Here is a 57,671-nt window from a genome sequence, read left to right as displayed (position 1 = left end):
CTGCGGGGTCTTCTCACCGCCGCCCCCGACTCCGAGATCACCGTCATCGGCAACACCGGTGACGACATCAGTCTCTACGGCCTGCGGGTCTGCCCCGACCTCGATACCGTGATGTACACCCTGGGCGGCGGCATCGACGAGGAACAGGGCTGGGGACGACGGCAGGAGTCGCACGTCGTCAAGGAGGAACTGGCCGCCTACGGCGTCGAGCCGCAGTGGTTCGGCCTCGGCGACCGCGACTTCGCCACCCACATCGTGCGCACCCAGATGCTCGACGCCGGATACCCGCTGTCGGCGGTCACCGAGGCACTGTGCCAGCGCTGGCAGCCGGGCGTGCGCCTGATCCCGATGAGCGACGACCGGACCGAGACCCACGTGGTCATCACCGACGAGCAGGGCCGCCGCGCCATCCACTTCCAGGAGTGGTGGGTGCGGCTGCGCGCCTCGGTTCCCGCCGAGCAGATCATCCTGGTCGGCGCCGACCAGGCCTCCCCCGCCCCCGGCGTGCTGGAGGCCATCGCCGCCGCCGACGTCGTCATCCTCCCGCCGTCCAACCCGGTCGTCAGCATCGGCACGATCCTGCAGATCAAGGGCATCCGAGAGGCCTTGGAGAGCAAGACGGTCATCGGCGTCTCCCCCATCGTCGGCGGCGCCCCGGTCCGCGGCATGGCCGACGCCTGCCTGACCGCGATCGGCGTGCAGACCACCGCGCAGGCGGTCCTGGAGCTGTACGGGTCGCCGCTGGTGAACGGCTGGCTGGTCGCGGAGGAGGACGCCGGAGTGGCCCTCGCCGGCGTCGACGTCGAGGCCCGCCCGCTGATCATGCACGACGTCGAGGCCGCCGCCGCCATCGCCCGCGCGGCCCTGGACATGGCCACCCGGCTCGCGTCCTCCGCCACTCGCGAGGAGGGCTCGCGATGAGCCGGATCAGGCGTGGGCAGCGGAATCCCGCCGACGTCAGGGTGGAGATCTTCGCCGTTCCCGGCATACCCGAGGTCCACGAGGGCGACGACGTCGGGGAGCTGATCGCCACGGCTCTGCCCGACCTGCGTGACGGCGACATCCTCGTGGTCACCTCCAAGATCTCAAGCAAGGCCGAAGGCCGGGTCCTGCACGGTGTGCCCCGTGCCGAGGCGGTCGGCGCGGAGACGAGGCGGGTGGTCGCCCGCAGGGGTGAGACCGTGATCGCCGAGACGAGGCACGGGTTCGTCATGGCCGCCGCCGGGGTCGACGCCTCCAACACCCGGCCGGACACGGTGGTCCTGCTGCCCGTCGACCCGGACGCCTCCGCCTCGGCCATCAGGGCGCGCGTCGCGGAACTGCTCGGCGTATCGGTCGGTGTGATCATCTCCGACACCTTCGGCCGCCCGTGGCGCAACGGCCAGACCGACATGGCCGTCGGCGTCGCCGGGGTGACTCCCTCTCTCGACTACCGGGGCATGTCCGACGACTACGGCAACGCGCTAGAGGTCACCCTGACCGCCGTCGCCGACGAGTTCGCCGCGGCCGGAGACCTGGTCAAGGGGAAGGTCGCGCAGACCCCGGTGGCGGTGATCAGGGGCCTGCCCGAGTACACCACCGAGGACGACGGGCCGGGCATCCGCGAGCTGGTCCGCCCGTCCGCCGACGACATGTTCCGGTACGGCTCGCGCGACGTGGTCTTCGCCCGCAGAACCATCCGGGAGTTCTCCGCGGAACCCGTGGACGGCGCCAAGGTCCGCAGGGCCGTCGACGCCGCGATCGCCGCGCCCGCCCCGCACCACACGACCCCGTGGCGGTTCGTCCTGCTGGAGTCGGCGGGGGCCCGGGAGAAGCTGCTCGACGCCATGCGCGAGGCCTGGATCGCCGACCTGCGCGGCGACGGCTTCTCTGCGGAGTCGATCGCCAGGCGGGTCAGGCGGGGCGACGTGCTGCGCGCGGCCCCGTACCTGGTGGTGCCCTGCCTGGTCATGGACGGCTCGCACACCTACCGCGACGACCGGCGCAACACCGCCGAGCGGGAGATGTTCGTGGTCGCGGCCGGCGCGGGGGTGCAGAACCTCCTCGTCCAGCTCGCGGTGGAGGGGTTGGGCTCCGCGTGGGTCTCCTCCACCATGTTCTGCCGCGACGTCGTCCGCGAGGTCCTCGACCTGCCCGCCGACTGGGACCCGATGGGGGCCGTCGCCATCGGCCACCCCGCGGCTCCCCCGAGGGACCGCGCCCCCAGGCAGGCGGCCGACTTCATCGTCGTCCGATAGGCCCGGCCCCCGCACGCGCGGCTCCGGCTCGTGTCGCGGCACCTGAGCCGCGGCACCGCCACGCGTGCGGGCGGGGGCCTCGGCCGATCCGCTCAGCCGTCCGCGCCTCCGTCGAGCTCCATCGCCCGATTTATATCGACGAGCGACTCCTCGTAACGGCCCAGGGATCGCAGCACCTCGCCCCTGCGGACGTAGGCCCAGGTGTATTCGGGATCGATCTCGATCGCCCTGGTGAGATCGACCACCGCCTCCTCGTCCCGGTGTAGATCGTGCAGGATCGCCCCACGGCTCCCCAGAGCGCGCTCGTTGTCGGGCTCCAACTGAAGGGCGTGGTTCAGGTCGCCGAGTCCTTCATTGACCTTGTCCATCATGCGATACGTCTCGCCGCGCGAGACGAGTGCCCAGACGTTGTTTGGCTCCATGCTCAGCACGTGGGAGAAATCCGTGATCGCGTCGTCATAGCGGTCCGCCTGGTAGTAGAGGTCGCCGCGGGCGTTGTACAGGTCGGTGTCCTCCGGGGCGAGCATCATGGCCCGGATCAGATCGGTCTCCGCGTCGTCGTACCGCTCGACCTCGCGCAGCAGGCCCGCCCGCTCGCTGAGGAGCCAGACCTCGTCCGGAGTCAGCTCAATCGCACGGTTGAAGTCGGCCAGCGCCTCCCCGAACCGGCCGAGCGCCTCATACGCCTGCCCCCGGCTGCCGATCGCGTACACGTACTCCGGGTCGATCTCGATCGCGCGGTCGAAGTCGGCGATGGCCTCCTGGAACTGGCCCGTCCTTCGATACAGCTCGCCCCGCCTGCTCCACACGATGTCGTTGCCGGGATCAAGCCGGAGCACCTCGGTCAGATCTGCGATCGCCTCGTCGAAGCGCTTCATCATCGAATACGTCTTGGCACGTTCGATGAGCAGTCCACACCGCTGCGGGCCGCCTTCCCGCGCACCGGCTTCCAAACTTTCCTCGCCTGCCACACGCACCTCTTCTTCAGCCATCTGAACGATCGTAAGCATGGCCATTCGGCCTCACCGTGCGGCCCCGGCCTCACTTCCCCTTTGGGGGAGTCTCGATCGTCACCGGCGGCTCCCAGAACAGGCCTTCCTCCTCGGGAAGGTCCTCGGCGTCGATGACCAGGTCCTCGGGCGGCGGCTCGATCGTCACCCTGGTGCCCCAGCCGGTGAAGCGCAGGTCGGAACGGATACCCAGCTCGTAGTTGTCGTTCGTCTGCTGAGAGGTCGTGGTGGTCAGGCGGGTGACCCTGCCCTTGGCGTCGAACCAGAGCGCCCAGGCGACCTTCTCACCGCGTCCCAACCCCCCGCCGAGGGGCTGACCGGGGATCTTGGAGGCATAGATGGTGCCCTTGGCCGTACGCGGGCCGACGGAGGAGGCGGTGGCGAGCAGCGCCCGCAGCGTACCGGGTTCGAGGAGATCGACCGTGACATCCATGGGACTGGACTCGAACCATCGGCTGCGCACCCACTGCTTGCCCAGCGGCAACTTGCCGATCAGCTCACCACCCGAGGTGTAGTACGCGCCGTCGACTTTGATGAGCAGCACCGGGAAGAGGAAGGAAGAGTCCAATTCCGGGATCTCAGAACGGATCGGCGAGGAGAGCGTGCTGATGTCGTCCGTTTCCACCAGCCCCCCCTTACGGAATCCGGCGACCCGCGTGGTCCGGCTGGTGAACAGGTGCTTGCCGTCGGCCAACATGCGGGTGACCGCGGAGACGGTGACGCCCCTGCCCGGTACGACCTGGGCGCGGAGCGCCTTGATCGGATCGGGCGCGTCGGCACGGGCGGGCAGCGGCGTGAGCAGGAGGAGGCTCACGACAAGACCGGTGGTGATCCGTCTCATTCGATTTCCTTCGGCGCCTGGAGGGAAAGAAGATCCTTCCAGGCAAAGATCACGCCGCCGTCTCAGAACTTCCCGATACGTTCGAGCGATACGGGAATGCGGAACCTTCTCAACCGGCCGCTACGCGGGCAGGTCCCGGCTCGGGCCGTCCGGGTCGCCCAGTCAGACGTACTGGCGATCATGGGTGACGGTGAGCCCGAATCCGGACTGATGCGGGCGCCCGGCCTCCTCCCAAACCCAGGAGTGCCCTCTCCGCCTCGTCCCACTGCCGCGCAGAGTGAAGAGGGGGAGCGATCAGGGGCCTTGTCGGCGCGACCAGGCGCCCGGCCGTCACAGGAGCCGACACCGTTTCCGGTCACCGCAAGGCTCCGGGGCCCGATCCGGGATTCGGAGGCTCAGCCGTAGCGGATCACGTTCGCGACCACCGCGAACAGGATGAGCGCGCCCAGACCGACCACGATCATGCGGCGGACCGCCTTCCAGGCCGCCGACTTGGCGTCAGGGATCTTCGATGCGGCCTCGGCGGCCGCTTCGACCGCCTTGCCCCATCCCGCCCAGGTGTCCATCGTCCGCTGGAAACGCCGTCCGACGGCGAACACGATCGTGGCCACTACGACAAGGGCCAGGATCCGGCCGTTCGAGCTGTCCACGTCGCACTCCTACCGGGGGGAAGCAGGATCCTCGTCGCTGCCGGCATGCGGGGGCTGTCAGAGTTGCGAGATGGCGAACACGATCGTGGCGATCACGATGAGCGCCATGATCCGGCTGTCGGCACTTTCCATCGATGTACCCCTACCTGGAGAGAAGCAGGTTTTCGTCACTAAGAGTAGGCCAATGACTACCGAAATTCCAGACGCCTTCCCCGATCTCCTCACTGGAACGATCCAGAGCTCCGGCCGGAGCGGTCGCCCGCCCCGGCGGCAGGTGGTCACGGGGCCTTGGCGCAGGTGGGGTGACAGAGCCGGCGGGCCAGGGCGGACAGGAAGACGTCGATGATCTCTTCTGGGCGCTGGGCGACGTGCAGGGAGCCGTTGGTGACCGAGGTGATCTGGGTGAGGGCGGCACGGTCGAGGTCGGTGCCGAAGGCAAGAACGACGATCTGGACGGGTCGCTCGGGGTTCCACTCACCGCGGAGCCTCTCCACCAGCTTGGCGCCGGAGATGCCCTTGCCGTCGTCCTTGCCCGCCGTGATGACGAGCAGGGTGTTGTTCATGGTCTCGTCGTAGGACTCGGTCAGCGCGCGGAACCCGGCGATGATCGAGTCGTACAGGGCGCTGGGCTCCTTCGGGTCGGCGCGCAGGGTCCGGGTCAGCTCCTCCAGGCGGCTGCGCCGGATGACCTGGCCGCCGTCGGGCTCGGTGATCGGGCCGAGGCGCACCCGCTCGCGCTGGTCCTCACCCTTGGCCGAGGAGAACTCCCACATGCCCATGTGCGTGGAGCCGGGAAAGAGCTGCAGGCCGAGCCTGGCGGCGTCAAGGGCGACGGTCAGCCGGGTCTTCCCCCGCTGCCCGTTGATCGGCCCGGCCATGTGCTTGCCGCTGTCCGCCAGGACCAGGATGTTGGTCGGCGGGGCGAGCCTGCTCCACGCCGCCAGCGCCTCGTCGATCATGCCGGGCAGGATGGTCGGGCGGGTGCGGGGCGCCTCGGTGGGAATCTCGGGACCGGGTGAGTACGGCCCCAGGGAGCCGTCGGGCGAGCGGAAGCCCGCCCTGCGGGCCGCCTCCTGGGTCTCGGGGGAGCGCAGCCAGGCGGCGAAGGCCCTCGACCCGCTCGCCTTCGCCTCGTCGGAGGAGGTGACCACGTACGGGTAGTCGAGGTTGATGGTCCCCTCACGGGGGTGCAGGGCGGTCACCGGGTCGTCCGACGGCCGGCGGTTGTGCTCCCAGACCGACTGCTCGGGAACGATCACCACGGGGCGCTGCCAGAAGGAGCGGTCGTCGACGGCGGCGAGCATGGTCCGGTAGTCGGGCGCCGCCCCCGCCTGCGCCCAGCGGACGAACGCGGTGAGCGCGCGGTCGGCCTCGGCGCCGCTGCCGACCACGTCCCTGGCCGCGGCCACGGTGGCGATTCCGGCACCCGCGAGCGACGGGTCGGGGACGCGGACCACGTCGGGCTCGTTCTCGGTCGGCTGGATCCGGCCACGGGTGGTCGCGGGGAAGACCATCCGCCAGTTCATGTCGGTCTTACCGACCGCGAAACGCCGGGCCAGGGACTTGCGGGTGGCGAAGACCAGGGGCGAGGTCGCCATGACGGTCTCGGTGCCGGCCAGGTTCGCGGCCCCCTGCTTGCGGGCGAGCCGGATCCAGGCCGAGGAGTCGGAGATCCAGCCGTCCGGGCGCTCGCTGAGCACCCCCGCGGTGCCGCCGAGCAGGGTGCGCAGCACCGTGGCGGGCGGCTGCTCGGTCACCTGCACCAGCACGCACCGGCCGTCGACGCCCGCCCTGCTCCGGTTGAACCGCCCCGCCGCCTCCATGACGGTCGGGGCGATGTCGACGGCGGCGGCGACCCCGACCAGCACCGGGTCGCGGGCCGAGCACGAACCCCCCGCCCGGTCGAGCACCAGGACGGCGCTCCCCGCCAGGGCGACCGCTATCGCGACCGCCGCCAGCGACAGGCGCAGCAGGACCTGACGCCGACGCCGCTCAGCGCCGACGGCCACACGGTGTCGACCGGAGGAGGGCACACGGAGACCTCTCGCTAGAGGAGAAAGACGATTGTGTCAATGAACCCCTCACGGAGGGCAAGCAAATATAGAACTTGTTATAACTTTGTCGACGCCTCCAGCGGGAGCAGTGGAAGGGCGTTGGGGCGGACGCTCCGGCAGACCCCGTCGCTCACCCTGGCCGCGGCCAGCCGCTCGGCGTCGGGCACGCCGTAGGAGGTGGTCCGCTGCCGGATCGGCCGCCCGGTCGGGGCGACCATGGCCTCGATCTCGCTGATCGTCTTGAAGGAGCCGTTCTCCGACCCGGCCATCCTGCTGATCGTCTCCTCCATCAGCGTGCCGCCGAGGTCGTTGACCCCGCCCATGAGCACCTCGCGGCAGAGCCCGTCCTGGAGCTTCACCCAGGAGCACTGGATGTTGGCGATCGCACCGTGCAGCAGGACGCGGGCCAGCGCGTGCACCGCCCGGTTCTCCCGCGCCGTCGGCCCCGGGCGGGCGATCCCCGCCAGGTAGATGGGCGCGCTGTGGTGGACGAACGGCAGCAGCACGAACTCGGAGAACCCACCGGTCTCCTCCTGCATGCGGCGGATCAGCCGAATGTGCTGCACCCAGTGCGCGTGGTTGTCGACGTGGCCGTACATCATCGTGGAGGTCGTCGGAATGCCGACCCGGTGCGCGGTGGAGATGACCTCGACCCACTCGGCGGTGGGCAGCTTGCCCTTGGTCAGCACCCAGCGGACGTCGTCGTCGAGGATCTCCGCCGCGGTACCCGGCAGCGAGTCGACGCCCGCCTCCCTGGCGGCGACCAGCCAGTCCTCGATGGACAGGTTGGTGCGGCTGGCCCCGTTGATGACCTCCATCGGCGAGAACGCGTGGACGTGCATCTGGGGCACTCTGGCCTTGACCGCCTTGGCGATGTCGAAGTACGCGGTGCCGGGCAGGTCGGGGTGGATGCCCCCCTGCATGCACACCTCGGTCGCCCCTGCCTGCCATCCTTCCCAGGCGCGGTCGGCGACCTGCTCCAGCGAGAGGGTGTAGGCGTCGGCATCGGTGCGGCGCTGCGCGAAGGCGCAGAAGCGGCAGCCCGTGTAGCAGACGTTCGTGAAGTTGATGTTCCTGTTCACCACGTAGGTGACGTCGTCACCGACCGCCTCCCTGCGCAGGCCGTCGGCGATCCGGCAGAGCTCGTCCAGCGCGGCGTCGTCGGCGCCGGCGCCCGACGGGTCTCCGGCGAGGTCGAGGAGGACGAGCGCCTGGGCGTCGCTCAGCCCCGCCGGGTCTCGTTCGGCCTGCCGCAGCGCCTCCCGCACATCGCCCCTGACGGCGCCGCCGCTCCCGGCAGTGCCCTCCGCGACGGGCAGGCGCTCCCGCAGAGCCTCCCAGTCTCCGTAGACGTGGTCGAAGTCGTCACGACGGTCGGCGGTACGGCCCTCGGTGTCGACCGCCGTGTGCAGGTCGACGCGGCCCAGGGAGACGAAGCCCCCGTCGGGCTCCTGCCAGGGGCGGCCGGTCACGACCGCGTCCTCGCGGGCGAGGCCGGTGCCGGGGTCCGCCAGGGCGGCCACGTGCGCGTTGAGCCTCGGGTCCAGCCAGGGCTCCCCCGCCAGCACGAACTCGGGATAGATGGTCAGCCGCTCGCGCAGCGTGAACCCGGCGGCGGCGGTGCGGGCGGCGAGGTCGTCGATCTGCGGCCAGGGGCGCTCGGGGTTGACATGGTCGGGCGTCAACGGCGAGACGCCGCCCCAGTCGTCGATGCCCGCCCTGATCATCAGCTCGTACTCGGAGTCGACCAGGTTCGGCGGGGCCTGCACCCTCATCTTCGGCCCCAGCACCAGCCGGGTCACCGCGATGGTGGCGGCCAGTTCCTGCAGGTCCGCGTCGGGCATGCCGCGCATCGCGGTGTCCGGCTTGGCGCGGAAGTTCTGGACGATGATCTCCTGAATGCCGCCGTACTCGCGCGCCACCTTGCGCAGCGCGAACAGCGACTCGGCGCGCTCGGCGACCGTCTCCCCGATGCCGATGAGGATGCCGCTGGTGAACGGCACGTTCGTCCGCCCGGCGTCCTCCAGCACGCGCAGCCGCACGGCGGGGTCCTTGTCGGGTGAGCCGTAGTGCGGCTGCCCCTTCTCCTCGAAGAGCCGCCGCGAGGTCGTCTCCAGCATCATGCCCATGGAGGGCGCGACCGGCTTGAGGCGCTGCAGGTCCCGCCAGGTCATGACGCCCGGGTTCAGGTGCGGCAGCAGCCCGGTCTCCTCAAGCACCCGCACGGCCATCGCGCGGACGTAGGAGAGCGTGTCGTCGTAGCCGTGCGCGTCCAGCCACTCGCGGGCCTGGTGCCAGCGGTCCTCCGGCCGGTCCCCCAGGGTGAACAACGCTTCCTTGCATCCCATGGCCGCGCCCTGCGCGGCGATCTCCAGCACCTCGTCCGGGCTCAGGAACAGGCTCTCCAGCTTGTGCGGGGCGGTGGCGAACGTGCAGTATCCGCAGCGGTCCCGGCAGAGCCTCGTCAGGGGGATGAAGACCTTGCGGCTGTAGGTGATGATCCCCTGTCGTCCGACCGCCTCCAGACCCGCGTCCCTGACCCTCCCGGCGTGGTCAAGGAGGGTCTCCAGATGTGCGTCCCGGGCGTGCAACAGGGCTGTGGCCTCGGCGATATCAAGAGTTTTGCCATCGCGTGCCCTGGCCAGAGCCCGGCGCATCGCGTTGTCGGTGGGGTTGGGACTCATGACGTCACAGTACGGCGCGACGCTCACCTGCCCGGCGGCGGGTACCGGACCTCGATCCGACACTTCAGATTCACTAAAGACTCACTACAAGCAGGTCTCGATAGACATAAATGCTTGCATATACATAAATTAGACATGTCAGCCGGAACCTTCGCAGCCGCGAAGATCCCCGGCCCTCCGCCGAGGCACCCACCTCGGACCCCACCCCCAGGAGCCGAAAATGTTCTGGTTTCTCCTCGCCCTTGTCGCCGTCGCCGTCCTCGCCCCGCTGGTGGGCGCCGACACCCGTGACAGCCTCGACTGGCATCACCGGGAACCCTCCCCCGACGAGGGGGCGCTCAGCACGACCACCGGTCACGCGCGGGCGGCCGCGGCCCGCGAGCGGATGGCCGCGCACCGCCCGACCCCGGCGGCCGGCTGACCCTGCGCTTGGAAAGCCCCACCGGACGCGGCCCGTTCCGGACCGCGACCGATCCACCACGATCTCCCGCACACCGTACGGCGGGGCCGGTCAGATGTCGCTGGAGAAGCGGATCGCGGACTCGGGGAGCACCACACCGGGCCAGACCCGGCTGCCCGCGAGCAGTTCGTTCCCGGGACCGACCACGGCGCCGTCGCCGACGACCACATCCCGCAGGACCGCTCCACAGTCGACACGCGCGCCGATGCCGATCACCGAGTCGACCACGACCGCGCCCGAGTGCACGATGCAGTCGTCTCCGAGCACGCTGCCACCGACCTGCGCCCCCGACTCCACGATCGCGCGGGCGCCGATCACGGAACCGCCGGAAACCTTGGCCTCGGGCGAGATCATGGCGCCGGGCAGGGCGAGGAAGTCACCGGTGGGACCTGGCAACGCGGGCGAGACGAGCCGGCCGAGGACCAGGTCGCGGGAGCCCTGCACGAAGGCGGCGGGCGTGCCCACGTCGAGCCAGTAGGACGCGTCGGCGTAGCCGAGCACCAGGGCGCCGTCCTCGATCAGGCCGGGGAAGGTCTCGCGCTCGACCGAGACGACCTGCCCCTCCGGGATCGCGTCGATCACCGAGCGGGTGAAGACGTAACATCCGGCGTTGATCCGGTTGGTGACCGGGTTCGGGGTCTTCTCCAGGAAGGCGGTCACCCTCCCGTCGTCGTCGGTCGGCACGCAGCCGAAGCGCGAGGGGTCGTCCACCTCGGTCAGGTGCAGGGTGAGGGCGGCCCCCCGTGCGACATGCGTCGCGATCTGGTCGCCGATGTCGTGACCGGACAGGATGTCGCCGTTCAGCACCAGCACCGGATCGCCGGGGCCGCAGGTCAGCGCCTTGGCGGCATTGCGGATGGCCCCGCCGGTGCCGAGCGGCTCCTCCTCCGTCATGTACTCGAGTTCGAGGCCGAACGCCTCGCCGTTCCCGAACGCCTCGGAGAACATCTCCGCCCGGTAGGAGGTGGCGAACACGATGCGTCGCACGCCGAAGGCCCTGGCGCGGGCGAGCTGGTGGGACAGGAAGGGAACTCCCGCCGTGGGCAACAGGGGTTTCGGGGTGTCCAGTGTCAACGGACGCAGGCGCGTCCCTCGTCCACCGACAAGGAGAATCGCCTCTAGGTCCGGCAAAGGGGTCTCCATCATTCCGCGAGGTTAACTCACTACTCGGCCGCGCGCTGGTAAGAGAGCAGGTGTGCCTCGGCCGAGGCGTCCCAGGTGAACTCCTTGGCACGGGCGATACCCGCCGCGGACAGCACGTCCCTGCGCTCGGGTGAGGAGAGCAGCGTGCGCAGCGCCGCGGCGATGCTCTCGGCGTCCGGCTCGGTGTAGGCGACCGCGTCGCCCCCCACCTCCGGCAGCGAGGTACGGTGCGTGGTGAGCACCGGTGCGCCGCAGGCCATGGCCTCCAGCACCGGCAGCCCGAAGCCCTCACCCCGCGAGGGAAAGGCCGCGATCACCGCCCCACCGAGGAAACCGCACAGGTCGGCGAAGGACAGGAAGCCGGGACGGAGCACCCGCACCGTCGAGGGGACCTGCTCCACCGCGGCGTCCACCTCGACGTCGCGGACGCCCCCGGCGAGCACCAGGGCGGGCGGGTGGGAGATGTCCTCGACGGCGCGCACGAAGCCGCGGATCAGGTTCGGCACGTTCTTGCGGGGCTCCAGCGGGCCGAGGAAGGCCACGTAGGGGGTGCCGTGCAGGCCGAGCCGGTCGGAGGCGTGCTTGACCTCGCGCTCGGACGGCGGATGGAACAGCGCCGGATCGACACCGTGGTAGGCGACGTCGATGCGGGTCGGGTCGGCCGAGAGCAGCCTGATCAGCTCGTCCCTGGTCGCCTTGGAGGGCACGATCACCCGGGTGGCGTGCCGGACCGCCGTGCGGGTCGCCGCGCGGAAGAACGCCGCCTTGACCGCGTCGTGCTGCAGGGGCTCGGTGAAGCAGGTGAGATCGTGCACCGTCGCCACGGTCGGCAGGCCCGAGCTCAGCGGAATCGAGTAGTAGGGGGCGTGGATGACCTGGGCGGCGACCTGCCGGGCGAGGAAGGGCAGCCCCGTCTGCTCCCAGGTCAGGCGGGCGGCCCTGTTGGTGATCCCGTGAGGCCCCGGCACGATCCGCGCGGAGGGCGCCAGTCCGGCATATCGGGCGGCGTCGGCGCGCTGGCAGACGACCACGAGATCAGCGCCCGCCCTGTCCAGCGCGGCGACGAGTCCATCGACGTACCTGATCAGCGCACCGCGATCGGCCGGAACCGCGGCCGCGTCGACGAGCACTCTAGGCGTCAAGAAGGATCGCTCCCCTCATGATTCACGTGGGACGGCCGTCCCCCTCCTCCGTTCACTCTATTGCCAGAGTCTCCGAAATCATGGGGGAAATCACACGGCTTTTCCCGAAGCGTGGTCCTTACTGGAAGCCGTGGCGCGGCGCGCGGCCAGACCCGCGAAACCCGCGCAGACGAGATCGCCAAGAATGATCACGATCCGGGAGCAGAGCGCCGCCGCTATGGCCGACCCCCCGTCCAGGACAGGCGCCAGGACGGCCACCATGGCCACCTCCCGCACGCCCGCCCCCGCTGGGACGACGAACGTCATGATCCCCAGGCACCACGACAGGGCGAACGCGCCGATGGAGAACAGGACCGCGGAGAACCCGGAGGGTCCGAGGTCGTGCACGATCGCCGCCAGGTGCAGCCCGTACGCGATCCAGCCGCCCAATGCCCAGCCCAGCGCGGTGAGCATGCCCCTGCGGGTGAGGGGACGCTCCAGCGGCTCGCGCCTCAGCTTGCGCAGCCCGAACCCGAGGACCGCGTTGACCACCCTCGGCTCGAAGGCCACCGCGAGCACGGGGATCAGCAGGAACGCCCAGGCGTACGGCGCGGCCGCCCCCGGCTGGGCCGCCAGCAGCGTCACCCCCGAGACCACCAGACCGCTGCCGAGCTGCACCGGCAGCGTCAGGAAGAACGCCGCGGCACTGCGCGACCGGGGAACGCCCAGTTCCCGCCCCATCTCCATCTGAGCGATCACCGGCCAGAGCGAGCCGGGGATGTACTTGCCGAGCTGGCCCACGAAGAAGACCCTCGCCCCCGCGCGCAGCGGCAGCGGCGAGCCCAGGTCGGCCAGCAGCGCCCGCCATGTCATCATCCCGCCGCACAGCGCGGCGAGCACCGCCACCAGCGACAACACGAGCGACAGCACGGACAGCCGGGCGAACCCCGCACGGATGTCGTCCCACTGGCTCAGCACCACCCAGGTGCCGAACCCGAGCGCGAGGAGCAGGAAGGCGACGCGGGCCAGCCGTCTCAGGGTGGACGCGCCGGACCGGACGGCTCCTTCGTCCTCGCTCACCGCAGGCTCACAGGGGCCGTACCGGCTCGGGCGGCTGCGGCAGCGACCGCCCGGCCGGGCGGCGCTCACCCCTGGTCGCCACCCACAGGTAGGTGGGCACCACGGGCAGCAGGGCACGCAGCACCGGGCGGGGCAGCCGCGACAGCACGCCACCGGCCACCCGCCCCGCCACACCGCCGAAGAGCTCGTCGCCCGCGAACGCCGCCGGGGTGGCGAGCACGGGGAAGGTGTAGTCCCACACCCGCAGGCCGCGCACCATCTTGCGCAGGCCGCGCCGGGTGCGATAGCGCTCGTAGTAGCTGTCGGCCCGGCCGAAGAGCCGCACGTAGCGGTCGGCCGGCGCGGGCGGCAGGTACGACAGGAACGGCAGCTTGTAGTGCGGCTCCATCACGCCTAGCCGGTTGCCCAGGCCGAGATAGAGGACACCGTCCGCGGAGAGCACCCGGCGCATCTCGGCCATGATCGCGTCCGGGTCGACCACGTGCTCGTAGATGTGGTTGAAGACCAGTACGTCGATCGAACCGTCGGGGAAGGGCAGCGCGGTGCCGTCGGCGCAGACGAACTCGACCCGCTCGCCGAACCGCTGGGCCGCCTTGCGCAGGCCCGGCACGTCGATGTCGACGCCGAACGTCCGGCTCGCGCCCGCCGCGGCCAGCTCATCGGCGATGAACCCCGCCGAGCAGCCGATGTCGGCGACGGTCAGACCGGCGAGGACGTCCTCTTCCCTGCCGAGAAAGTGCCCGAGCACCGCGACGATCTTCGCGGCCTTCCTGCGGCGCTTCTCCTCGTCCAGCATCGCCGCCTGGAACTCGGAGTACTCAAGCTGCGCGACCCGCTCGGTGCTCATCACTCGCTTACCGCTCCTCTTCCCCTTCGCGCGATGCCGGTTCGCGTGATGCCGGGACTTCCCCTCCGGATGGCGCCGGACCGCGCACGACGCCCGCGGGCGCTCCACCACGCCGCCCAAGAGTACCGGTGACCGGTGACCCTACCGCCGAGTAAGGAGAGCGTCGTACCCTTGGCGGATGCTCAGCCGACTGCGGTCAAGCCGCCTGCTCCGGGTGCTGCTCGCGCTGGTCGCGGTGGGTTTCCTCGGCTACGGCCTGGCCAGGAACCGCGACGAGACCGTGGCCGCGATCTCGCAGCTCTCCTGGTGGTCGCTCGCCGGGTCCTACCTGTCGGTGATGGCCGGGATCGGTCTCATGGTGCTGGCCTGGCGGGCGCTGCTGGCCGGAATGGGCTCCCCGCTGCCCCTCGGGATCACCGCGAGGATCTTCTTCATCGGCCAGCTCGGCAAGTACGTGCCGGGCAGCGTCTGGGCGTACGCCGCGATGATCGAGCTCGGCCGCGACCACCGCGTCCCGCCCCGGCGCATGTTCGGTTCCATCACCCTGTCGGTGCTGGTCTCCCTCGGCTGTGCCCTCGTCGTGGCGGCGGTGACCCTGCGCGAGACCATGACCCAGGCGTGGTACCTGCTGGCGCTGATCCCCGTCATCGCCGTCTGCCTGCACCCCGGAGTGCTCACCTTCGGCCTCAACCTGGCCATGCGGATCGCCCGCCAGGAACCACTCGGACAGGGCCGACTGCTCAGCGGCCGTGCCGTGCTCACCGCGGTGGCCCTCACCGTGGCCGGCTGGCTGACCTACGGCCCCCACCTGCTGCTCCCCATGGCGGACCTGGGCGCCTCCGGCGATTCCCTATACCTGGTGGCGACCGGCGCGTACGCGCTGGCCTGGGCGACGGGCATCCTCACCGTGGTCGTCCCCGCCGGGATCGGCGTCCGCGAGGGGGCGATGGTGCTCGCCCTGGCTCCGGTGCTCGACTCCCCCAGGGCGCTGGTGGCCGCGGTGGTGTCCAGGGTGATGTTCACCCTCGCCGACGTGAGCTGGGCCGGGATCGGCTTCCTGTGGGGCAGGGCCTTTGGCCCCGCCGGGGAGCCCGGCCGGCAGGCAGGCCCCGAGCCCGTGGCGACACGGGAGGGCACCGCCTGAGACCCGGCCCGGCTCAGCGCGAGACCAGTGCCTCGATGTAGGAGGTCCAGTACGGCTCGGGGTCGACCGCCTTGACCCCGGCGCGGAGCCGCTCGGGCTCGCCGGGGCGGTAGAACGCGGCCAGCGCGGCGCGCAGCTCCTCCACCGAACCCGGCTCGACCAGCAGCCCGTCCACCCCGTCGGTGACGTGGTCGCCGAGCGTGCCCGCCCGGCTGGCGATCACCGGCACCCCGTGCTCGTGGCCGAACCACACCTGCTGGCTGGCCGTCCCGCTCCGGTAGGGCAGCACCAGCGCGTCCACGTCCGCGAACAGCTCGGGCACGTCCGCCGCCGGCACGTAGCCCGGCCGCAGCTCCACCCGTCCGGTCAGCCCGAGCTCGGCGACCAGCGCCCTCGTCGCCTCCTCCTGGCCACCCCAGAACTCCCCGGCCACCCGCAGCGACACGCCCTCGGGCAGCGCTCGGACGAGCAGGTCAAGCCCCTTGTACGGCCGGACGAGGCCGAAGAACAGCAGCCGGTCGTGCACGCCCTCCGCGGGGCCGCGCCCCGCGTTTCCCGATGGCAGATGCGGGGCCATCTCGGCCACCCGCACGGGCGCGGCGGTCAGCTCGCGGGCCTGCGCGGCCTGCCGCTCGGAGTGCACGAGCACCGCGTCCACCCTGCGCAGCAGCGCCTTCATCAGCGGTGTGTCGTACGGCTTGCGCTCGTGCGGCAGGACGTTGTGGCAGAGCGCCACGACCCGGGTTCTGCGCCCCAGGCCGGAAAGGATGCCCAGGTAGGGCGGGACCTGCACCGGGCTGAGAACGGCGAGGACGACCAGGTCGACGCTCCGCAGCCGTCGTCCGGCGCGGATCCAGCCGTCCGGTCGGCGCCAGTCGAGGTCGCGCCGGACGTGCGGGAACGGCTCGCCGTCGGGGATGTCGACGGTCTGCTGTCCCGGATACAGGAAGGAGGGGTACTGCGCCCGCCACGACTCGATCACCACGTCGTGCCCGGCCGCTCTCAGCCGGTGGGCCAGCTCCGTGGTGTGCGCGGCGCCGCCGCCCTTGTAGGGGTACGTCGGCCCGACGACGGCGATCCGCATCTACTCGCTCCTGGAACGCACGATGAGGTCGGCCAGCAGCGCCAGCGAGCCGATGAGCAGGCCGGAGATGAAGATCACAATGGTGTTGCTGGTCAGGTAGAACCCGTAGCGGACGATGTCGACGACGCCCTTGACCAGGCCGATGCCGACCAGCCAGAGCGCGGGCGGCATGAGGACCTTGAGCGGGTTGAAGTACATGACCATCCGCAGCACCTGCAGGATGTAGCGGTAGGCGTCGGAGACGAAGCTGAACTTCGACTTGCCGGCCCGCTTGCTGTAGCCGATCGGCAGGTAGTAGACGTCGTGCTGGTTCGACAGGAACGACAGCGTGATCGTGGTGACGCAGGAGAAGCCGGGCGGCAGCAGCCGCAGGTAGGGCTTGGCGACCGACTTGCGGAACGCCCGCAGCCCGCTGTTGAGGTCGGGGATCTTCTGCCCGGCCAGCCGCTCGGCCACCTTGCGGATGAACCACTTGGCCGGGACCCGGAGGAACTTGTGGGAGCCCTCCTCGCTGGTCCGCGCCCCCACGACCTGGTCGATCGTCGCGTCCTTCTCCAGGATCTGGACGAGCTCGGGGATGCGCTCGTTCGGGTAGGTCATGTCGGCGTCGGTCCACACGACGATCTCGCCGCGCGCCTCCTGGGTGCCGATCCTGCGCACCGTGCCGGAGCCGCCGTTGCGGTGGAAGGCTCTGATCCGCATGTTCGGAAACCTCGGCGCGGCCTCTTCGAGCCTGGCCAGGGTCTCGTCCGTGGAGAAGTCGTCGACCGCCACGAGCTCGTAGGTGTATCCGCTGTGGTCCATCGCCTCGCAGATGCGCTCGACCTCGGCGATGACGTGGTCCTGCTCGTTGTAACAGGGCAGGACGATGGTCACGTACGGTGTTGCGTCCACAGCTGATCCACTCTCAGGCTCTCGGGCATGCTCTCCGACGGGCGAGGATACTCTGCCCAGCTGAGAGCCGAGCGCACATCACTCCTTCTAGCAGGGCCCGAACACGTCAGTTGGTATGCACGGTACGGCTCGCCAAATGCCTGGCATGCCCTTGACCGCGTCGACGACCACCTGCGCGGCAGCCGGATCCGCAAGCTTGACGTGGTAATTTTCCGAGATGAGGACAATACGGAGAGTGCTAGGGGTGAGCTTGCCCATCAGGAAATGCTCGAAGACCCGGCGAGCATGGGCGGCGTCCTCGAAGTAGACACGCTCGATCCCTTCGAGCGCGGCGAGCCTGGCCTCGATGGCCTTCTTCTCTTCCTCCGTGGCCGCGCCTCGGCCCGCACAGGGATCGGAGGCCTCTTCCGTCTCCTCGGTTTCTGAGTTCTCGGCTTCACACAACCCGATGGAGATGTCCGCTTTATCCTCCCAGAAGTTATGGCCGAGGACGTATCCGTAGGAGACACCCGGCGCGTTCTCCACGATGGTTGCGAACAGCTGGAAGTCGGCCCGGCGGTGGAGTCTGCCGTTGAACGATGTCGGCAGGTCCTCAGGCTGAATGGCAGAGGTCAGAACCCAGTTGTCGGCATTCTCGTCCACGAAGTTCGCCCACGCCGTCTCCTGGGATCTGAATGTCACCTCCGCGACCTCAGGCGTCGCACGCAGCCTCTCCTCAAGTGCCCGCTTCTGCTCTGGAGTGATCGCCCGCTTGTGGCACCTCCCGGAGGGGTCGTCATCCCTGCAGAGAGAGATGGTGAACGTCGCCCCCTCGGGCCAGGGGCCGTCCGAGTTCTCGTACCCATCCATGCTTCCAGCAGCCCCGAGCAGCAGGGCGACGACCGCCACACCGGCCAGCAGGGCACGACCGACTCCGGCCCGTTTCCAGGCGCGAGCCCTCCGCTCCGGATCCCCGAAGGACAGCTCTTCGACGTCGGATCCATCGTTCCGGTCATCCGAGCCGATCACCGGATCCGTCGCATTCAACGCGTCACCCACCGCAATAATCCGGTATTTAGCCCAATATCCTGGCACAGGAATCTGGGCTTTGATCACTAGCAATAAAGCGGATTCGCTCGGACTATCTGGGCACCTACGTCGGCGGGTGCTCCAGCGGACGGGAAACGGCGGCTGCCCGGATGTCACCCGGGTCCGAGATGAGGATGCTCGCTGTGCCTCGGATCGTCATGACCCCGGGTGGGCACCGGGACGGGCACGAGTTCTCAAATTCTCGGATCCTCACGAGGAACCGTCATCCAGACGTCGGCGGCCAGGGACCAGGTGCCGTTGGGGGGGTCGACGAGGGAGCGCTCGTCCTGGCGGGTGCGGAGGTTCATGATGTGGACGGGGGTGCCGTACCCGGAGACCTGGCGGGCCTCGGCGGCCAGCAGGACCGGGACGCGACCGGCCGCGCGGATCCGGGCGACCAGCCGTCTGACGTCGCTCGTCCGAGGAACGTCGGTGCGGTAGAGAGTGACCCGGGCGGCGGGCAGGCCGCAGCTGCTCCGGACGAGCTGGGTGAAGCGGGCGGCGGTGACGCGCTCGACGACGAGCACCGAGGCGCGCGCGGGCAGGGCCGCGCACAGCGCCTCGACCGCGGCGCGCTCGCCGCGCTCGATCGGGTTGAAGGCGGTCCCCGCCGAGACGAACGCCACGGGGACGAGGAGGATGACCGCGCCGGCGGTGGCGAGACCCCTTCGGACAGGCGGGCGGTACCCGGACCCGCGCGCCCGGTCCCGCACCCAGCCGAGGCCCCAGACGGCCAGCAGGATCAGGCCGGGGATGACGACGGGGACCAGCCGCCGGGCGGCCCACGGCTGGTCGGGAGTGATCCCGGGGCGGTAGAGCGTGGTGACCGTGGTCCAGGCGATGACGGCCAGTGGCAGCAGCCACTCCGGAGCCGTCCCCCGCACCAGCCTGCGCGCGAGCAGTGCCGCGGCGAGGGTGGCCAGGAGCGCCGCGGGAAGCCCGACGTACCAGATCACCCAGTACGCCGAGTTCTCGTAGTAGAGCCGGGAGCCGTCGATCGGCAGGCCGTTGACCCGCTGGACCCCGACGATGAAGTCGGCGGTCAGCCGGTCCTCGGTGGTGGCGGGTGGCCGGATCACGGTCTGCAACCAGGGCCGGGCCGCGAAGGCCGCCCCGACCAGCACGACCAGGCCGCCGGCGATCTCGGGCAGCCTCGGCATCCGGGCGGCACGCCGCAGCGGCGCCGCGAGCCGGGGGGCGAGCGCCGCCATCGCGACGGTGAGCACCACGACCGCGCCGCAGATGGCCAGCAGCGGGATGAGCGAGCCCGACAGGTATTTCAGGTAGGGGCGGGAGAGCAGGTAGGCGGCGGCGAAGCCCAGCCCTGCCCCCACCGCCAGCCCGCCGAGCAGCGGCACGCCCAGCCGTCCTCCGTCGCGGTTCCCGGCCCGGCGGACGGCGATGAGCAGCCCGGCGTAGGCGAGCACGGGAAGCACGTCGCGCAGCCCGTCGATCCTGACCATGACGGCCAGCCCGAACACCAGCCCCGCCAGGGCGGCCCCGGTCCGCGCGGCGCGGATCGCCGCCGGGCCGGTGCCTGAGGGATCGGGCGGCTGATGGCCGGCACCGGAGGCGCCGGAACCGCCCGGCGGCTCGGGTGGCGGGGAGGCGGTGACACCGGAGCGGAGCCTGGCCTCGGCGTCGTACAGCAGGGCAAGGCCGCCGAAGAGCAGGATCAGGGACGGGATCTCACTGAAGGTGGTCCGCGAGGTGTAGAGAATCGGCAGGCTGATGGCGAAGACCAGGGCGGCGAGAGGCGCCCAGCGGGCCCCGACGAGCCGGGCGACGACCCCGGCGAGCACCAGCACCGCCGCCGCCCCCAGCACCGGCGGCACCAGCAGCAGCCCGGCGACGTCGCCGAGCCAGGCGCCCACCGCGTGGAGCATCGGCGCCCCCGGCATGAACTGCGGCACGACCGCGCCGCCGAAGCCGTAGAAGCCCACGCTGTCGAAGTGGAGCGCCGGGTCGAGGCCGCCGAAGGCCTGCTCCTGGAAGGGCACGGGCAGCGAGCCGTGCCTGGCCAGCCAGATGCCGTACTGCGCGTAGGTGGCGGGGTCGCGTCGGACGATCAGCTGCTCGCTGCGGAACAGGCCGTTGAAGACTCCCGAGGCCAGTGCGACCGCGATCACCCCGGTGACCTGCCACGCTGTCGCCGGGATGGTCTCCGGCAGGCGCCGCAGACCGTACCGGCAGAGCAGCGCGGCGGCCAGCAGGCCCAGCGGGACCGCGGCGAGCGGCCGGAACCAGCCGAGCAGCAGCAGCGGCAGCCCGGCCAGCAGCCAGCCCGCCAGGACGAGCGCGGGCACGACCGAGACCACGGCGAGCACCTTGCCCGCCGAGGGGCCCGCCGAGGGCCTGCGCGTACGATCCAGCCAGCCGGTGGTCATGACACGACCCGAGCGTACTGGCAACCGAGGCCCGCACCGGGCACGGGCGCGCGGGACGGCGGTGCCGTGCCGCCCGGCGTCCCACCTGGCGCGGAAGCCGGTAGCGTACGCGCAGCGCGTCAGAAGGGGGAAGAGTGGTCGGGTGGACGGGGCTGCGGCATCACCGGTCCCTGGGGACGGTGACCACGCGTGTCAGCCGGATTCGGCGACCCGCGATCTCGCGCGGCGGCCCCGGCGGGGCCGCGACCGGAACCCGGCCGGGATTCGTGACCACCACATGAGCGACGGCGGCTCCCCCGCCCCTCGCGGGTTCCCGAAACGTCGCCGGCTCCCCGGCAGGCGGCGGTTCCCAGACCGCCGCCGGTTCTCCGAGCACCGCTGGTTCCTGCTCGTGCTGGGCGTGGGGGTCGCGCTGCGGGTGATCGCCATGCTCGGCTACCGGCCCGCGCTCTGGTTCCCCGACTCCTACACCTACGTCGTCACCGCGTTGAAGCCCCGGCCCGACCTGGTCCGCCCGGCCGGATACCCGATGTTCCTGCGACTGCTCGAACCGTTCCACGACTTCGCCTTCGTCGCGCTGGCCCAGCACCTGCTGGGGCTGGGTGCCGGCGTGCTGGTCTACCTCACCGCGCGGCGGCTGGGAGCGCCCGCCTGGGCCGCGACGCTCGCGTCCGTCCCCTCCCTGCTGGACGCCTACCAGATAGAGCTGGAACATCTGCTGGTCTCCGACACCCTGTTCACGGTCCTGGTCCTCTCGGCGGTCTGCCTGGCCGTGCGCCGATCCGTCGGATGGCGTACCGCGTGCGGGATCGGGCTGCTGCTCGCGGCGGCCACGCTGACCAGAACCGTCGGGCTGCCGCTGGTCGCGCTCTTCGCGGGCTGGCTGATCTTCAAGCAGCGGGGCCGGGTGGCCGCGGCGGGGGTGATGATCGCCGCCGCCACGGTGCCGATCCTCGGGTACGGGGCCTGGTTCTACGCGACGTACCAGCGGATCGGCATCGTGGGCGCGAACGGGGTCTTCCTCTACGCCAAGACGATGACCTTCGCCGACTGCGACGTGATGCGCCCGCCACCGGACCTGGCGGTGCTCTGCGACCCCCGCCCGCCCGCCCTGCGCCCGCCCGCGCAGGAGTACGTCTGGGCGCAGGACTCACCGCTGGTCAAGCTGCCCGGCATCACCTTCAGCCGCGGGAACGACGCGCTGGCCGGGCGGTTCGCGTCGCTGGCGATCCGGAGCCAGCCGCTGGACTACCTGGGCTCGGTCGCCTCGGAGCTGGCCCGCTCGTTCACGGTGGACCGCCCGGTCTACCCGGATCAGGAGATCTACGACTACTACCTGTTCCCCGCGTCGCCGCCCGCACCGCCCGGACGCTACCCGGCGACCGTGGGCGCCCAGGCCGCGGAGCGCTACCAGCGTGGTCCGATCACCACCCGGATCGTCGAACCGTACGCGGGCTGGATCCGCGCCTACCAGGGAGTCGCCGGACTGCCCGGCGCGGCGGTGCTGGTGATCCTGCTGCTGCCGCCCGCGGCGGCGTGCGTCCGGCGGTTCCGCCCGGACACCACGGCGTGGGTGCTGCCCTGGTCGGTGGCGGTGGTGTTGCTCGCGATGCCGCCCGCGGTGGCGGAGTTCGACTACCGGTACGTCCTGCCGGCCGTACCCGCCGCCTGCCTCGCGGCGGCACCGGCCATGCGTAAACCTAATTTCAGTAACATTCCACTAAATGTCCGCATTTGAGTATGCTGGCCGCCGGATCATCACGGCGCTGGCAGGGGGCGGTCTTGGCCAAGTTCGCATCATCACGTCTCCTGGCGCGCCCCTCGTGATCTACTCTCTGGGCGCGATGAGCGAGCTGCGCGAGAACCGGACGATGCCGCCAAGCAGGGGAATCGGATGAGCGACCACCGGCAGGCTTCCGTGAGAGACCAGCGGACGGCACCCGCCTCCCACGGCCGCAGAGGGGCCCGGCGCGCGGGCGGGGAGGGTCCTCCCCCTGAGCGGCTTCCGGCAGCACCTCCACCGCAGCCGAAGGAGGGTCCGCCGAAGGGCAGGGGCCGCAAGCAGAAGCGGCTCGGCATCGGCGCCTGGTCCGGCATCGCGGCGACCGGCCTTCTGGTGCTCGGCACCCTGGGCGGCTACAAGGTCTACCGGGACACGCTCGGCGAGTTCAGAACCGTCAACATCAACGCCAACCTCGGCAACGACCGGCCGGTGAACGCCACGGGCGCGCTCAACGTGCTGATCGTGGGCTCCGACACCCGCGAGGGCGACAACCTGAAGTACGGCCAGAAGATGGCCAACGACGGCAAGCGCACCGACACGATCATCCTCATGCACATCGCGCCCGACCGTGACAAGGCGACGTTCGTCAGCTTCCCCCGTGACTCGGTGGTCTCCATGCCCGCCTGCAAGTCGGAGACCGGCACGCCGGTCGCACCCCGCACCGAGATGATCAACGCCGCCTACAACGAGGGCGGCATCACCTGCACGATCGCCACCATCGAGTCGCTCACCGACATCCGGATCGACCACTTCGTCGAGGTCGACTTCACCGGTTTCAAGAACATCGTGAACGCCCTCGGCGGTGTCCGGATCTGCCTGACCAAGCCGGTCGACGACAAGAAGTCCAAGCTCGCCCTTCCGGCCGGCTGGCACCTGCTGGCGGGCGAGAAGGCGCTGGGCTACGTCCGGCTGCGCAACTACGGCGACGGCAGCGACATCGGCCGGATCAAGCGCCAGCAGGTCTTCCTCAGCCAGGTGGTGAAGAAGGCCACCAGCAGCGAGCTGCTGACCGACCCCGCCAAGCTGCTGAACTTCATCAAAGTCGCGGCCGGTTCCGTCCGGATGGACGAGGACCTGGCGAAGGACACCGGCACCCTGCTGGAGATCGGGCAGAGCGCCCAGAAGCTGACCGCGAGCGGCGTCAAGCTGATCACCGTCCCATGGGGCCCGCACCCGGACGACAAGAACCGGGTCGCCTGGGTGCAGCCGTACGCGGACCAGCTCTTCGCCTCGATCAAGAACGACACCGAGGTCACCCCGCCCCCCGACACCAAGGTCAAGACCGTCAACCGCGAGCAGGTCAGGCTCCAGGTGTTCAACGGCACGGACACGCCGAACCGGGCCAGGGAGGTCGCCGCCGAGCTGGCGGAGCAGGGCTTCGTGGTCACCCACGTCGGCAACGCCCGCCCGGCGACCGGCAACGTGCCCACCACCACGGTGCGCTATGCCAAGAAGGACACCGAGGACGGTCCCGCCTACGGCGACGCGGTGGCCGCCAGGCTCTCCGGCGACAAGCGCACCCCGGTCGCGGGCAAGGTCAAGCCGGTCACCACCGACAAGTACACGCCGCCCACGGCCCCCAAACCCACCCCCGACGCCAAGGCCCCGACCGGACCGGTCATCCAGCTGATCATCGGTGCCGACTGGCCGGGGGTCCGGGTCCTTCCCAAGATCCCGGACGCCCTCACGGACAAGGTCGTCGACAGCAAGACCAACCCCTGCACCTGACATCCTCGCCCGGCACGCGGCCGGGCGAGGGCGTCCGGGCGGAGCACCGTGCCCGGACGCCACAGCCGGATCTCGTACCCGGATCTCGTGGCCGGGCATCGTGGCCGGGCCGAGCGGCGAGGCCACGGCGTCCGGACATCCAACACCGGGCAACGGAGCGCCACCGCCCGGGAAAACGGCGAGCACCCGCCGTTCCCGGATTTTGGACAGTCACGATTACCCGAGAACCTCCGTAATCAGAGTGCGCCTGTGCGACAGCGGGCTCACAGTCGGTTTAGGGTGGTCGGGGCGGCGAGGCGAACGATCACCCGGCCCGCCCCGGGCGCCCCCGCCAGTCTGCCCGACTACTCCCCGGTCTCCGACAGATAGCTGAGCCTTCCCCTCGTGAGCGACATCCGATCCTTCCAGGTGCCGGCCCCCCAGGACGACGGCGGTTCCGACGGCGGACAGGGCCGGAAGCCCGCCCCGTGGCCGACGCCCGGCCAGGCGCAGCCGCCCGGCGGGCACCAGCCCACGTGGCCGGAGCCGCCGGGCGGTGGCCCGGCCGCCGGCCGTCCGTCCCGGCACGAAACCCGGAACGCCCGGGAGGAGGAGAGCCCCGGCGAGGTCACCGAGTGGGGCGGTTACCCGGCATATCGGGAGCCCTACCCCGGCGACCCGCTCGACCTGTCCAAGCCCCTGGAGCCCGAACCGGTGCCCCAGGAGTCCACCTGGGCCCGCGAGACGTCCCAGCCGTGGACTCAGGACGGCCCGTCCTGGACGCAGGAGAGCACCACCTGGGCTCAGGAGAGCACCGGGTGGGCCCAGGAGAGCGCGGTGTGGGCCCAGGAGCCGTCCTGGGCGAGGGAAGCCCCCTCCCCGCAGGGCGCCCCCCAGGTGCCCCTCCCCCGGCCTGACTGGGCCCCGCCGCCCGTGTCGCAGCCGCAGACGGGCACGCACCCCTACGTCGCCCCCCAGCCCCAGGCCCCCGGCCAGGCGCCCGGCCCGGGATCGCCCCAGGCTCCCGGGCAGCCCGCGAGTCCCGGGATGTTCCCGGGCGCCGGGCACCCGCAGACCGCCACGCCCCCCCGGCAGGCGCCGCCCGCGGGCAGCGAGCGCCCCTTCTCCTACTGGGAGAACAACCACCGGGAGAGCGAATCCTCGTTCTGGAACCAGGGCCCGCAGGCCGAGCAGGAACTGCGGGCGGAGCGGGAGCGCGAGTCGCAGCTCGAGGAGGAGCCCGCGGCTCCCCCTGCCAAGAAGAAGCGCGAGCCGTATCTCGACAATGTGAAGTTCGTCCTGATCGCCCTGGTGGTGATGGGCCACTCGCTGGTTCCCACCCTGAAGGCGGACTCGGCGAGCGCGGCGTACCTGTTCATCTACATGTTCCACATGCCGGCGTTCGTGCTGATCAGCGGCTACCTGGGCCGCAACTTCTGGCACTCCAACGCGAAGATCAACAAGCTGGTCGACACACTGCTGATCCCGTACGTGGTCGTGGAGATCGGCTACGCGCTGCTCCGCTACGGGCTTGGCCAGAAGTGGACGCTGACGATAATTGATCCGGCCTGGCTGAACTGGTACCTGGTGGCCCTGGTCCTCTGGCGGATCTCCACACCCATCTGGACCCGGATGCGGCAACCGCTGCTGGTCGCGGTGGTCATCTACATGGCGGCGGGCTTCTCCGAGATCTCCGGTGACTTCAGCATCGACCGCTTCTTCGGCCTGCTGCCGTTCTACGTGCTCGGCCTGCTGCTCAAGCCCGAGCACTTCGACCTGCTCAAGCCCACCTGGGTCAAGATCACCTCCGCGGCCGTCCTGGTCGGGGCCGCCGGGGTGGCGATCCTCATCGCGCCGCACGTCCCGCGTGCCCCGATCTACTTCCGCTACAGCTTCAAGGCCATGGACATGTCCTGGTGGATGGGCTTCGGCGTGCGCGCCGCCGTGCTGGTCGCGGCGCTGATCATGACGGCCGCGGTGCTCGCGCTGGTGCCCCGCCGCGAGACCTGGTTCTCCGACCTCGGCACCCGCACCCTGTACGCCTACCTGCTCCACGGCGTCGTGGTGGTCATCGCCAAGGACCAGGGCTGGCTGAGCTTCCCCTGGCTGTACGGCCCGCTGGGCGTGGCGGCGATCGCGTCGAGTTCGCTGGCCCTGGCCATCGTGCTCTGCCTGCCGGAGACCCGCAAACTCTTCAAGTGGCTGCTCGAACCCAGGCTGGTATGGCTCTACCGGCGACCGTCCTCGGCCCCCGCCGCCAAGGCCGCGCCCACCACCGAGGCCGCGCCCGCCGCCAAGGAGAGTTCAGCGGCAGTTCCCCGGTAATTAACTCAACACATCCGGTGCTGACGGAACAGCCACCCAGCATCGGCATATGCGGGTATGCGTCGCGACAATCGTTCATCATCCAGAAGACGCCCGGATCGCGCATCGGCAGATCCGGGCGCTTCTCGACGCCGGGCACGACATCACCTACGTCGCCCCCTTCACCGACTGCAACGTCACTCCGGATCCGCGGATCCGGGCGATCGACGTGCCCCGGGCGATCGGCAACCACCGCAGGCGCGCGCTGAAGGCCGCCAGGGGAGCTCTCAGCCGCGGGGTCGAGGGCGCCGACCTGCTGATCGTGTACGACCCGGAGCTGCTCTCCCGCCTGCCCAGGCGCCGCCCCACCACCGTCTGGGACGTACGCGGTGAGGCCGGCGCCACGCCCGGGCACCGGGCCCTGCCCTCGCTGGTACGCCGGATCGAGGCCCGAGCGGAACACCGGCTGCGCCTGATCCTGGCCGACGACTCCTACCGGGACCGCTTCTCCCTGCCCCACCCGGTCGTCCCCAACACCGCCTGCGTACCCGAGAACCCGCCCGCGCGGCCCGGCCGCGACCGGGTGGTCCACATCGGTCACCTCTCCGAGGCCGGAGGCGTGGCCGAGCTGATCGAGACGGCCAGGCGGCTGCTCCCCCACGGGATCAGGCTCGACCTGATCGGCGCCGCCGACGCCGGGGTCAGGCCGCTGCTCCGGGACGCGCAGCGGGAGGGCCTGCTCGACTGGTACGGCTATGTGCCCAACCGGCACGCGCTGCGGATGGCCGAGGGGGCGATCGCCGGGCTGTCGCTCCCGCACGACGCGCCCGGTCACCGGCCCGTACCGGCCAAGATCATCGACTACATGTCCCGGGGCGTCCCCGTGGTCACCACGCCGCTGCCCGCCGTCGCCGCCCTGGTCGAGCGGACCGGCTGCGGGGTCGTCGTACCCTTCGGCGACGTCGGGGCGGCGGTGCGCGCGGTGCTGACGCTGCGGGACGATCCCACCGGGGCCGCGGAGATGGGCGGGCGCGGCCACGCCGAGGCCCTGGCCCACCACAACTGGCCGGACCACGCGGGCGCGTTCGTCGGGCGGTTGGAGGAATGGGCGGGCAGACCGGTGACGTCCGGCCTGGAGATTGGTCTACTGGAGGCATGGCACGCCATCTGATTCAGGGGCGCGAGATCGCCATGCCGGTCCGCGTCCGAGACGCCATGGTCTGCAGCGCCTCCTACCTGGTCCGGGCGGACGCCGCACGGGCCGTGATCGCCTACTCCCACCTCGACGTCGCCGAGGTGCTGCCCCGCAAGGCCCTGTGCACGCTGATGTTCGCCGACTACCGCGACGGCGACCTGGGCCCCTACCACGAGTTCGGCATCGCCTTCCTGGCCAGGCCACCCGGCGCGGACCACGCCCCCGGCGGCGGGCTGCGCGCGAACCTGTCCGAGCTACGCAGGACCGGCGCCGGGGCGTTCGTCCACTGGCTCCCGGTCGACCAGGGCTTCACCCTGGAGGCGGGCCGCACGATCTGGGGTTTTCCCAAGGAACTGGCCGACATCGACCTGCGCACGTCCTCCCCCTACAAGCGGTGCATCCTGCGTAAGGACGGCCGCCTGGTGCTGGACCTGCTGATCAAACCCGGCGTCCCGGTGCCGGGCACCGGCATGATGACCGCCCTCGACGCCTACAGCCACTCAGATGGCGTCACCCGCCGCATCCCGTGGTCGATGTCCCCCCGCGGCATCCGCACCCGCCCCGGCGGCGCCCTGATCCGCCTGGGCAACCACCCGATCGCCAAGGAACTGAGCGAACTCGGCCTGCCCAAACGAGCCCTGGCCACGACCACGGTCTCCCACATGGCCATGACCTTCAACGAGGCCAAGGAGCCTTAGCGGGGTCCGGCCGGTCACCGCGATCGCGGCGGCCTGCCACGACCACGAGAGCCCGTGGTTCGACTACCGCACCCATGCCGGAGGCCGGAGCGGGCGCCTGGCGGAGCCGTACCGCCTTTGGCCACCGGTCACCGAATGTGCCCCAGGCCGCTATCGCTGACCTGGTACAGAGCCTCCCTGGTCAGCATCAACGCCCGACGAACGGGCAGGCGGCGTTCACACCCGTCTGCGGGGCGGGACCGGGACGCGGGCGAGGTCGTGGGCGACGACGACGTCGCCACGGAACACGGCGGCCGCCTGGTCGGCGAAGCGGTGCTCGTCCTCGGCGCGGTACCGCTCGGAGAAATGGGTGAGGACCAGCCGCCGGACGCCGGCCTCGGAGGCGACCTTGGCGGCCTGGCCGGCGGTGAGATGGCCGTAGTCACGGGCCAGCGCGGCGTCCTCGTCCAGGAAGGTCGACTCGATGACCAGCAGATCCGCCCCGTCGGCCAACTCGAAGACCGGGTCGCAGAGGCGGGTGTCCATGATGAAGGCGAACCGTTGCCCGGGACGATGCACGCTGCACTCACCCAGGGTCACCACCGTGCCGTCCGGAGCGGTGACCTGGCCGTCCTCCCGCAGCCGACGGATGGCGAGACCGTGCACGCCTCGGGCGGCGAGTTCGTCAGGCAGCATGGTGATGCCGTCGGGCTCGACCAGGCGATAGCCATACGCCTCCACCGGATGGTCGAGCCGGCGGGCCGTCAGGGTGAACGGCGCGTCGGCGGTGTCGAGTTCCACCACGGAGCCGCCGAGCGGCTGCTCACGGATCCGGATGGTGTCGTGGAAGATCGTCGCATGCCGCAGCCGCTCCCAGTAGAGCGCACCGCTGGCGGGGAAGGCCGCGTTCGCCTCGGCCACCCCGTCACGTGACATCCGCTGGACGATTCCCGGCACTCCGAGGCAGTGGTCGCCGTGGAAGTGGGTCAGGCAGATCCAGTTGACGTCGTGCACGCTGAACCCGGCGTGAATCATCTGCCGCTGCGTCCCCTCTCCCGGGTCGAACAGCAGGCCGTGTCCGTCCCAGTGCAGCAGATAGCCGTTGTGATTACGGGTACGGGTGGGAACCGCACTGGCGGAACCGAGCACAACAATCTCACGTGCGGACATACGTCAATGATCACTTAACCGGGGGCGGCGAGCGACCGGATAACGGGGGAGTCCCGTGCCCCGGCCCCACCGGCGGGTCTCGACGGCCCCGGTACGGAGTCAGCCGTCGAGTTCCAGCAGGGGCAGCTCGGCTCTGGTCGGGAGGCCCTGCCAGTCGCTGGGGCCGGACGAGGCGAAGGCGGCGAGCAGGAACCCGCGGCGCAGCCGGTCGGTCGGGTGCAGTCCCTCCAGCGCCGCGCTGAGATAGCCCGAGACGAAGGCGTCCCCCGAGCCGTTGGGATCGACCACCGGCGCGGAGATGCCGGCGGCGTCGTGGCGGACGCCGTCGACCCGGACGCTCGCCCCCCGGGCGCCGCGTATCACGATGACCTCGCGGTCTCCGGTGAGCGCGGGCTTGACCAGGTCGAGCTCGCTCTGCCGGACGAACAGCACGTCCGCCGAGCAGGCCAGCACGCTGAGGATCTCCTCGGCCTCCCGCAGGTCGGGCCAGAGCTGGTCGTGGTAGTCGATCGCCACCGAGACGGGGACCCTCGCGGTCCGCGCGGCCCGTACCGCGGCGTGCATGGCGTCGCGCGCGCTCAGCGCGGCGGTGATCCCGCTGACGTGCAGGACGCGCGAGGCCGCGACCCGGTCGACGGGAACGTTCCCCTGGGCGAGCCTGGCACCTGTGCGGTAGTAGGTGACCCTGGCGGCCTGACCGAGCCTCGACTCCTTCAGGAGCATCCCGGTCGGCGATCCCTCGTCCACCCGGACGTCGGAGACGTCCACCCCCTCGCCGCGCAGCACGGTGAGGATCCTGGACCCCAGCTCGTCACCACCGACCTTGCCCAGCCAGCTCACCCGGTGGCCGAGCCTGGACAGCCCGATCGCGACGTTGAACTCGGCGCCGGCGACGTCCAGCCTGGCCTCGTGCTCATGGCGGATCCGGCCGCTGGTGACCACGCCGAAGGCCTCGCCGAGAGTGTAGACGTCCATGCCGGAGCGGGACTCAGACGATCGGTGGGCGGCCGAGGCGCAGCATGCGCCAGGCGGTCTTCCAGCCCATCGGGCGACGCTCCCCCGCGGGTTCTCTGAGCCCCTCGCCGAAGCCCTTGAACCAGGCGCGCAGGGCGGGCCCCGAGCGCTCGCGGACCAGGGTCAGCACGCTCCAGTTGAGCAGGTAGAGCGTCGCGAGCACCCAGGGAAGGTTGCGGCGGGCCAGCCAGACCCGGTTGCGGGCGTTGAGCCGGTAGAAGTCCGTGTGCCTGGTCGGGGGGACCTGTGGGTGGTACATGACCGTCTTGGCGTCGTACTCGATGCGGTAGCCCTCACCGAGGAGCCGCCAGGCCAGGTCGGTCTCCTCATGGGCGTAGAAGAAGCGCTCGGGAAGCCCGCCGACCTGGAGGAACGCCGACCGGCGGATGGCGCACGCGCCGCCCAGGAAGGTGGTGACCGGGGAGGACCGCTCAGGGTCGCCCGCCCGCAGGCGGGGAACGTGGCGGCGCTGGCCGATGCCGCCGTCGGGGTCCTTCACCCGGAAGGAGACGACCGCGAGGTCGTGCTCGGTGGAGAAGCGCTCCCGCAGGTGGGAGACGAGCCCCTGGTCGGCGTACCAGCCGTCGTCGTCGAGGAAGAGGACGACGTCGCCCGTGCACTCCTCGACGCCACGGTTGCGGCCCGCGGGAATGCCCGCGTTGTGGCTCAGCCGCACGCTTCTGATCGAGGCCGAGGACCCCTCGGGCACGGTGGCCGACAGCTCGGGAACATCGGTGCCGTTGCCGACGATGACCACCTCGACGTCGCCGTCGACCTGGTTCAGCGCGGACTCGACCGCCCGGTCCAGCTCTGGGATCCGGTTACCCATGGTGAGGATGACGCACGAGATCTTCAACGGGTCATCGCCTTGACGCGTCGAAAGCACGTACGGAGCATACGTTCATGATCACCGAGTCTGCTGGATCGGGCAATTCTGGCAGGGTCAATGCTTCCTTGTTTACCGGGAAACAAGCGTATCGGAACCGTCGGCGAACACCTGCCAAACAGTAAGGTGTTCGCACCTACGACGCGCCCGGACGCCATCCGGTTCCTCATGAAAGCCGCCTGGACGCCAGAATGCTGATCAGATGCAGGATCATCTGCAGCACCGCGACGACCACGCAGGCCACCACGAGCACCCTCGTCGCGGCCAGCCCTCCGTTGATCGCGTCCCAGATCGCCGCGACCACGACGAGGAGGGACAGCTCGACCGCCTGCACGATCCGGTGGAACCTCAGCGCCGCCGCGGCCTTACGCGCCAGGCCCAGCCCGCGCGACTGGAAGTGCTCGGCCGAGGCCTCACTCGCCGCGACCAGCCCGGAGCGGGCGCGGGCCACGTCGACCAGGTCGGTCTCCGCCTTGATCAGGATGGCGCCGAGCGCGGCGGCGAAGCCCGTCACGGTGTACCAGTCGGGCAGGATCTCCGACGCCCGGAACCCCAGCCCGATGAGCAGGGCGGCCTCGGCGAAGTAGTGGCCGACCCGGTCGAGGTAGACGCCGGTGATGGAGGTGCGCCGGGTCCAGCGGGCCAACTCGCCGTCGGAGCAGTCGAGCAGCAGGTAGAGCTGGACCAGCAGGGCCGCCAGCACGGCCGCCCAGAGGCCGGGCAGCGCGAGCACCACTCCGGCCAGCAACCCGGTGAGGATCATCAGCCAGGTGGTCTGGTTGGGCGTGATCGGCGTCTTGGCGAGGAACCAGGTGACGTAGATCGACAGTTTGCGCATGTAGAGCACGCCGGCCCAGTGCTCGCCGCTGTTGCGTTCCATGGTCGAGTGCGGCTGGGCCACCGCACGGAGCTCAGCGACCGACGGCCCGGACATAATCCTCCACCCGATCACGAATCTCCGGCTCCGACAGGCGCAGGTGCTCAAGGATCGTGTAGCGACCGGGGCGGGTGGCCGGCGCCAGTATGACCGCCTCGGTGAACTGGGCCGCGGACAATCCCACGTCGGTGGGGCTGACCGGCAGCTCATGCCCGCGCAGGCAGTCGACGACCTGGTTGAGCCTCCGTGAGTCCTCGCGGAGGAAGAAGCAGAACGCGGCACCTATCCCGGCGAGCTCGCCGTGGTTGGAGGTGCCGGGAAAAAGCTGATCCACGGCATGCAGGATCTCATGGTCTCCGCCACTCGAAGGACGGGAAGACCCGGCGACCACCATCGACATGCCCGACAGGATGAGCGCCTCGGCCAGCACGGTCAGGAACGCGTCGGCCTCGATCGAGTCGGCCCTGCCGATCACCGCCTCCGCCGCGGTGCGGGCCATCGCGCAGGCCAGGCCGTCGATCGGCTCGCCGCGCTCGCTCGCGCCGAGCTGCCAGTCCTCGATCGCCGAGAGGTTGCTGACCACGTCGCCGACCCCGGAACGGACCAGCGAGGCGGGCGCGTCGTGGACGAAATCGAGATCCACCATGATGGCCAGCGGCATGGGCACGCCGAAGGAGCCCTTGCCGCCGTCGTGCGTCAGCGAGGCCACCGGCGAGCAGATCCCGTCGTGCGACAGGTTGGTGGCCACCGCCACCATCGGGATCCCGGCCAGCGACGCGGCGTACTTGGTCACGTCGATGGTCTTGCCACCGCCGATGCCCACGACCGCCTCGTACGCGCCCTTGCGCAGCTCGGCGCCGAGCGAGACCGCCTCGTCCACCGAGCCGTCCGGGACCCGGAAGAACCTGGCCTCGTCGAGCGAGGGAGCGATCACCGAGGTGATCCTGTCTCCCTGGCCCGGCCCCACCGCCACCGCCACCCGCCCGGAGGTCGCCACCCGGCTGTCCGCCAGCAACGATCCGAGCTGGGCGATCGCGCCCCGCCGCACCTCCATGGACAAGGGCGCCGGGAGCATCCTGGCTAGTATCGGCACGCGATCTCCCGCGCCTTGGCGAGGTCGTCGTGGTTGTCTACCTCGACCCACGGGACGTCGCCGATCGGGGCGACCGCGATCTTCTCGCCTCGGGCCACGAGCTCCTGGTAACCGTCCTCGTAGTAGAGCTGCGGGTCGCGCTCGAAGGTGGCCTGGAGCGCGTCGGCGAGGCGCTCACCGATGCCGGGACGGATGAGCGTGGCGCCGATGTACTCACCGGCGGCCTCGGCCGGATCCATCAGCTTGGTGATCAGCCGCAGGTGACGGCCGCCGTCGAGGGTGACCTTCATCTCCTCGTCGGCGAGCTTCTTGACGTCGTCGACCGCGAGCAGGATGTCGGTGGTCGCGGGCGCGGAGAGCAGTGTCTCCTCCACCGAGACGGGGTGCACCGTGTCACCGTTGACCAGGAGCACACCCTGGTCGAAGTAGTCGCGCGCGCACCACAGGGAGTAGGCGTTGTTCCACTCCTCGGCCTTGTCGTTGTGCACGAGGGTGAGCTTCACGCCGTGCCGCCGCTCCAGCTCGGCCTTGCGCTCGTGTACGGCCTGCGCCTGGTAACCGACGATGACCACGACATCGCGGAGATCGGCCGCCGCGAGGTTACGCAGCGAGATGTCCATGATCGTGGTGTCGCCGTCGACCGGCACGAGCGCCTTGGGCAGCGTGTCCGTGTACGGCCGCAGACGCCGTCCGGCCCCGGCGGCCAGCACCATTCCCAGCAACGCGCACTCCTCATTCGGGTGAGAGCCTCCCGGCGGGCACTCCTAGGCCCCAAAGGTTAGTTGCCTTCAGGCCCTGATCGTGTAATTGAGGGTTTGCCGGGTGTTCTCAATCGTGTGCGCCGAGGTCGGCCGCGTCCATCCCGAACCTCGGGGCGGCCAGCCAGCAGGTGATGCTCTCCCAGCTGAAAAGGCACCACAGGTACAGCGAGAGCAGCACGAACACCAGCGTGACCTGCCCGGCGAGGCCGCCGAGGGCGACCAGCAGCATCCTGCCGTCCCAGCCGAGGCCGGATGTGGCCAGCCAGGCCGGCGGGTAGACCCGCTGCCGGAGACGGTAGACGACGTCGTAGTGGTGGAAGGCCATCGCGCCGAGCAGCATGAGGATCAGCCACGGCGGCACGTCGTGCGCGAAGCCCACCGAGGCCACGAAGCCGTACTCGGTGAGACGCAGGATCGGCGGCACCAGCCAGTCGAGCCGGCCGTCGTGCGGGTGGGAGCTGCCCGGACCGGCGAGCAGCAGCGCCACCGCGGGGGCGAAGACCGCCAGCCCGTCGGTGCCGGCCACGCCGACCAGCAGCAGCACCCCGGTCACGAACATCCCGACGATGGCGGGCGGCAGCGGCGGCAGCTGCCCGGCGACCAGTGCGCCCATGGCCCTCGACGGCACCCCGTCGTCCCGGTAGGCGACCACGGCACTACGCGGCACCGGCGCCATATGCACAGAAACCATGATCACATCCGTTTTCCCAGTCGCCCCGCGGAAAGCCCGACCGTTCCTGCCCGCCCCGCGACGGACACCGCCTGCCCCGTGACAGGCCCGGCCGATCCCGTGACCGGCCGACTTGATGGCGGGAGCCGCCGCCCCGGCGGAGCCCCCGTCCACGCCGGGGCCTCCCGTCTCGTGGCGGGCCCACCCCGCCCTGCCGCGCGCCCGCCGTCTCCAGTCACCGGCTCAACGACCTGCCCATCCGGCCCGCGAGAGTGTAGGTCGCGGCGATCCCACCCCAGACCAGCAGCGCGACGAAGGTCACCCGGGCGTTGAAGAGGGCGGCGGTCACCGCGATCAGGGCCATCCGCTCCCCGATGGGCAGCACGATGATCTTCTTGAACCAGCGGGTGGGGGACGCCTTCTCCATGGTCCGCGAGAGCCGCACGATCGCGTTGCCCGTACCCGGCCCGTCGCCGTCCCCGGCCGCTCTCCCGGTGTCCTGCTCGGCCCCGCCGTCCGCGGCCCGCACGGCACCGGTACCCGCCGGTGCGGCTTGCCGCTCCGGCTCGCGGAGCGGCACCGGCCGTCTGGCGTCATCGGCCGGGTCACCCGGCGAGCCCGGCGAGCCCGGCGTCCTGGCCCAGGCCGCGCCCACCCGGGCGGCGTCGGCACGCGCCCCCGCGTACGAGAAATCGATCATGTGCCGGAGCAGCTGCAGGATCATCGCGGCCACCGCGAGCCCCCAGATGCCGTCGGGTCCGCCGCCGGTGGCCTCCAGCCCGGCCGCGTACCCGAAGGCGAGGCCCACGTAGACGACGTACTCCTTGACCCGGTCGAAGGTGGCGTCCAGCCAGGCCCCGAACGGCGAGAAGGCACGGGTGTAGCGGGCGAGCTGGCCGTCGACGCAGTCGAGCACGAACGACAGGTAGAGCAGGACCGCCCCGGCGATCAGGGCCTGCCGGGTGCCCGTGGAGAACCAGACCGCGGCGAGCGCGGCCAGGCCGACGGACATGCCGGTGATCGCGTTCGGCGTCAGACCGAGCCTGGCGGCGAGCTTCACCAGGTGCCTGGACCAGGAGCTCACCCCGTACGTGGCGAAGAAGCCGTCGTTGGTCTTGACCGCGCCGTCCAGCCGGGCCTCGGCCTCGTCGACCTCCGCCAGCCTCGGCACCGCCGAGTCCACGTCCGCCTGCTCGACCATCCGGTCGCCGTGCAGCCGGCCGAGCCCGGCCGCGCGCACCGGGACACCGGCGCGGACCAGACCGACCAGGAGCAGCTGCGGGGCCTCGCCGCCGTCCATCGGGCCGAAGCCGCCCGCCTCGGCGAGCTCGGCGAGCGTCTCGGCGGCCTCGGCGAGGCGCGTCAGGTCGGACACTCCTACCTGGAGCGCGCCCCTGAAGGTGCCGTCCGCCTCGCCCACCTCGTGGAAGGAGGTGCCCGCGGCCACCACGTTCCCGCCGTCGATCCTGACCGGCGGGCGTGACGGCCCCGGCGCGGCCCTCTCGCCCTCGCTCACCAGCGCGCGGGTGTCACGGGCCGGATGCTCGGTGAGCATGGCCAGCGCCTCGGTGTGCGCCACCAGGTCACCGGCGACCAGCAGCACGGGGCCGATGGACGAGCGAGCCACCTTCGCGACCCTGCGCAGGTCGTCGGCGAGCCCCCGCGACCCCTCGGCGCCGATCATGTGGGTGCCGCCGGGCGCGTGGATGATGTCGCTGGAGCGGGCCACCACGTGCACCTCCCGCACCGAGAGTGTGGCAAGCTGTCCGGTCAGCCTGTCGAGCAGCGTTCCGGCGGGACAGCGCAGGGCGGACGCCTCGGTGGTGGCGAGCACGACCGTGGCCGTCTGGGAGGCGGTGTGAGAGTCAGGCAATCCGGGCTCCTTCGTATCCGACGGGATCACCGTACGAATCGGGGAGTGCGCACTCAGGGTAGCTAGATCTTGACGGGATAGCACGGGAGCACGCCGGACGATCGGGTACGCACCCATTACGCTCGCCATATCCGAACTGTCAAAGGAATCTGATCTTGGCCGAACGTGAACCGCGTCCTCGAACCGTCGGAGTGGTCCTGGCAGGCGGCGTCGGCCGGCGCGTCGGCCTCGGCACCCCCAAGCAGCTGCTGGAGATAGCGGGCCGGACGATCCTGGAACACACCCTCACCCTGTTCGAGGAGGCGCCGGAGATCGACGAGGTCATCGTGCTGATGGCGCCCGGCTTCACCGGGGAGGTGGAGCGGATCGTCGAGCGGAACGGCTTCGCGAAGGTCACCCAGGTCCTGGAGGGCGGCCAGAGCCGCCCGGAGACCACCTGGCGGGCGCTGCGGGCCCTGGGGCCACGGGAGTGCGACGTGCTGCTGCACGACGCCGTACGCCCGCTGGCGGACAGGAGGATCATCACCGACTGCGTCGAGGCGCTGAGGACCTGCTCGGCCGTCGAGGTGGCGATCCCGAGCTCCGACACGATCGTGGTGACCTCGCAGGGGCCGGACGGGGAGATCGTCCGTGACGTCCCCGACCGTGCCACCCTGCGCCGCGTCCAGACCCCGCAGTGCTTCCGGCTCTCGGTGATCCGCGAGGCGTACCAGCGGGCCTTCGCCGACCCCGGCTTCGGCGACCGGCCGCCCACCGACGACTGCGGCGTGGTGCTGCGCTACCTGCCCGAGGTGCCGATCCACGTGGTGACCGGCAGCGAGCGGAACATGAAGGTCACCCACCCGGTGGACCTCCTCATCGCCGACACGCTCCTGCGGCTCGCCGCGAGCGACGTTCCCCCCGCCTCGGCCTCCGCCCTGCGCGAGGCGATGGAGGGCAGGACCGTGGTGGTCTTCGGCGCGGGCGCCGAGGTGGCGGAGCTGGCCGGAGAGCACGGCGCCCGCGTGTTCCGCTTCCCCGGGCCGTCCGACCTCTCCGGGGCGCTCGAAGGGGTGCGTGTCGAGGACCCCGGCGCCGTGGCCGACGCGCTCGCCCACGCCGCCAAGGAGACGGGCGGGATCGACTACGTGGTCAACGCCCCGGGGACCGCGCCCTCGGGCCGGCTCGACGCGGTGGACGACACCGCGATCGCCGAGAGCGTGAACGTGCACCACCTGGGCCCGGTCAACATCGCCAGGGCCGCCCTCCCCCATCTCCGCGAGACCCGGGGCCACCTGCTGTTCCACGCCCCCGCCCGGGTCGAGGGCGCCGATGACAGCCTGCGCTCCGCCGCGGGTGCCGCGGTGGCCGGTCTGACCCGGGCGCTGGCGGGGGAATGGGCCTTCTACGGGGTACGGGTCAACTGCGTCGTTCCCGGGCGGGGCGACGCCCCGCGCACCGTCGCCCGCACCTCGCTGGACGTGCTCGCCTCCGGCGTCACCGGCCAGGTGGTCGATGCCCGCCCCTGACCGGTTCACGCCCCGGTGAAATGGGTCAGCCCGGCTTGCCGAACCTCCTCGGACTGGTCAGAAAACCCCAACCCCACGACATGTGCATGGTGACGTAGACCAGCGGCAGCCGGATGAGTGCCTGGGTCGGCAGGCCGCTGCCGGTGACCGCGGAGCCGGCCAGGATCGCCGCCAGGTAGCCGCCGGGGATCAGCAGGCCCGGCCAGAGGAAGGGGGAGACCACCAGGCCGGCGAGGATGGCCAGCACGGCCAGCGGCGGCGCCAGGTAGCGCAGGTTGATCGTGCCCTCGTGGGTGCGGGCGACCACCCTGCGCCAGCGGCCGTAGTGGAAGTACTGCTTGGCGAGGGCCTTGAGGTTGGGCCTCGGCCGGTAGGAGACGCGCATCCGGGGCTGGAACCAGACCAGGCCGCCCGTCTCGCGGATGCGGTGGTTCATCTCCCAGTCCTGGGCCCGCTGGAAGTGCTCGTCGTAGCCGCCGACCCGTTCCAGAGCCTCCCGGCGGAACACGCCGAGGTAGACCGTGTCGGCCGGGCCCGCGGTGCCGCCGGTGTGGAATCTGGCGCCGCCGACACCGATCTTGGAGGTCATCGCGCGGGCCACGGCCTGCTCGAACGGCGTGACGCCCTCGGCGGCCATGATGCCGCCCACGTTGTCCGCGCCGGTCTCCTCAAGGGTCTCGACCGCGACCCGGAGGTAGTCGTCGGGGAGCATCGCGTGGCCGTCCACCCTGGCGATGATCTTGTTGCTTGACGCGGCGATGGCGGCGTTGAGCGCGTTGGGAGTCCGGCCCGTGGGGTTGGGGACCACGATCACGCGGGGGTCGTCGGCGGCGATCTCGTCGGCGACTTCCTGGGTGCGGTCGCGGGAGGGGCCGATCGCGAGGACGACCTCGATCGGTCCTTCGTACCGCTGCGACAGCACCTGACGCACCGCCTCCCGCAGATGGCGCTCCTCGTTCAGCACCGGGATGACGATGGAGATCGGAGGCCAGACACGTGTCTCGGAAGACGACGCCGGCGCGGGCGAGTCGGGGAACTGCTTCATGGCGTCGCTCACGCTACTGTACGAACGGGTACCTCATCGACCCAGCAGGAGCCTAGGGGGCCATGCATGCGTGACCCGCATGAGGATTCGGGTGTGCACGTGGGCGGCGACGCCTACGGCAGCGTCCGATTGAACCCGAGACGTGACCGCAGGTCAGCCAGGGGTGCCCGCACCAGGCGACGCGGTCTCGTCATCGCGGGAACGCTCTCGTGCCTGGTCCTGGGCAGCTCCGGAGTGACGTGGGCGCTGACGAACTACGCGACGACAAAGATCAAGTCGGTCGACGCGGGGCTGCAGGAGTCGCGGCCGAGCAGCGGCGCGATGAACATCCTGGTGGTCGGCGTCGACAGGCGCGACGACCTCACCCGCAAGCAGCAGAACCAGCTCAAGCTGGGCCGCGAGAGCGGCGAGCGCACCGACACCATGATGGTGATCCACCTGTCGGAGGACCACCGCAGGGTCACCGTGGTCAGCCTCCCCCGCGACACCTGGACGACTATCCCCGGCAAGGGCCAGCACAAGATCAACGCGGCCTACCAGCTCGGCGGCCCGAAGCTCGCGACCCGCACGGTGCAGGCGGCCACCGGCCTGACCCTCCACCACTACGTCGAGGTCAACGTGCTCGGCTTCATCAACGTGGTCGACGCGCTCGGCGGCATCTCGGTCTGCACACCGGTCCCGATCAACGACCCGAAGACCGCGCTCAACCTGGAGCCGGGCACCTACTCCTTCGACGGCGTCAAGGCCCTCTCCTACGCCCGAACCCGCGCCACCGCCCGCTCCGACCTGGACCGCATCGACCGCCAGCAGCAGGTGATCTCCGCGCTGCTGAACCAGGCACTCAGCGGCGACACGCTCACCAACCCGATCAGGCTGGCCTCGTTCGTCGACACCGCCCTCGACACGGTCCGGGTGGACGACGCGCTCCGCAAGGACCTGCTCGGCCTGGCCAACCAGCTCAAGGACGTCTCCACGGACGACGTGGCCTTCGCCACGGTCCCGCTCGCCGAGGTCGACTACCGGACACCGACCGGCGAGTCCGCCGTGCTCTGGGACAAGGACGCGGCCAAGGAGCTGTTCCGCCGGATCGCCGCCGACGAGACGCTCGTCAAGCCGACCAAACCCGCCGAGTCCACACCCACCCCGAGCGCCTCGGCCTCCCCCTCGGCTCCCGCGCTGACCGTACCGCCCGCGCGGATCTCCCTCAGGGTTCTCAACGGCACCACGATCAAGGGGCTGGGCGCGCAGACCAGGGCCGAGCTGCAGAAGGTCGGATTCCTGGTGCCCGAGACGGCCGGCAACACCCCGCAGAAGGGCTTCGAAAGGACGGTCGTCCGGTACGGTCCGGGCCGCGAGGACTCGGCGCGCACCGTCGCCGCCGCGCTACCCGGCGCGGAGTCGCGCCGGGTGGAGAGCCTCGGTGACGCGATCGAGGTGGTCGTCGGCCTGAAACACGCGCCGCCGAAGAAGGTCACCGTGAAGGAGACGGCCGCACCGGCGACTCCGACCGCCTCCCCCTTGGCGACCCCAACGGCGAGGACGGCCACGGAGAACATCTGCAAAAAGTGATTTATGCGCATAACAATCTTCGGCTGGGGCAGTCAGCGGGGCACGGAGGTGATGACCGTGATCTCGACATTTGATGTTCAGACGTGGCGCAGCGGTCCCTGCGCGGTCGTGCGGGCGACAGGCGAGCTTGACCTGGCCGTCGCTCCCCGGCTGCGCGCGGAGATCGACCGCGTCCTGGACGGTGCCGGCGTCCCGGGTCTGGTGGTCGACCTGACCAGGGTGCCGTTCTGCGACTCGGTGGGGCTGGGCGTCCTGGTGGGCACCCTCACCCGGCTCAGGGAGGCCCACTGCCGCCTCATCCTGGTGGTGGGTCCCGGCATGATCACCCATCTGCTGACGATCACCAATCTCGACCGGCACTTCGAGGTACGCGGCAGCCTGCGCGAGGCGCTGGACGCACTGACCCCGAGCCACTCGACGAACTGAATCACCCCAGCTCAGAGCAGCTTTCCCGGCCGGCTCACCCTCCTCTTCCGCAACTCTCGCAGCACCCTCCCAACCCTTTTCGAGCCCTCCGGCCGAAGGTCGGCGCGCGCCACCGGCAAACTGTTTCCTCGAATAGCTGGCACATATACGGGTAGGCATCTACACTTCGCTTCGAAGCTACACGATCACGGAAAGCGATGGTTCGCACCGTTAGGGAGTATCGTGGCTTCAGATCGTCCATCCTTTTTCGCGCCGGGCAAGACGCGATCGGGAGGACGAGCTGAGGCCGGACGTCAGAGTGACACTCCCCGGCCGGATACGTACATTCACGTGAGCCTGCAGGGAAGTGGGCGATGAACGCACTTCAACTCACGAGCGAACACGCGAGCGGCTTCGTGGTCATCACGGTGGCCGGCGAGCTCGACCTGGCCACCAGGCAGGAACTGTCCGACTGCGTGCAGGAAACCATCGACGCCTGCCAGGGCACGGTCATCATCGACCTCTCCGGGGTCACCTTCATCGACGCCTGCGGCCTGAGCTCGCTGATCGGTATCAAGCGGTACGCGCGCGAGCACGACGCCCCGCTACTCCTGGCCGGAGCGCCACCCGTGGTCCTCAGACTGCTGAAGCTCACCCACCTTGAGGCCTCCTTCACGGTGATCTCGCGCTCGGAGACGATGGGCCCCCCGCCGGGCTGCCCCCAGCACGCGCCGTCCATCCAGGCGAGCACCCCCCTCGCCGACCGGTAGGCAGGCCCCGCCACACCGGCGGAGGCGGCCACCACGGCCGTCTCACGCCCTCTACCGGCCTCCAGGATCAGGCCGACTCCCTGATCACCAGGGTCGGTTCGAAGATCCGTGAGGTCACCGGGTGGTCCGGCTGCTCGATGTGGGCCAGCAGCAGCCGCCCCATCTCGGCGGCCATGTCCTCGACGGGATGGCGGACCGTGGTGAGCGGCGGGCGGCAGACCAGTGCCGCGCTGCTGTCGTCGAAGCCCACCATGGCCACGTCGTCGGGCACCCGGCGCCCGTGGTGGCGCAGCACCAGCAGGGCGCCCTGGGCCATCAGGTCGTTGGCCGCGAAGACTCCGTCGATGTCGGGGTGCTCGGCGAGCAGCCGCTCCATCGCCGCCTCGCCGCTGGCAAGCGTGAAGTTGCCCTCCACGCAGGGAATGTAGGGGTGGCCGTGGACGGCCATCGCCTCCTGGAAGCCCGCCAGGCGGTCCTGGCTGGCCGGGACGTCGAGCGGGCCGGAGATGGTCGCCAGCCGGCGGCAGCCCCGGGCGACGAGATGGTCGGCGGCCAGCTTGCCCCCGGCCCGGTGCGCGACGTCGACGTAGCTGATCGGGATCGGCCTGGCCGGTCTGGCGAAGAGCACGGTGGGCAGCGCGGCCTCGGCGAGCAGCCTGGGCAGCGTGTCCTCGGCGCTGATGGAGACCAGGATGGCCCCGTCGGCGTTGCCCTGGCGCAGGTAGGCGATGACCTGGTCGCGGCTCTCCGGGGTGTCGGCGAACATCAGGATCGGGTAGATGCCCAGCGGGCGCAGGAAACCGACGACCCCCCCGGCCACCCGGCCGAAGAACGGGTCGGCGAAGACATGGCCGGGGAACGGGTTCTCCTCGTCGCCGCCGGCCCCGGAGACGATCAGGGCGATCGCCCCCGTCCGCCGGGTGACCAGCGAGCGCGCCGCCTGGTTGGGCACGTAGCCGGTGAGGGCGATCGCCTGCCTGACCTTCTCCTGGATCGCGAGATCGACATTGCGAATTCCGTTGATCACGCGCGAGACCGTGGCCCGGGAGACCCCCGCCGCCCGTGCCACATCCTCCAGGGTGGGGGGTGCCGACACCCGCGGCAGGCCTTCGCCCATAACCTCTCCTTAAGCGTGAAGACCCCCGGCCTCAGCTGTGGGGAGTACGTCAGAAGGCTTTTATAGCACAGCGAGAGAGCGCTCTCCCGAAGGCTTTCGCGGGCTCGGCGCCTGCTCACCGGCGAGCACCTCGACGCTCAACGGCAGGTCGGCGGCCGAGCGTCCGGCGAGCACCGTGAAGGCGCCCTCCTCGGCCCGCCAGGCGTGGTGCTCGGCCGACCAGTGCTGGAAGGCCCGCGCCGGGATGTCCACCGTGACGTCGACGACCTCGCCGGGCCCCGCGTCGGCCAGGGCGTAGCCGGCCAGCCAGCGCACGGGACGGGCCACGCCCGTCTCCGGCCGGGACAGGTAGACCTGGACGACCTCGCGCCCGGCGCGCTCGCCGGTGTTGCGCAGCCGTACCCGGACCGGCAGCGAGCCGTCGGGGGCGGCCTCCCAGGGCAGCGTGAGGCTGTCGTAGGACCAGGACGTGTAGCCGAGCCCGTGCCCGAACCAGTACGCGGGCGGCTCGGGCTGCCGCAGCCAGCCGCGGTAGCCGATGTCCAGGCCCTCGGCGTAGGCGAGCGTCCCGCCGTCGGGGGCCGTGGAGACGAGTGCCCGCTCCGCCCAGGTCGTGGGCAGCCGGCCGCCGGGCTCGGCGCGGCCGAACAGGACGTCGGCCAGGCCGTGCCCGTACTCCTGGCCGGGGAACCAGCTCAGCAGCAGCGCCGCCACCTCCTCGCGCCACGGCAGGACCATGGGGCCGCCGGAGTTGACGACCACGACGGTGGCCGGGTTGGCCGCGGCCACCGCGCGGACCAGCTCGTCCTGGCGTCCCGGCAGGTCAAGGTGGGTACGATCGACGCCCTCGTTCTCGATCTCCTCGGTGGAGCCGACCACGACGATGACGGCGTCGCAGGTCCCGGCGAGCTCGACCGCGGCCGCCAGCTCCACCTCGTCGGCTCGCCGGGGCGGGTCGGCGGCCAGGACCGAGGCGATCCCGCTGCCGGGGTCGAGCCGCCGCCGGGAGACGAGCTCCACCGCCCTGCCCACGGCCATCGGGACCCTGACCCGCCGGTACGGCGGGGACAGGTGCACGGTGGCGGGGTCGTCGGTGTCGCGTTCCACCTCCTCGTCCACCAGGACGCGGCCGTCCACCTCCAGCAGCACGTGCCCCCATCCGGCCACCGCCAGCTCCCAGGCGCCGTCCGTCTCCGGGCTCAGCAGCGCGCGGATCTCGACGGTGGCCGCGGCGTCGATCCGCGCCGGTTCCAGGACGCGGCCGGTCAGCCGGTGCTCGGCGTGGATCTCCGCGCCCCCGGCGTCCAGCAGCCTGACCAGGACGCCGGGTTCACCGGTCAGCGGGTTGCGGGCGTTCTCCGTGCCCAGCGGGGTGGGCCGGTCGTCGAGGTGCGGGCCGGGCGAATGGAGCACCTCCGCGGTGCCGGACAGCGCCTCGCGGATGCCGTCGAGGGGCGACACGACGGACATCGGGTACACGCCCGCGCTGCCGCCGCCCTGGATCCTGGCGACGGCGGCCTTCGGCCCGAGCACCGCGACCCTGCGCAGCCGCGAGGGGTCCAGCGGGAGCAGCGACCCCTCGTTGCGCAGCAGCACCGTGCTCGCGGCGACGGCCCGGCGCAGCAGCGCGCGGGCGGGGCCGTGGTCTTCCCGTTCCGCGGGCCCCGGCGGGACGGCGGAGCCGAGGTCCAGCGCGCCGACCCGGGAGGCCAGCCTGAGCAGGCGCCGTACCTTGTCGTCGATCGCAGCCTCGGGTACCTCGCCCGCGCGCACCGCGGCGACCAGTGCCTCTCCCCAGGGGCCCTGCGGCCCCGGCATCGCGAGGTCCTGCGCGGCGCGGGCCGAGGGAGCGGTGGAGCGGACGCCTCCCCAGTCCGACACGACCACCCCGTCAAACCCCCACGTCGTCTTGAGCGGGTCTGTGAGCAGCGGGCTCTCCGACATCGTGGTCCCGTTCACCCCGTTGTAGGCGGACATGACGGCCCAGACGCCCGCCTGCACCGCGGCTTCGAACGGCGCCAGGTACAGCTCGTGCAGGACCTGCTCGTCGACGCGGGCGTCGAGGGTGAGCCGCTCGGTCTCGGAGTCGTTGGCGACGTAGTGCTTGGCGGTGGCCGCCACCCCGCCGGACTGGACTCCCCGGACGCAGGCGGCGCCGATCCTGCCGGTCAGCAGGGGGTCCTCGGAGTAGCACTCGAAGTGGCGCCCGCCGAGCGGCGAGCGGTGCAGGTTGAGCGTCGGGGCGAGCAGGACGTCCACGCCCTTGCGCCGCGCCTCGACGGCGAGCAGCCCACCCAGCAGCTCCACCAGATCCTCGTCCCAGGTCGCGGCCAGTGCGGTGGCCGACGGCAGGGTCAGCGAGGTGCTCCGCTCGTCCCAGCCCTCCCCGCGCACACCGACCGGGCCGTCGGAGGTGACCATGGCCCGCAGTCCGATGCCCGGCTCGGCGTGGGTGGACCACACGGTCGCCCCGGTGAGCAGCCGCACCTTACGCTCCAGGTCCAGCTTCTCCACCAGCCGGTCGAACTCGTCGATGCTCACGTGGTTTCCCTTCACCGTTGGAGATCACTGTTGTAGATCACTCTTGGAGAGCGCTCTCCAGTACGTCATGACGTCAGCGCGCTGTCAATGTCCAAAAACGGCGGCGCGACGGCGCCCCTGGGGATCCGGTCAGCGGATGCCGTCGAGCAGATCGCTCTGGGTGGCGCGGGCCCGCTCGACGGCTGCGGCCAGAGCCCTCGTCCCCTCGTCGGCACCGGCGGTCTGCTCGGAGCGGGCTACCGCGGCCGACTGGTCGAGGTGCTCGCGCAGGCGGTCGGCGAAGAGCCGGTCGAAGGCCGGACCGGCGGCCTTCCTCAGCGCCGCCAGATCGGCGGCGGTGACCATACCCGGCATGTCATGCCCTTCGTGCACGTTCGTCGCGGGCAGGCCGGTACGGCCCAGCATCTCCCTGAGGCGTTCGAGCTCGGCCAGATGGGCCTTCCTGATCCGGGCGGCCAGCCGCCGTACCGCCGGGTCGTGCCCGCGTTCGGCGCCGAGGTCGAGCAGGGGCAGCGTCCGCTCGTCCATCGGGATCATCAACTGGAGCCACGCGGTGTCCGTGGTGTTGAAGCCGGCCGCCGGCGTGGCGGCGGGGGCGGTGGGGACGACCGGTGCCGGGGATTCATGGTGGTGGCCCGGCGCGGCCGCCGGGGAGTGGGCACCGCAGCCGGCGATCGGGCCGGACACGAGGAACAGGGTGAGAATCGCGCCGGCACGTCTCATATGGACCTTCTCGTGTCAGGGGCGGGTGCCAGGCCCCGGCCGCCGGGGCCGGGACCTGGCATCCGCGGTCAGGGGAGCTCGAAGTTCTCCGTGAGGGCGGCGCCGCGGTGCGGCTTGTACAGGTCGTAGCCACGCGGGTTGCACTGGAGACCACCATTGATGCAGTGGGTCACCAGGGCGTCAAGGATGGCGGGGCTGTCCCAGGCGTTGAAGAAGTCGTAGTGCCAGGTGTAACCGCGGCCGCTGGCCAGCCGCGCCTGCGACAGGTCACCGCTCGCGGGGAAGGCGATCTTGAACTCCAGCATCGGCACCGCCACCGGGTGGCTGGCCGGGCAGTAACCGTCGACGGGATAGGACATGTGGCTCTTGTGGTTGGGGCTGTCGAGGTTGACGCCGTCCCAGCAGCTCGGCGACTGGTAGCGGACGTTCACCTGGCTGCCCGCCACGCAGGAGGTCGGGATGTCCCAGCTGTGGGAGATGTCGCCGCACTCGAAGCCCTCGACGGTGCCGGGAGAGTCGCGGAACTCCGCCAGCGTCGCGGTCGGGCTGCCGACGACGAAGCGCAGGCCCTGCGGGAAGGGCTGCACCTGCCAGTAGTCAAGGATGCCGGACTTGTAGTAGATGACCTGGTTGCCGGTCGGCCGGATCAGCTGGTCGCCCTTGTAGAAGCTCGGGAACCAGTAGGCCGACCTGTCGTGCGGGTTGGTGCACGAGGTGCCGCCGCCGAGGAGCGAGGAGGTCGTGCTGCTCGCGTTGGTCGTGTTGTTGCCGACGAAGGTGTGCATGTGCGAGGCGCCGGGCAGGCCGGGGTAGACGATCGGGTCGTCCGGCCGGTCCGCCGTCCAGGAGCAGTTGGCCTGGAACTCGTGGTGGGTCACCTCGTCGGTGAACGTCGGCTTCGGCCTCGGGGTGGTCCCGGCGCCGCCGGTGCCGTACACCTTGAACTCCCAGAGGGAGTAGCCGTAGCCGGTGCCCCGGGCGGTGCCGTACATCCGCACGTAGCGGCCGGAGCCGGAGACAGCGAGGGTCTGGGTGCCGCCGGTGCCGGTGGTGGTGGAGTAGACGTCGATCCACGGCGCCGCGCCGTTGCCGGAGACCTGGATCTTGAACGCCTTGCCGTAGGCGCCCTCCCAGTTGAGAACCACCTGGGAGACGGTCGCGGTGGCACCGAGGTCCACCTGGAGCCACTGCGGGTCGGCGGCGGCGCTGGACCACCGGGTCCCGTTGTTGCCGTCGAAGGCGGCCCCGGCACCGTACCCGCCTCCCTCGGTGGAGGAGGCGGTCGCGGGCCGGCCCTGCGAGAGCAGGGCGTCCGCCGCGGTGGCCGGGGTGATGATCGCCAGACCGGCCGCGACCAGCGCGGTGAGCGTGGCGACGACCAGTCCCAGGCGGAGCCTGACTGGGCTTCGGGATGGGTGCATTGCCTCTCCTTCTGTGGGGGGTGGCCGTCGAAAACGGCGGCACGGAGAGCGCTCTCCTATGAGGTTGATCCATTTTGTTATGAATTGTCAAGACGAGATCGCACCCAACCCGAAACCCGTCATTCATGTTCGTGACACACGGAGTGCGGCACCAGCGGCTTCTGCGGGGGCCTCTCGGCCGGGGGCAGGTTTCCAGAGCATGAGCAGCACGTTTCGGACTCGCGCGAAGAAGGGCCTTGACACCGCTCGATCTCCGGTAGCACCCTCGGTTACGGAGAGCGCTCTCCCCCCCTGCCGCGTTGATGGCAGGCATCCCCTTTTTGAGGAGAGATCGTGCATCCAGCTCGTGGTTCGGGCCGATTCCGGTTAGGTCTGGTCATCGCCGCCCTCGCGGCCCTGGTCGTCTCCGGTCTGGCATTCGTCAGTCCCGCGGCGGCGGCCGACACCCTGCTGTCACAGGGCAGGACGGCGACCGCCTCGTCGTCCGAGGGCGCCGCCTACGGCGCGGCGGCAGCGGTCGACGGCAACCTGACGGGCACCCGGTGGGCCAGCGCGTTCAGCGATCCGCAGTGGCTCCAGGTGGACCTCGGCGCCACCGCGACGATCAGCCGTACCGTGCTGACCTGGGAGGGCGCCTACGGCAAGGCGTTCAAGATCCAGATCTCCGACAACGGCACGACGTGGACGGACGTCTACTCGACCACCACCGGCACCGGCGGCACCCAGACCCTCGACGTGACCGGCACCGGCCGCTACGTACGGATGTACGGCACCACCCGGGGCACCGGCTACGGCTACTCCCTCTGGGAGTTCCAGGTCTACGGCAGCATGGGCGGCACCCAGGGGCCGAACTGCTCCACCGCGAACGCCGCCCAGGGCAGGCCCGCCTCGGCCTCGTCGTCCGAGGGCGCCGCCTACGGCGCGGCGGCAGCGGTCGACGGCAACCTGACGGACACCCGGTGGGCCAGCGCCGCCAGTGACCCGCAGTGGCTCCAGGTCGACCTCGGCTCCTCCCAGCCGATCTGCCAGACCGTGCTGACCTGGGAGAGCGCCTACGGCAAGGCGTTCAAGATCCAGATCTCCGACAACGGCACGACGTGGACGGACGTCTACTCGACCACCACCGGCACCGGCGGCACCCAGACCCTCGACGTGACCGGCACCGGCCGCTACGTACGGATGTACGGCACCGCCCGGGGCACCGGCTACGGCTACTCCCTCTGGGAGATGCAGGTGCGCACAGGCACCGGCGGCAACCCCCAGGAGCCTGAGGAGCCCGGCACCTGGACCGAGGTGTGGAAGGACGACTTCAACGGGGCGGCCGGCACCTCCCCCTCGGCCGCCGACTGGATCCTGCGCACCGGCACCTCCTACCCCGGCGGCGCCGCGAACTGGGGCACCGGCGAGGTCGAGACCATGAGCGCCTCGACGGCCAACGTCTTCCTCGACGGCACCGGCAACCTGAACATCAAGGCGATCAAGGACGGCGCGGGCAACTGGACCTCGGGCCGGATCGAGACCCAGCGCACCGACTTCGAGCCCAAGCCCGGCGAGATGCTCAGGTTCAGCGCCCGGCTGAAGCAGCCCGACGTCGCGAACGCCCTCGGCTACTGGCCGGGCTTCCGGGCGACCGGCGCCGCCTACCGCGGCAATTACAACAACTGGCCCTCCGTCGGCGAGACCGACATCATGACCGGCGTCAACGGCCGCGACCAGCTGGCCAACACCCTGCACTGCGGCACCGCCCCCGACGGGGTGTGCAACGAGTACAACGGCCGCACCAGCGGTTTCGCCACCTGCGACGGCTGCCAGAGCGGTTACCACGAGTACGCCCAGGTCATCGACCGCACCAAGACCGACGAGGAGATCCGCTTCTATCTCGACGGCAGGCAGACCTGGATCGTGCGCCAGAGCCAGGTCGGCGTCGCCGCCTGGAAGGCCGCCCTGCACCACGGCTTCTACCTCCGCCTCGACCTGGCCATCGGCGGCTCGCTGCCCAACGCGCTCGCGGGCGTCACGACACCGACCGCCGTCACCACCTCGGGCGGCGTGCTGAGCGTGGACAAGGTCTCGGTCTCCAGGCAGACCGGCACCACTCCCGCCGCCATGACCGACCCGGCGACCCCGGCCGGCCCGAGCACGGTCAGGGTGACCGGCTCCCAGGGCAACTGGCAGCTCCAGGTGAACGGTTCGCCGTATGTGATCAAGGGCCTGACCTACGGCCCGCCGCAGGCCGCGGCCGACGGCTACATGCGCGACCTCGCGGCCATGGGCGTCAACACGATCCGTACCTGGGGCGTCGACGACACCCACACCCCGGCACTGCTGGATCGGGCCGCCCAGCAGGGCATCAAGGTCATCGTCGGGCACTGGCTCAACCAGGGCGCCGACTACGTCAACGACACCGCGTACAAGACCAGCGTGAAGAACGAGATCGTCGCCCGGGTCAACGCCCTCAAGGGCCGCCAGGGCGTGCTCATGTGGGACGTCGGCAACGAGGTCATCCTCACCATGCAGGACCACGGCCTGCCGGCCGACGTGGTCGAGCAGCGACGGGTGGCGTACGCGAAGTTCGTCAACGAGGTGGCGGAGGCGATCCACGCCGCCGACCCCAACCACCCGGTCACCTCCACCGACGCCTACACTCACGCCTGGACCTACTACAAGGCCCACTCCCCCGCCCTGGACCTGCTCGCGGTCAACTCCTACGGCGCCATCCACACGGTCAGGCAGGACTGGATCAGCGGCGGGTACACCAAGCCGTACATCGTCACCGAGGCGGGACCGGACGGCGAGTGGGAGGTCCCGAACGACGTCAACGGCGTGCCCAACGAGCCGACCGACCTGCAGAAGCGGGACCAGTACACCGCCAGCTGGAACGCGATCAAGGGCCACACCGGCGTCGCACTCGGTGCCACCGAGTTCCACTACGGCCTGGAGAACGACTTCGGCGGGGTGTGGCTCAACACCACCACCGGCGGCTGGCGTCGGCACGGCTACCACGCGCTCAAGGCGGCCTACACCGGGCAGCCCTCGGCGAACACGCCCCCGGAGATCACCTCGATGACCGTCGGCTCGCAGACCGCCGTCCAGGCCGGTAAGCCCTTCACCGTCGAGGTCGCCGCCTCCGACCCGAACAACGACCTGATCCGCTACAACCTGATGTTCAGCAACAAGCACATCAACGGCAACCGTGGCTTCGACAACGTCAGGTTCACCCAGACCGGCCCCGGCAGGTTCTCGGTGACCGCACCGGAGCAGATGGGCGTGTGGAAGGTTTACGTGTACGCCTTCGACGGGCACGGCAACGCCGGCATCGAGCAGCGCTCCTTCCGCGTGGTCCCGCCCACGGTCGCCGGAACCAACGTGGCGCTCGGCAAGCCGACCACCGCCTCCACCTACCAGGCGACCGGTGACGGCGGCCCGTTCACCCCAGGCCGGGCGACCGACGGCAACTTCTCGACCCGCTGGGCCAGCGAGTGGGCCGACCCGCAGTGGATCCAGGTGGACCTCGGCGCGACCACCGCCATCAAGCACATCCAGCTCGGCTGGGAGGGCGCGTACGGCAAGGCGTACCAGATCCAGACCTCGACCAACGGCTCGACCTGGAGCAACGCCTACTCGACCACGACCGGCGACGGTGGGTTCGACTCCATCGACCTCACCGCGTCCGCCAGGTACGTCCGGGTGAACCTCACCCAGCGCGGCACCGCGTACGGCTACTCCCTCTGGGAGTTCGGCGTCTACAGCTAGTTCCTCGCTGGATCCCGCACAGCGTCCGGCCCTGGCCAGGGCCGCGTGTGCGAGTAGTGACACACCGCCCATGTCTTTTCTGGGCGGTGTGTCACCGCCTCCTCTCGGAACCCCTGCGGAAGGCCTTCAGAAGCCCTTCTGCGGCGCCGAATCCTGACCGTCAGGCAACGCGTGAGGAGGGCACCGCCCAGGTTTTACAGGAGCCCGGGTCACCGCTCCTGAAACCGCGGTCGAGCCAGTAGACGATGTTCTTGCCCTTGGCGAAATAGCGGTCTTTCTTGGAGTTGTAGTCGCCGTTCTCCTTCACGAGTTCCAGCAGCGCGGGCCAGCCCTCGCTGTCCTGCCCCGCGCTCTTCCAGACGCTTCCCAGGAAAACTCCACCCAGGCAGTCCGCCTGCAGGGCCCAGCGCCGGACCCGCTCGAAACGCTCGGCCTGGTTTTTGGACGGCAACGCGCCGTAAGCATCGGTGATGCCGGTGAGGAACTGCAGATGGTTGCCGTAGAGCCTGGCGACGTAGTGGAAGTGGTAGATCTCGCGGGTCGGCAGGTAGTAATCCTCGTCCACCAGTATCGCCATCGTCTTCGTCGCGGAGCAGTAACGGGAGTTGATGTCCTTGTGCCACTTTTTCCCGCAGAACTGCGTCTGCTTGGTGAGGACGACGAGCTTGGCGGGCGCGAAGGGTAGCTTGGCGCGCTTGAAATGGGCCGACCACGAAGCGTTCAGGCAGCTCCACAACCCGACGAGGGTGCGCTTGGCGTCCGCGACGCTCTGGGTGCTGAGCGCGCCGTCAGGACATTCCGATGATTTGATCCTGCCGCTGCGGTAGAGGCTGTTGTCGGTCAGCACGGGCACGTCCCTGACAGGAGAGGCGAGAGCCTCGGCACTGCCGGAGATGAGGAGAACGCCGAGGAGGGCCGAGGCCAGCAGCGCGGGGGGTCTGAACATGAGAAAGCAGGTTAGAGCAGAAAACCGGCAACAAGGATCGGCACGGCGTCGATACGGCGGGGTCGGCACCGCTCTCCAGGCCGGCTCGATGGGAGATTCGTCGATCGATCACTGCCGATCGGCTGTGGATATGCTGGCCATGTCGGGAAGATCGGCGCCCGATATCCGACAAGCCCTTGCCGTTTACAGGGAGTAACGAATGGCACGCTTGGTGGCCACCGGCTGGACCGGAGCAGTTCTCGCCGCCCTCCTGCTGACCGGTTGCTCCTCGGACCAGTTGGGCGATCGCGGCGGGAAGGAAAACGCGGCGCCTGACAGGGTCGGCGATGTCGATTACATCGAGGTCTTCCGCAACGCCGACAATTTCCCCAACGTCGCCCGGATCTGTGTCGAGGGCCTGGCCTTCGCCGCCACGTCGAGCGGGACACGCGGCGAGAGCGGCGTCGCCAACCCCGCGCTGCTCCGCATACCCGAGTGGGACGCCAAGTGCGCCGAGCACTCGAAAACCCCTCCGTCCCCCAAGGCGAGTTCCTCTCCGGGCTGACCCGGGAGCCGTGACTCCCTCGGACGGGATTCCTTTCCCGGCCCGGGCTCGTCGACCAGTCGTGACAGGCACGCTCGCCCGCTCAGGACCCGCTCAGGGGGCGGCCCCCGCCGCTCTCGGCGAGTAAGGACATCCGTGCGGAGTACCGGCGTTCAAGCGCGGCCCTACGAGGCCTGTTCCTGCCGCTCGTCACCCGTGTCGAAGAAGGTGCTGAGATACTCCTCAGGTTCGAGATCGCTGTCCCGGAGGAGGGAGAAGACCTCCGTGCCCGGCTCGATCACGTCGTCTGACAGCCAGTACGCCTGCGCCAGCCCCAGATACTCGAACGCGGTACCGGTGGCGTATTTCGCGGCCTCGCGTTCCGCCATGACAATGGCCTCGTCAAACGAACCGGCGCGCCACAGGGTGACCCGTTCCTCGTAGGTGTCGTGTGGCGCCCCCCAGCGGAAAACACATCGAACCGTGTACCAACCGGTGTCAGGCGTCTCGATCACACCGTAATGATGCCGGTTGGCAGTGATCGGAGCACTACCGAGGTGTTCGTGGCCACCGTCTTTCACACACCGCCACTTTCACACACCGCCACGGAAACCAGACGACACTCGCCCTGCTGCCGGGGGCGATTCGTACGCTCCATGGAGGATCACCGGCAGGTGCGGAGCATGTTGAGCAAGGCCACCTTCTCCTTGCGGGTCACGAAGAGCCGGTAGTGGTGCTTCACGGTGATCCATGAGGTCGCGTACCGGCACCAGTGGGCGCGGCGCTGCGGGCGCCAGCCCTGCGGGCCTCTGCCGCCTTTGGCGATGTTGGCGGAGTGGCTGACGGTGAGCAGTTCGGGGCGGGTCAGGTCGTTGGCGAAGGCGCGCCGCTTGGCCTGGCTCCATCGTTTGGCGCCCGAGCGCCAGGCGTAGGCGAGCGGCACCACGTGGTCGACGTCCACGTACTTCTCGTTCTTCAGCCACTTGCCGTCGTACGGGCTGTACCAGAGTCCCTTGACCGGGTGGCAGGCCGCGTTGCGGCGTACGCTCCGCCCGTCGCGGGCCAGGACCATCTCCCGCGTGCTGCACCTGCCCTTGCGGTGCGCCGATCGGGGCTGGAACCGCTCGCGGCTGTAGCCCCGGATGGACAGGGGCCTGGCGACCTTGAGCTGAGCCAGCATGCGCCGGGCGAGGGTCGCGGCCTCTGCCTGTGATCGCTTGCGCGGGTCGGCCGCCGCCTCCGGGGTGGTGAGGGCGGAGGTGATCGGGATGAGCACGAGGGTGAGTACGGCGACGTGGGTTGCCCGCCTCAGGAAGATCATGACTTTACCTATACCCAACGACAGCCCCGACCCCGGCAGCCGGCAGGAACGGCCGGAGCCGGTGATCGCGCCACTACCCGTACAAGCCGTACAGGCCAGAAAGCGGTCTTCAGCCGCGCTCGCGGCCTGATGTTCCTCTGCTCTGTACGGCCCGCAGCGTGAGCATGCCGCCCAGCAGCACGAGCCAGGCACCGAGCGTGAACCTGGTGAGCAGGAGGACCACGATCATCAGGGCCTCGAAGGTACGCCCCGGCGACCCCGGCATCAGGTCCACGAAATGACCGACGGTCTCCACCGACATCAGCAGGCCGCCGATCCCGCCGAGCACCGCGATGAAGGCGTTCAGCCGCCACAGCAGGAGTGCGGCCGCCGCGATCACCACGCCCAGCAGGACGGCGGGGACGATCGCGAGCAGCACCTCGGGCAGATCGTCCTCGCTGCCCAGGACAAGCCCCCAGAACAGGAAGACCAGGGCCAGTGGGATCACGAGCGCCATGCTGATCGCCGAGGCCACATTATGGCGCCACACCGCCACGCAGAAGGCGGGAACCACCGGGATCAGGCAGCCCATGCTGATCATGATCCAGACGGGCAGGCTCAGGAGGTACGTGTGGCGCTCGAAGGCCAACCTCGCGAAAAAATCCAGACCCTGGGCGAACAGGGTCAGCGCGAGCAGGACCATCAAGACCAGCGCCACCACGGAGGCGATCAACCGCGGGGCATGGGTGTGAGCCCGGCTCCCCGGCACCTGCGATCCCGGGTCGGGCAGCAGCAAAGTGCCGGACGGCGGGGGCGCCGGGCGGTCCGGCACGGGCACGGTCCGCGATCCGGCCGCAGCCCCCGGCTCCTGCCCTGTCAGCAAGCCCAGCAGTTCCTCGGTGCCGGGCCGTGCCTCCGGGTCCTTGGCCGGGCAGCGCGCGAGCAGTGGCCGCAACCCCTCCGGCACCTCGGACAGATCCGGCTCGGTGGTCAGGATGGCGTGCATCATGGCGGGCATCGTGTCCCCCTTGAACGCCTGCTGCCCGGTAGCCGCGAACACCATCGTGCTGGCCCAGCTGAACAGGTCCGCCGCCGGCCCGACCGCCCCGCCCGCGAACTGCTCGGGCGCCATGAACGCGGGCGTCCCCATCACACTGCTGGTGGCGGCCTGATCCAGGGGCCTGGCGAGCCCGAAGTCAATCACGACCGGCCCCTCGGCCCCCATGATCACATTGCTCGGCTTGAGTCCCGGTGCACGATCCCGGCCCGGTGGATGGCGGCCAGCGCGGTCAAGGTGGTCACCGCCAGCCGTTCCAGCCCGCTGCCGAACCGCACCCCCTCGCCTCTCACCAGCCGGTCCAGCGAGGGCCCGGTGATGAACTCGCTCACGATGTACGGTCGGCCGTCGGCGACCCCGACGTCCAGCACCCGGGCCGTGCAGAACGGCGCCACCCGCCGCCGCCTCCACCGCCTCAGATGTGTTAGCAGCGAGATGGTCGGATCCGCCGCCGCCCGCCTTCAGCACCCACCGGTGGCACGGCCAGGCTTCATGTCGGCCATTTCGGTCTGCTGATCATCATGGTTTGTGCGTCTGGCGGACGACGACTTGATGGAGTAGCCGTGAGCTCCCGTCATCAGCCCTTGCTATTCGTCAGGCAACAGATACCGCCAGGAGAGCACGAAGAGTGCCCCCGAACTGGTCTTGAAGAGCGACCGGCCGTGCTCCTGCCCAGCAGGCACCGCCTTGATGATCGCACTCACCGCCGCCCCCTCGATGTCCTTCTGCCAAATCGGGTCCACCATGCCCGAAGGCTCCGGGACCCCTGCGGGCCACGGCGCCGGCTTGCCCTCCGCCGAGGCGGCCCCTTCGGCGACCATGCGGACGCGGGTGGCGACGTAGTCGGTGCCCGCGGCGGCGGCCCGGGTCGCCAAGCCGTCCATCAGCTTCTTCGCCTCCGAGAGCTCCTTCGGGTAGAAGTCCGCGACCTGGTCCAGAGCCGGGGCCCGGACCTCCAGCATCTTTCCGTCCTTCCCCCGTACCCCGAGGACGGTGGTCGGCACGTCCGTCACCATCGGCGCGCCCGGCTTGGGCTCCGCGGTCGGCGGTTGCCCGGTCAGGTACGTCTCCATCGACGCGACCGTCTCGCCCGTCTCGGCATCGGCGAGCTTCAGCTGCTTGCTCGCGTCAACGATCACCAGGCCGTCGCTGTACAGCACCACCCTCGGCGGACGCAGCACGTTCATGGTCGCGGTCACGAACCCGCCTTCGGCACCCCACAATGCAACCGGCTTCGCCGGCCCATCGTCAGCCGGGGTCGCCGACATATCCGATTCCGCACCTCCGCAGGCCGCAGTCAGGGACAACAACGCCACGAACAGGGTCATTCGTAATCTCATGCCCCACAAACGTATGTTTCCTTCAGATGGTTCAGCCGGTGTCGTTCGAGGTCAGGCGGATCCGCCGGCAAGGGCAACCGCCGACTCGGCGAGATCGCCGCGGCCGCCTCCCACTCCAGCACATTCCTGGTCGAGCGTTACCGACGAGCAGCAAAACATCACGGACGAAAACGCGCCAACGCGCTATCGTCGCCGTCGGCACCCCCATCCCCGTGATCATCAGGCACCTGCTGTCCGCCCCCAACGCTCGCTACCACGACCCCGAATCCGACCATTACCAATCCCACATCCCCACCAAGCGCCGCGAACGCGACCTCGTCCACCGGCTCGATCTCCGAGGCCTTCCTGAGGAGATCCACGCGGGTGGCTCCCACAGGAGTGGAAGGCACGGCGTGACTCTGGAAAGCAGAAAGGCCCGTGCTGGCGTTTCGCCTGTTCGCGGGCCCTCTCACTGTGGCGCGGCCGAGAGGACTCGAAACCCCAACCTTCTGACGCTCCTATGTCAAGCGACTGCTTGATGGGCTTGTGTCGGAGCGATGTCCCGGGCTTCAATGTCGGCGATCATGACGCGATAGACCACGTCTGACAGGTGTCGTTTGAGGACGCGCAAGGGATCGGGCTCCGGTGATCTTGAGGCTGTAACAGCTACTCGGGTGCCTCGTCGGGCTCTACGGTGCGTTCCTCGGTGGTGGTGACGAAGCTGCCCATGCCGCGTTCGGTGCGGATCCATCGATCCTTGCGTAGGGCGTTCATGACCTTTTGTGCGGTCTGAGTGGCGATGCCGAATTCTTGGGTGAGGTCGACGACCGAGGGGATGCGTTGGCCTGGCTTGTACTGGCCGGCTTCGATGCGCTTGACGATGATGTCTCGTACCTGTCGCCACCTGGGCAGATCATCGCGCAACTCGGTCATGAGCACACGGTAGAAGCCCGTAGAGGA

The 57,671-nt window shown here is 70.3% G+C and carries 48 protein-coding genes (1 of these 48 running past the window's edge); 15 read left to right on the top strand and 33 right to left on the bottom strand.

Going from position 1 to position 57,671, the window contains the following annotated elements; genetic code table 11:
- Positions 1-921, top strand: the 3' portion of a protein-coding gene (gene cofD, locus ACWD3H_RS15360) for a 2-phospho-L-lactate transferase (protein WP_350920780.1). It extends 45 nt beyond the left edge of the window; 921 of the gene's 966 nt are visible here — the last part of the coding sequence; the start codon falls outside the window, past its left edge; its stop codon occupies positions 919-921.
- On the top strand, positions 918-2,237 hold the full coding sequence (locus ACWD3H_RS15355; protein WP_451955416.1) for a coenzyme F420-0:L-glutamate ligase: 1,320 nt from the start codon (positions 918-920) through the stop codon (positions 2,235-2,237). Before cofD ends, ACWD3H_RS15355 begins: the two co-directional genes overlap by 4 nt.
- A gap of 92 nt (positions 2,238-2,329) precedes the next feature.
- Here the strand turns inward: ACWD3H_RS15355 and ACWD3H_RS15350 are convergent, their stop codons facing one another.
- The 5 genes from ACWD3H_RS15350 to ACWD3H_RS15330 form a co-directional block, all read right to left on the bottom strand.
- Complete coding sequence (locus ACWD3H_RS15350) at positions 2,330-3,229, bottom strand: tetratricopeptide repeat protein (RefSeq protein WP_451955415.1); 900 nt, start codon at positions 3,227-3,229, stop codon at positions 2,330-2,332.
- Positions 3,230-3,278: 49 nt separating this feature from the next.
- Entirely contained in the window at positions 3,279-4,088 is an 810-nt protein-coding gene (locus tag ACWD3H_RS15345; protein ID WP_451955414.1) for a hypothetical protein, read from the bottom strand.
- Between the two features lie 395 nt (positions 4,089-4,483).
- Positions 4,484-4,738 (bottom strand): hypothetical protein, encoded by a 255-nt coding sequence (locus ACWD3H_RS15340; RefSeq protein ID WP_451955413.1) that lies wholly within the window; start codon positions 4,736-4,738, stop codon positions 4,484-4,486.
- A 278-nt stretch (positions 4,739-5,016) separates the two neighbouring features.
- Positions 5,017-6,747, bottom strand: a complete 1,731-nt coding sequence (locus ACWD3H_RS15335) for a substrate-binding and VWA domain-containing protein (protein ID WP_451955412.1) — start codon at positions 6,745-6,747, stop codon at positions 5,017-5,019.
- Positions 6,748-6,848: 101 nt separating this feature from the next.
- A complete protein-coding gene (locus ACWD3H_RS15330) occupies positions 6,849-9,476 on the bottom strand; it encodes a bifunctional FO biosynthesis protein CofGH (protein ID WP_451955411.1) in 2,628 nt (875 codons plus the stop codon).
- 220 nt (positions 9,477-9,696) lie between these two features.
- Between ACWD3H_RS15330 and ACWD3H_RS15325 the strand changes: the two genes are divergently transcribed.
- Positions 9,697-9,897: a hypothetical protein gene (locus tag ACWD3H_RS15325; RefSeq protein ID WP_350920761.1), complete on the top strand. Its 201-nt coding sequence runs from the start codon at positions 9,697-9,699 to the stop codon at positions 9,895-9,897.
- Positions 9,898-9,987: 90 nt separating this feature from the next.
- Here ACWD3H_RS15325 and ACWD3H_RS15320 read toward each other — a convergent pair whose 3' ends face one another.
- From ACWD3H_RS15320 to ACWD3H_RS15305, 4 genes are all read right to left on the bottom strand, one after another.
- Positions 9,988-11,079, bottom strand: coding sequence for a sugar phosphate nucleotidyltransferase (locus ACWD3H_RS15320; RefSeq protein ID WP_451955491.1), 1,092 nt, complete (start codon positions 11,077-11,079; stop codon positions 9,988-9,990).
- A 20-nt stretch (positions 11,080-11,099) separates the two neighbouring features.
- The gene (locus tag ACWD3H_RS15315; protein ID WP_350920755.1) at positions 11,100-12,221 is read right to left on the bottom strand and encodes a glycosyltransferase family 4 protein; all 1,122 of its coding nucleotides are present in this window, start codon (positions 12,219-12,221) and stop codon (positions 11,100-11,102) included.
- 90 nt (positions 12,222-12,311) lie between these two features.
- The gene (locus ACWD3H_RS15310; protein ID WP_355557118.1) at positions 12,312-13,280 is read right to left on the bottom strand and encodes a lysylphosphatidylglycerol synthase transmembrane domain-containing protein; all 969 of its coding nucleotides are present in this window, start codon (positions 13,278-13,280) and stop codon (positions 12,312-12,314) included.
- A 7-nt stretch (positions 13,281-13,287) separates the two neighbouring features.
- Positions 13,288-14,127: a class I SAM-dependent methyltransferase gene (locus ACWD3H_RS15305; RefSeq protein ID WP_355557121.1), complete on the bottom strand. Its 840-nt coding sequence runs from the start codon at positions 14,125-14,127 to the stop codon at positions 13,288-13,290.
- Between the two features lie 178 nt (positions 14,128-14,305).
- Between ACWD3H_RS15305 and ACWD3H_RS15300 the strand changes: the two genes are divergently transcribed.
- Positions 14,306-15,271 carry a lysylphosphatidylglycerol synthase domain-containing protein gene (locus tag ACWD3H_RS15300; protein WP_355557124.1) on the top strand — a complete coding sequence of 322 codons (966 nt, stop codon included), beginning with the start codon at positions 14,306-14,308 and terminating at the stop codon, positions 15,269-15,271.
- 13 nt (positions 15,272-15,284) lie between these two features.
- On the opposite strand, the gene ACWD3H_RS15295 is transcribed toward ACWD3H_RS15300, so the two are convergent.
- The 4 genes from ACWD3H_RS15295 to ACWD3H_RS15280 form a co-directional block, all read right to left on the bottom strand.
- Positions 15,285-16,355 (bottom strand): glycosyltransferase family 4 protein, encoded by a 1,071-nt coding sequence (locus tag ACWD3H_RS15295; protein WP_355557127.1) that lies wholly within the window; start codon positions 16,353-16,355, stop codon positions 15,285-15,287.
- Positions 16,356-17,249, bottom strand: a complete 894-nt coding sequence (locus ACWD3H_RS15290; RefSeq protein WP_350920740.1) for a glycosyltransferase family 2 protein — start codon at positions 17,247-17,249, stop codon at positions 16,356-16,358.
- An 87-nt stretch (positions 17,250-17,336) separates the two neighbouring features.
- A complete protein-coding gene (locus ACWD3H_RS15285; protein WP_451955410.1) occupies positions 17,337-18,287 on the bottom strand; it encodes a permease-like cell division protein FtsX in 951 nt (316 codons plus the stop codon).
- Between the two features lie 224 nt (positions 18,288-18,511).
- Positions 18,512-20,704 (bottom strand): hypothetical protein, encoded by a 2,193-nt coding sequence (locus ACWD3H_RS15280; RefSeq protein WP_451955409.1) that lies wholly within the window; start codon positions 20,702-20,704, stop codon positions 18,512-18,514.
- Positions 20,705-20,981: 277 nt separating this feature from the next.
- Here ACWD3H_RS15280 and ACWD3H_RS15275 point away from each other — a divergent pair, with 277 nt between their 5' ends.
- The 5 genes from ACWD3H_RS15275 to ACWD3H_RS15255 all read left to right on the top strand — a co-directional run bounded on the left by ACWD3H_RS15275 (position 20,982) and on the right by ACWD3H_RS15255 (position 28,391).
- Positions 20,982-22,442, top strand: coding sequence for a hypothetical protein (locus ACWD3H_RS15275; protein WP_451955408.1), 1,461 nt, complete (start codon positions 20,982-20,984; stop codon positions 22,440-22,442).
- A 156-nt stretch (positions 22,443-22,598) separates the two neighbouring features.
- On the top strand, positions 22,599-24,215 hold the full coding sequence (locus tag ACWD3H_RS15270) for an LCP family protein (RefSeq protein ID WP_451955407.1): 1,617 nt from the start codon (positions 22,599-22,601) through the stop codon (positions 24,213-24,215).
- Positions 24,216-24,599: 384 nt separating this feature from the next.
- Positions 24,600-26,519, top strand: a complete 1,920-nt coding sequence (locus ACWD3H_RS15265; RefSeq protein WP_451955406.1) for an acyltransferase family protein — start codon at positions 24,600-24,602, stop codon at positions 26,517-26,519.
- 49 nt (positions 26,520-26,568) lie between these two features.
- The gene (locus tag ACWD3H_RS15260; RefSeq protein WP_451955405.1) at positions 26,569-27,669 is read left to right on the top strand and encodes a glycosyltransferase; all 1,101 of its coding nucleotides are present in this window, start codon (positions 26,569-26,571) and stop codon (positions 27,667-27,669) included.
- Positions 27,654-28,391, top strand: coding sequence for an acetoacetate decarboxylase family protein (locus tag ACWD3H_RS15255; protein WP_355557152.1), 738 nt, complete (start codon positions 27,654-27,656; stop codon positions 28,389-28,391). Before ACWD3H_RS15260 ends, ACWD3H_RS15255 begins: the two co-directional genes overlap by 16 nt.
- Positions 28,392-28,607: 216 nt before the next feature.
- Here the strand turns inward: ACWD3H_RS15255 and ACWD3H_RS15250 are convergent, their stop codons facing one another.
- From ACWD3H_RS15250 to ACWD3H_RS15215, 8 genes are all read right to left on the bottom strand, one after another.
- Entirely contained in the window at positions 28,608-29,540 is a 933-nt protein-coding gene (locus ACWD3H_RS15250) for a ribonuclease Z (protein WP_451955404.1), read from the bottom strand.
- Positions 29,541-29,639: 99 nt separating this feature from the next.
- Positions 29,640-30,515 carry a sugar kinase gene (locus ACWD3H_RS15245; RefSeq protein WP_350920713.1) on the bottom strand — a complete coding sequence of 292 codons (876 nt, stop codon included), beginning with the start codon at positions 30,513-30,515 and terminating at the stop codon, positions 29,640-29,642.
- Between the two features lie 13 nt (positions 30,516-30,528).
- Positions 30,529-31,410: a glycosyltransferase family 2 protein gene (locus ACWD3H_RS15240; RefSeq protein WP_350921116.1), complete on the bottom strand. Its 882-nt coding sequence runs from the start codon at positions 31,408-31,410 to the stop codon at positions 30,529-30,531.
- Positions 31,411-31,606: 196 nt separating this feature from the next.
- A complete protein-coding gene (locus ACWD3H_RS15235; protein WP_030907483.1) occupies positions 31,607-32,374 on the bottom strand; it encodes a CDP-alcohol phosphatidyltransferase family protein in 768 nt (255 codons plus the stop codon).
- Positions 32,352-33,392, bottom strand: a complete 1,041-nt coding sequence (locus ACWD3H_RS15230) for an iron-containing alcohol dehydrogenase family protein (protein WP_355615629.1) — start codon at positions 33,390-33,392, stop codon at positions 32,352-32,354. The genes ACWD3H_RS15235 and ACWD3H_RS15230 overlap by 23 nt, the downstream gene beginning before the upstream one ends.
- A 5-nt stretch (positions 33,393-33,397) precedes the next feature.
- On the bottom strand, positions 33,398-34,132 hold the full coding sequence (locus ACWD3H_RS15225; protein ID WP_030907488.1) for a phosphocholine cytidylyltransferase family protein: 735 nt from the start codon (positions 34,130-34,132) through the stop codon (positions 33,398-33,400).
- 106 nt (positions 34,133-34,238) lie between these two features.
- Positions 34,239-34,862, bottom strand: coding sequence for a DUF5941 domain-containing protein (locus ACWD3H_RS15220; protein ID WP_355615615.1), 624 nt, complete (start codon positions 34,860-34,862; stop codon positions 34,239-34,241).
- Between the two features lie 214 nt (positions 34,863-35,076).
- Positions 35,077-36,714 carry a CDP-alcohol phosphatidyltransferase family protein gene (locus ACWD3H_RS15215; protein WP_451955403.1) on the bottom strand — a complete coding sequence of 546 codons (1,638 nt, stop codon included), beginning with the start codon at positions 36,712-36,714 and terminating at the stop codon, positions 35,077-35,079.
- Between the two features lie 155 nt (positions 36,715-36,869).
- Between ACWD3H_RS15215 and ACWD3H_RS15210 the strand changes: the two genes are divergently transcribed.
- Entirely contained in the window at positions 36,870-38,222 is a 1,353-nt protein-coding gene (locus ACWD3H_RS15210) for an SDR family oxidoreductase (protein WP_451955402.1), read from the top strand.
- Between the two features lie 25 nt (positions 38,223-38,247).
- Here ACWD3H_RS15210 and ACWD3H_RS15205 read toward each other — a convergent pair whose 3' ends face one another.
- The gene (locus ACWD3H_RS15205) at positions 38,248-39,267 is read right to left on the bottom strand and encodes a glycosyltransferase family 2 protein (RefSeq protein WP_451955490.1); all 1,020 of its coding nucleotides are present in this window, start codon (positions 39,265-39,267) and stop codon (positions 38,248-38,250) included.
- A 66-nt stretch (positions 39,268-39,333) separates the two neighbouring features.
- On the opposite strand from ACWD3H_RS15205, the gene ACWD3H_RS15200 reads away from it, so the two are divergent.
- The 3 genes from ACWD3H_RS15200 to ACWD3H_RS15190 all read left to right on the top strand — a co-directional run bounded on the left by ACWD3H_RS15200 (position 39,334) and on the right by ACWD3H_RS15190 (position 42,011).
- Positions 39,334-40,836 (top strand): LCP family protein, encoded by a 1,503-nt coding sequence (locus tag ACWD3H_RS15200; protein ID WP_451955401.1) that lies wholly within the window; start codon positions 39,334-39,336, stop codon positions 40,834-40,836.
- A 57-nt stretch (positions 40,837-40,893) separates the two neighbouring features.
- Positions 40,894-41,262 carry an STAS domain-containing protein gene (locus tag ACWD3H_RS15195; protein ID WP_355557171.1) on the top strand — a complete coding sequence of 123 codons (369 nt, stop codon included), beginning with the start codon at positions 40,894-40,896 and terminating at the stop codon, positions 41,260-41,262.
- Between the two features lie 353 nt (positions 41,263-41,615).
- On the top strand, positions 41,616-42,011 hold the full coding sequence (locus ACWD3H_RS15190; RefSeq protein ID WP_451955400.1) for an STAS domain-containing protein: 396 nt from the start codon (positions 41,616-41,618) through the stop codon (positions 42,009-42,011).
- A 67-nt stretch (positions 42,012-42,078) separates the two neighbouring features.
- On the opposite strand, the gene ACWD3H_RS15185 is transcribed toward ACWD3H_RS15190, so the two are convergent.
- The 4 genes from ACWD3H_RS15185 to ACWD3H_RS15170 all read right to left on the bottom strand — a co-directional run bounded on the left by ACWD3H_RS15185 (position 42,079) and on the right by ACWD3H_RS15170 (position 47,813).
- Positions 42,079-43,128 (bottom strand): LacI family DNA-binding transcriptional regulator, encoded by a 1,050-nt coding sequence (locus ACWD3H_RS15185; RefSeq protein ID WP_350951655.1) that lies wholly within the window; start codon positions 43,126-43,128, stop codon positions 42,079-42,081.
- Between the two features lie 60 nt (positions 43,129-43,188).
- Positions 43,189-45,669, bottom strand: a complete 2,481-nt coding sequence (locus tag ACWD3H_RS15180; protein WP_451955399.1) for a glycoside hydrolase family 3 C-terminal domain-containing protein — start codon at positions 45,667-45,669, stop codon at positions 43,189-43,191.
- A gap of 129 nt (positions 45,670-45,798) precedes the next feature.
- The gene (locus tag ACWD3H_RS15175; RefSeq protein WP_451955398.1) at positions 45,799-46,392 is read right to left on the bottom strand and encodes a DUF305 domain-containing protein; all 594 of its coding nucleotides are present in this window, start codon (positions 46,390-46,392) and stop codon (positions 45,799-45,801) included.
- A 68-nt stretch (positions 46,393-46,460) separates the two neighbouring features.
- Entirely contained in the window at positions 46,461-47,813 is a 1,353-nt protein-coding gene (locus ACWD3H_RS15170) for a DUF1996 domain-containing protein (protein ID WP_451955397.1), read from the bottom strand.
- Between the two features lie 333 nt (positions 47,814-48,146).
- Between ACWD3H_RS15170 and ACWD3H_RS15165 the strand changes: the two genes are divergently transcribed.
- Positions 48,147-51,566 carry a galactose-binding domain-containing protein gene (locus ACWD3H_RS15165; protein WP_451955396.1) on the top strand — a complete coding sequence of 1,140 codons (3,420 nt, stop codon included), beginning with the start codon at positions 48,147-48,149 and terminating at the stop codon, positions 51,564-51,566.
- 160 nt (positions 51,567-51,726) lie between these two features.
- Here ACWD3H_RS15165 and ACWD3H_RS15160 read toward each other — a convergent pair whose 3' ends face one another.
- Positions 51,727-52,512, bottom strand: a complete 786-nt coding sequence (locus ACWD3H_RS15160; RefSeq protein WP_451955395.1) for a hypothetical protein — start codon at positions 52,510-52,512, stop codon at positions 51,727-51,729.
- 199 nt (positions 52,513-52,711) lie between these two features.
- Between ACWD3H_RS15160 and ACWD3H_RS15155 the strand changes: the two genes are divergently transcribed.
- Positions 52,712-53,056, top strand: a complete 345-nt coding sequence (locus ACWD3H_RS15155) for a hypothetical protein (RefSeq protein ID WP_350920676.1) — start codon at positions 52,712-52,714, stop codon at positions 53,054-53,056.
- Positions 53,057-53,220: 164 nt separating this feature from the next.
- On the opposite strand, the gene ACWD3H_RS15150 is transcribed toward ACWD3H_RS15155, so the two are convergent.
- The 6 genes from ACWD3H_RS15150 to ACWD3H_RS15125 all read right to left on the bottom strand — a co-directional run.
- Entirely contained in the window at positions 53,221-53,550 is a 330-nt protein-coding gene (locus ACWD3H_RS15150; protein ID WP_451955394.1) for a hypothetical protein, read from the bottom strand.
- Positions 53,551-53,699: 149 nt separating this feature from the next.
- Positions 53,700-54,356 (bottom strand): HNH endonuclease family protein, encoded by a 657-nt coding sequence (locus tag ACWD3H_RS15145; protein WP_451955393.1) that lies wholly within the window; start codon positions 54,354-54,356, stop codon positions 53,700-53,702.
- A 109-nt stretch (positions 54,357-54,465) separates the two neighbouring features.
- Positions 54,466-55,539 (bottom strand): protein kinase domain-containing protein, encoded by a 1,074-nt coding sequence (locus ACWD3H_RS15140; protein ID WP_451955392.1) that lies wholly within the window; start codon positions 55,537-55,539, stop codon positions 54,466-54,468.
- 23 nt (positions 55,540-55,562) lie between these two features.
- Positions 55,563-55,787: a hypothetical protein gene (locus ACWD3H_RS15135; protein WP_451955391.1), complete on the bottom strand. Its 225-nt coding sequence runs from the start codon at positions 55,785-55,787 to the stop codon at positions 55,563-55,565.
- Between the two features lie 192 nt (positions 55,788-55,979).
- Complete coding sequence (locus ACWD3H_RS15130; RefSeq protein WP_451955390.1) at positions 55,980-56,591, bottom strand: hypothetical protein; 612 nt, start codon at positions 56,589-56,591, stop codon at positions 55,980-55,982.
- Between the two features lie 786 nt (positions 56,592-57,377).
- Positions 57,378-57,671: GntR family transcriptional regulator (locus ACWD3H_RS15125; RefSeq protein ID WP_451955389.1), on the bottom strand; the 294-nt coding region annotated here is incomplete at its 5' end.

It is taken from the genome of Streptosporangium sp. NPDC002607 (assembly GCF_053592655.1).
The sequence above is the reverse complement of the archived record's forward strand: the minus strand, read 5'-3'. Positions and strand labels throughout refer to the sequence as shown.

Excerpts from the sequence above, each read along its gene's own strand:
- ACWD3H_RS15355 (WP_451955416.1), top strand. The coding sequence starts at position 918 with ATGAGCCGGATCAGGCGTGGGCAGCGGAATCCCGCCGACGTCAGGGTG.
- ACWD3H_RS15350 (WP_451955415.1), bottom strand. The coding sequence starts at position 3,229 with ATGGCTGAAGAAGAGGTGCGTGTGGCAGGCGAGGAAAGTTTGGAAGCC.
- ACWD3H_RS15345 (WP_451955414.1), bottom strand. The coding sequence starts at position 4,088 with ATGAGACGGATCACCACCGGTCTTGTCGTGAGCCTCCTCCTGCTCACG.
- ACWD3H_RS15330 (WP_451955411.1), bottom strand. The coding sequence starts at position 9,476 with ATGAGTCCCAACCCCACCGACAACGCGATGCGCCGGGCTCTGGCCAGG.
- ACWD3H_RS15325 (WP_350920761.1), top strand. The coding sequence starts at position 9,697 with ATGTTCTGGTTTCTCCTCGCCCTTGTCGCCGTCGCCGTCCTCGCCCCG.
- ACWD3H_RS15320 (WP_451955491.1), bottom strand. The coding sequence starts at position 11,079 with ATGGAGACCCCTTTGCCGGACCTAGAGGCGATTCTCCTTGTCGGTGGA.
- ACWD3H_RS15305 (WP_355557121.1), bottom strand. The coding sequence starts at position 14,127 with ATGAGCACCGAGCGGGTCGCGCAGCTTGAGTACTCCGAGTTCCAGGCG.
- ACWD3H_RS15300 (WP_355557124.1), top strand. The coding sequence starts at position 14,306 with ATGCTCAGCCGACTGCGGTCAAGCCGCCTGCTCCGGGTGCTGCTCGCG.
- ACWD3H_RS15295 (WP_355557127.1), bottom strand. The coding sequence starts at position 16,355 with ATGCGGATCGCCGTCGTCGGGCCGACGTACCCCTACAAGGGCGGCGGC.
- ACWD3H_RS15280 (WP_451955409.1), bottom strand. The coding sequence starts at position 20,704 with ATGACCACCGGCTGGCTGGATCGTACGCGCAGGCCCTCGGCGGGCCCC.
- ACWD3H_RS15275 (WP_451955408.1), top strand. The coding sequence starts at position 20,982 with ATGAGCGACGGCGGCTCCCCCGCCCCTCGCGGGTTCCCGAAACGTCGC.
- ACWD3H_RS15270 (WP_451955407.1), top strand. The coding sequence starts at position 22,599 with ATGAGCGACCACCGGCAGGCTTCCGTGAGAGACCAGCGGACGGCACCC.
- ACWD3H_RS15260 (WP_451955405.1), top strand. The coding sequence starts at position 26,569 with ATGCGGGTATGCGTCGCGACAATCGTTCATCATCCAGAAGACGCCCGG.
- ACWD3H_RS15255 (WP_355557152.1), top strand. The coding sequence starts at position 27,654 with ATGGCACGCCATCTGATTCAGGGGCGCGAGATCGCCATGCCGGTCCGC.
- ACWD3H_RS15250 (WP_451955404.1), bottom strand. The coding sequence starts at position 29,540 with ATGTCCGCACGTGAGATTGTTGTGCTCGGTTCCGCCAGTGCGGTTCCC.
- ACWD3H_RS15245 (WP_350920713.1), bottom strand. The coding sequence starts at position 30,515 with ATGGACGTCTACACTCTCGGCGAGGCCTTCGGCGTGGTCACCAGCGGC.
- ACWD3H_RS15235 (WP_030907483.1), bottom strand. The coding sequence starts at position 32,374 with ATGTCCGGGCCGTCGGTCGCTGAGCTCCGTGCGGTGGCCCAGCCGCAC.
- ACWD3H_RS15230 (WP_355615629.1), bottom strand. The coding sequence starts at position 33,392 with ATGCTCCCGGCGCCCTTGTCCATGGAGGTGCGGCGGGGCGCGATCGCC.
- ACWD3H_RS15220 (WP_355615615.1), bottom strand. The coding sequence starts at position 34,862 with ATGGTTTCTGTGCATATGGCGCCGGTGCCGCGTAGTGCCGTGGTCGCC.
- ACWD3H_RS15205 (WP_451955490.1), bottom strand. The coding sequence starts at position 39,267 with ATGAAGCAGTTCCCCGACTCGCCCGCGCCGGCGTCGTCTTCCGAGACA.
- ACWD3H_RS15200 (WP_451955401.1), top strand. The coding sequence starts at position 39,334 with ATGCGTGACCCGCATGAGGATTCGGGTGTGCACGTGGGCGGCGACGCC.
- ACWD3H_RS15190 (WP_451955400.1), top strand. The coding sequence starts at position 41,616 with ATGAACGCACTTCAACTCACGAGCGAACACGCGAGCGGCTTCGTGGTC.
- ACWD3H_RS15185 (WP_350951655.1), bottom strand. The coding sequence starts at position 43,128 with ATGGGCGAAGGCCTGCCGCGGGTGTCGGCACCCCCCACCCTGGAGGAT.
- ACWD3H_RS15175 (WP_451955398.1), bottom strand. The coding sequence starts at position 46,392 with ATGAGACGTGCCGGCGCGATTCTCACCCTGTTCCTCGTGTCCGGCCCG.
- ACWD3H_RS15170 (WP_451955397.1), bottom strand. The coding sequence starts at position 47,813 with ATGCACCCATCCCGAAGCCCAGTCAGGCTCCGCCTGGGACTGGTCGTC.
- ACWD3H_RS15160 (WP_451955395.1), bottom strand. The coding sequence starts at position 52,512 with ATGTTCAGACCCCCCGCGCTGCTGGCCTCGGCCCTCCTCGGCGTTCTC.
- ACWD3H_RS15155 (WP_350920676.1), top strand. The coding sequence starts at position 52,712 with ATGGCACGCTTGGTGGCCACCGGCTGGACCGGAGCAGTTCTCGCCGCC.
- ACWD3H_RS15145 (WP_451955393.1), bottom strand. The coding sequence starts at position 54,356 with ATGATCTTCCTGAGGCGGGCAACCCACGTCGCCGTACTCACCCTCGTG.